This window comes from Streptomyces sp. NPDC002787, from assembly GCF_053592095.1.
This window is the reverse complement of record NZ_JBSFVC010000041.1, coordinates 1-57449: the sequence shown is the minus strand read 5'-3', so window position 1 is coordinate 57449 and position 57449 is coordinate 1. Positions and strand designations below refer to the sequence as shown.

Genomic DNA, 57449 nt, shown 5'->3' with positions numbered 1-57449 from the left:
ACTGATGATGATCACCAGATCCCCGGGATGGACGAGATGGGCCGCCGCACCGTTGATCCCGACGACCCCCGAGCCGCGCTCGCCCTCGATGACGTACGTCTCCAGACGGGCGCCGTTGGTGATGTCGACGATGTGCACCAGCTCGCCGGGCAGCAGGTCGGCGGCGTCGAGCAGATCGGCGTCGATGGTCACGGACCCGACGTAGTGCAGGTCGGCCTGGGTGACGGTGGCGCGGTGGATCTTGGACTTGAACAGAGTACGCAGCACTTTGGACTCCTAGAAGACAGCTCCCCGCCAGCTTCCTGCAGGTCAGGGGCGTCGTTCACTGTACATCGGCATGCCTTCGACCCGAAGACCTTTCACAACATCGTGCGCCGTGGCGAGCAGGCTTCTCACCTGCGCGATCTGCGCGAAACAAGCTGCTGCGAAGCCGTCGACCAAGAGCATCTACGGAAGGCTGTCCCGGTCCAATGCTGACCGGATGCTGACTTACCTGATGACTCATCAGGTAAGTCAGCATCCAGAGCAAGCTAATTGGGGTCAGCGGCGGTGAGGTGAATGACCAGGGCTGACCAACACACTGTTCTGAGCCCGCGCAGGTGCGGAACAGGGAGGAGTTGCCCCTCCTCGCCAACTCCTCCCGCAGTACCGAAACCGAGGTGACCATCACGGCCTCCGCCAGCCGAAAGGGTGTAGCCGGCCTCGTTGAAGCGCCGCCTCAGCACCATCGGACCGCAGAACCCTCCCTGCTGGACGGGTCCGGTGAGCAAAGAGGCCGAGCCCGGCAGCCAGAGGTCGACTCTGCTCGGTTTACCTCTGCGTCGGGTGCAGATGGTGGCTCAGATAGCGGGCGGTGACGCTGTACGGATCATGTGCAAGGTCTTCGGGTGTTCCCGTGGCGACGATAGTGCCGCCGGCAGTGCCGCCTCCGGGGCCCATGTCGATGACGTAGTCCGCGTTGGCGATCATGTCCAGGTCGTGTTCGATGACGATGACGGTGGCGCCGTTGTCGACCAGTCGCTGGAGGACGTCCAGGAGCGTGCGGATGTCGAGGGGATGGAGGCCGACGCTGGGTTCGTCCAGGACGAAGAGGGTGTCGGACTGGTTCCTGGTCAGCTCGGTGGCGAGCTTCAGCCGCTGCGCCTCGCCGCCGGAGAGGGCCGGGGTGTCCTCGCCGAGGGTGAGATATCCGAGTCCGAGATCGATGAGGGCCTGGAGCCGGGTTCTCACACGGCGGATGTCTCCGACCTGCTCGATCGCCTGCCTGACGGTGAGGGCAAGCAGTCCGGGCGAGGAGACTCCGTCGTCCGGGTTTCCGGGGGCCGGGCGGAGGATGTCGGCGGCTGCGGGGGCGTACCGGGTGCCGTCACATGCGGGGCAGGCGATGTCGACATCGGGCAGGAACTGGACGTCGAGGGAGACCTGGCCGGTACCTTCGCAACGAGGACAGCGCAGGGAGCCGGTGTTGTAGGAGAAGTCTGCGGCGGTGAGCCCGCGCTGCATGGCCGCGTCGGTGGCGGCGTAGGCGCGGCGCAGGTCGTCGAGGATACCGCTGTAGGTGGCGACGGTGGAGCGGACGTTGACGCCGATGGGGGTGGCGTCGACCGTGTTCACCCGGGTGACCGCCTGCGCGTCCACCGCGGCCACATGGTCAGGCAGCGGTGTGCCCGCGCCTTTCGCCTGGAGCGCGGGGACCAGGCTTTCGAGGATCAGCGTGGTCTTACCCGATCCGGACACACCGGTCACGGCGGTCACGCGGCCCCGGGGGATGTCGACGTCCAGAGCGTGCACGGTGTGCAGGGGCCGGGTGGAGAGGTGGATGCGGCCTTGTTCGAACATCGTGTCACGGTCGGCCCGTTGGCGTACGAGGACGGGTTCGCTGCCGGTGAGGAATCCACCGATCAGGGAGTTGGGGTCCTTGCCAAGCGTGGTGACGTCGCCGGTGGCCAGGACGGTCCCGCCCTCGGTGCCGGAGCCGGGGCCGATCTCGATGAGCCAGTCGGCTTCGCGCAGGACTTGGACGTCGTGGTCGACGAGGACAACGGAGTTGCCGTCGCGGAGCAGGTCGCGCATGACGCCGAGCAGGCCGTCCACGTTCGAAGGGTGCAGGCCGATGGAGGGTTCGTCGAGGACGTAGAGCACGCCGGTGGTCTGGTTGCGTACGGCGCGGGCCAGCTGGACGCGTTGCCGCTCGCCGGTCGACAGGGTGGAGCTCGCCCGGTCCAGGGCAAGGTAGCCGAGGCCGAGTTCGAGCAGGCGGCGGGCGGTCTCCAGCAGGGTGGCGACGATGTTCCGTGCCATCGGCCGCATCTCGGATGGCAGACTGTCTACGAGGGTGGGGGCCCACGCGGTGAGTTCGTGGAGTGTCTTCGCGGTGGCTTCGGCGAGGTTGATGTCGTCGACGAGGGTGGCGCGGGCCTGCTCGCTGAGCCGGGTGCCGTGGCAGGCCGGACACACCTGAGCGCTGATGAACCTGTTCACACGGTTCAGGCCACGTTCGGTGGTGGCCTTGTTCAGGGCCTCCTCGACGGCCCGGCGGGCGTTGCGGTAAGTGAAGTCCAACTCGAAGAACTTGCCGTTCTTGGACCGGACACTGATGTGCCGCTGCTCCGCGGGGCCGTGCATGACGATGTCTCGCTCGCGTGCGGTCAGTTCCGCGTAAGGCACGTCGGTGCGCACCCCGAACTCGGCGACGACCTGCGGCATCACCGTCAACCCGAACATCGACCACGGAGCCACCGCCCCCTCGGCGATGGTGCGTTGCGGCTCGGGGACGAGAGCCGCTTCGTCGACTTCCCGGACCGTGCCGGCACCGGTGCACTGCGGGCATGCGCCGTCCGAGTTGAAGGCCAGCGACTCCGCGCCCGGTGGGTAGAACGTCACCTGGCACACCGTGCAGGTCAGGTCCAGTCCCGCGGCCACGTCGATGGTCGGGTCCTGCCGGTGGCCGTTGGGGCACAGGTGTGACCCCAGCCGGGAGAACAGCAGACGCAGCACGTTGAGCAGCTCGGTCGACGTGCCGAACGTGCTGCGCACCCCAGGCACCCCGGGCCGCTGCCGCAAGGCGAGGGCCGCGGGCACGTGCTCGACGCTGTCCACCGACGCACGCGGTGCCTGCGCCATACGTCGGCGGGTGTACGTGGACAGCGCCTCGATGTAGCGCCGAGAGCCCTCCGCGTACAGCACCCCCATCGCCAACGACGACTTCCCGGAGCCGGACACCCCTGCCACCGCGACGAGTTGGCGCAGCGGCACCGTCACGTCGACGTTCTTCAGGTTGTGGACCTTCGCTCCGTGCACCTGGATGGCCAGCGGCGGATCCGCCGGGTGCGCACCTCGTGCGCCCGGGACCCCGGCCCATTGGTCCCCGCCCGTCACCTCGTCGTGCGCCATCGCTTCTTCCTCCTGAGCGTATCGTCCGACTGGATACCAGGCAGGCCGAGTCACAACTTGCCACGATTTAACATATTTCTGGGGTGCCCTCGTCCACCGGCTGATCACCAAGGCGGATGCGATGACGCGCGATCTGTTCGCTCTGATGCCGCGGTGATGCGTCAGCCCTCTATCCAGCCTCCGCCGCCGCCGGCTTCTTTGAAGCGCGCAGGCTGGTGACGGTGGTGACTGTCAGGACGAGCACGATGAAGCTCAGCGAGAAGGGGATGCTGATCTCGGGGACGTGGACGCCCGACTCGTGCAGGGCGTGCAGCACCAGCTTCACGCCGATGAAGCCGAGGATGATCGACAGTCCGTAGGAGAGGTGGACCAGCTTCTTCAGCAGGCCGCCGATGAGGAAGTACAGCTGGCGCAGGCCCATGAGGGCGAAGGCGTTCGCGGTGAACACGATGTACGGGTCCTGCGTCAGGCCGTAGATGGCGGGGATGGAGTCGAGGGCGAACAGCACGTCGGTGGAGCCGATGGCGAGCATCACGACCAGCATCGGCGTCATGATCCGCTTGCCGTTCTCGGTGATGAACAGCTTGGTGCCGTGGTAGCGGTCGGCCACCCCGAAGCGCTCCTCCGCCATCTTCAGCAGCTTGTTCTCCTGGTACTCCTCCTCGTGGTCCTGCTTGCGGGCGTCCTGGACCAGCTTCCAGGCGGTCCAGATCAGGAACGCGCCGAAGATGTAGAACACCCAGGAGAAGGCGGAGATGATCGCCGCCCCGGCCGCGATGAACACGGCCCGCAACACCAGAGCCATCAGCACGCCGATCATCAGCACCCGCTGCTGGTACTGCGAGGGCACCGCGAACTTGCCCATGATCAGGACGAAGACGAAGAGGTTGTCGACACTGAGCGACTTCTCGGTGATGTACCCGGCGAAGAACTCACCCGTGGGCCCGCTCCCGCCGAAGTACCAGAGCCCCGCGCCGAACAGGACGGCCAGGACGACCCACACCACCGTCCACGTCCCGGCTTCCTTGATGGACACGTCGTGCGGCTTGCGGCCGACGAAGAAGTCGACGGCCACCAGCACGCACAGGGCTACGACTGTCAGTAGCCAGACAGTAAGGGAGACGTTCACTGGCACTCCGGGTACAGGTGGGGAGGTGGGACATCGTTTTCCGTGTCGCTGCTATCTGCGCCGGCCCGGAGCCGGGGCGACGGCGGACATGGTCGAAAGCCGTGAAGGCGCCGGCGTCGATCAGCGCTCCGGCGAGAAGCAGCGGGGGCGCGACGGTCAGGGCGAACGCTTGGAGCACGCGGCGGCTTCGGCGGCCCGCGTCGGCACGGGCTGCCCGACGGTGCGAGAATCCGCGTAGATCGGCATCATGCCTCCATCCTCGTGACGCACGGAGAATGGTGGCGTGAGGCGGTCAGGCACCTCAACGTAACCAATGACCAGACGTGACGCACATCACAACAAGACATCGGTCCGCCTCTGCTGGAGAGCGCCGAGCCGCTGTTGGCGGCAGTATGCGCATGGTGCTTACTGAGCGGCCGGGGGGCTAGTGACGGTCAGTCCGTAGGTCCGCAGCGCGGTTCCGGCGAAGACCTCGCGGTGTTCGGCAGGATGGAGTGCTGACGTCAGCTCCTGTGCGCCGGCGACTTCGGCGTAGGTGGCGGCCAGCCGGCAGACGGGCAAGTCGGAGCCGAACATCAGCTGCCGTGGACCGAAGGCCCAGCCCTGTGTCCGCGTACGGCCTGAGGTCCTCGACACTCCACTGGTACCAGTCGGCTTCGGTCACCATGCCGGAGAGCTCGCAGACGGCGCGCCCTCGCGCCAGCCTCATCTCCCTCAGGAACCGATCCGGGGCCTCAACCACCCGCATCCCATCGTCCATCACGTCCAATACCGGACACCTCCGCGAGTCGACCGGGAACGATCCACCACAGAGCCACACCCTCTGAGAACCGCCGGGGCGGCCCGGGCGCCGAAGGAGTGGGCGGCCCACTTCGTCTTCTCTGTCAAGTTCAGCGAGTTGAACTGAATCGGCCCGTCGCGGTGTTCAGTCGCCTCCGCCTTTGGGCCTGTGCAAGGCCGGCCGCCAACGCGTCGGAGCGCTCCAGCGCGTGGCGGTTCACGCACTGCGGAATGCCTGGGCGGGCTGACGCTTCGGTGCTGGTCTACCGGCGTTCCGGGGAAGGTGTGCTGGGTGAGCTTTTCTGGGCGGTGGCGATGACTGCGGGGAGGAGAGCGAGTGCGAAGGCGGCGCCGGTGAGGGCGAGGAGGGGGTAGCTGGCTGCGGTGACGACGATCCCGGAGGTCATGCCGCCGGTGGCCCCGGCGATGGCGACGTCGACCGTGCCTTGGGTCTTGGCTCGCGTGGCCAGGGGGACGGCGTTGGTGATGATGGTGGTGCCGCTGACGAGGCCGAGGTTCCAGCCGATGCCGAGCAGGATGAGAGCGAGGGTGAGCAAATCGGATCCGGCCGGCCAAGGTCTGCGGGACGGCGACGACCACCCGCCGGGCGTGACGCTACCGCCCTCGTACTCGACCACCGTGCCGTTCTCGTCGTGGCGGATGGTCCGGACCACGGTGTTGAGACGAACTCTGTCGCCCAGCTCCGCGCCCATCCGCTCGGAGATCTGGTGGGTCCCGCCGACCACACGGGCCTCCTGGGCACCGCCGGCGATGGCTACGAGCGTCTTCAGGCGGGTGCCTGACTTGACGTAGAAGAGGAAGTGGAGCAGCGAGAGTTCGGGGGACTCCGCGGAGAACAATGCCGGTACCAAGTGTCGGAAGAACCGTCGCGCGATGCTGTCCTGGGTGTTCGCGACCAGCCAGCTGTCCAGCGTCTGCCGGTCCAGATCCTCGGCGCCCTCGGTCTCCCACGGTGCCTCCGTCGCCACCTTGGACGCCAGCGTCTCCATCTGCTCCCACAGCCGGACGACTTCCGCGGCCGATTCTGAGGGCAGGCCGAAGAAGCTCTCGTCTCCGTACCGGACGATGTCGCCGTCGATGACGGTCAGCGCCTCGCCCTCGTCGAAGGTGGGGAAGGTCTACAGGCCCAGTTCCTCGATCAGCTCAAGCAGCAGGTCCTGAGTCGGGGCGACCCACTGGCCGCCCATCTCCACGGGCTCACCCCGTTGCTGAGGAACCCACCGAGGTTGCGACCGGCAACCCGGTCGCGAGCCTCCAGTACCGTCACGGACTTGCCGGCGGCGACCAGCTTGCGCGCTGCACTCAGACCTGCCAGGCCGGCGCCCACTACGACAACGTCGACATCATGCATCTTGCATCCGTTCAAGAAAGCAGTCGTATGACTGGGGACAAGTCCGCAGCGGGCACGGTGGACGGAATACCCAGCGGACCAGTAAGGGTGGCTGCGCCTGTCAGCAGAAAGTGACCAGGCTTCCCGCACAGCGGATTGCCGGCTGCGGGAGCGAGCGGGCCCCGGCATCACGCCGGGACCCGCTACTCGTTCAAGACCATGTGCTGAGCACTGATGGCTGCTCCACTGCCCCCGAAGGCCCGGACTGCGGGAAGCATGCCGTGAGCGCCGTGGTGGTCTCTGCCATCCGGCTCAGGGGCGCCGGCCCCAGTCCAGACAGTCGGCCAGGTCGGCGGAGGAGAACGCGGCTGCCAGCTCCTTGCGGCCCTCCGTGAAGTGGGCCCAGCTGTCGTAGTGGACGGGCACCACACGGCGGGCGCCGAGGAGCTGGGCAGCTTCGGCCGCCATGGCACTGTCCAGGACGATCACCTTCCCGTCGAAAACCCCGGCAAAGCGCGGCGCACCGGCGAACAGGATGGCGGTGTCCACCTCGGCGAAGCGCTCAGCGATCTCCTTGACCGCGTCGAGAGAGGCGTTGTCGCCGCTGACGTAGACGGTGGGCAGACCTTCCCCGGTCAGGACGAAGCCGACGACCTCGCCGCAGATCGGCTCGACCTCCTCGCGCGGGCCGGGGCCGTGGATGGCGGGCACGCCGGTGACGGTGACCGTGCCGCCGTCGGGGCGGTCGAGCTCAATGGACTCCCAGTCCGCCAGGCCCGTGGCCTTCTCGCCGAGGCGGTGTCCGCCGCTGGGCGTGGTGAGGGTGAGGGGAACGTCGGCGAGCAGGGCCCGGCCGGAGGTGTCGAGGTTGTCGGCGTGCTCGTCGTGCGAGAGGAGAACCACGTCGATGGGGCCGAGGTCGGCGGGGTCACCGGCAGAAGGGGCCGTCTTGGTCAGGACCACGGCGGGCGCCTGAAAGTCACCGGGACCATCGAAGGTCGGGTCGGTCAGGAAACGCAGACCGCCGTACTCGAAGAGGGCGGTCGGGCCGCCGAAGACGCGGACCGCGAACTGGTCGGTCACTGCGGAGGGCGAAGACACGAAAAGAACACCTCACGGATAGTTATCGCTTGAACCGTGAGACGACCGTAGCGGTTTCTCACGGAAGCATGCAAGCCGTACCATGAGAGGCATGGAAGAGACCGTGATCGAAGAGTCCGCCCTGCCGCCCGCACAGGGGGAGGAAGAGCACCTGTCCCTCGCCCTCGTCAACAGCGCGATGGCAATGCCCGGCGGGCACACGGTCGACCGCTTGGGGACTCCTGCGCAGACCAACGCGTGGCTGACGGAGCGCGGTCTTGCGCCGGTCGACGCCGGCATGCTGGACATGTGTGCGTCACAGCTGCGCTCGCTGCGCGAACAGATCAGGTCGCTGTTCGCCGCCCGCACCGCAGGGCTCCCCGCCCTCCCTGCCGCCGTCACGGCCATCAATGACGCCATGACCCGCGTCCCTACAGCTCCGCTGCTGCAGTGGGACGACAAGAGCGGCCCCTACCGCACCACCCCCCACCCCACCACCCAGATCGTCGACCACGCCCTGGCCACCCTCGCCGCCGACGCCGCCGACCTCCTCACGTCCCCCGACGCCGAACGCCTCACCGCCTGCGGATCCCCACCCTGCAACCGCTACCTGCTCCGCCACGGACGCCGCCACTGGTGCTCCACCCGCTGCGGCGACCGCGCCCGCGCCGCCCGCGCCTACGCCCGCCGCACCCAGACCACCGCCGACTGAGTTCGGCCGCCCCGCCCCGCCGACGGTCCACGAGACCCGCGCCGGGGCGCGGCTTCGCGCACCCTCAGGTCCCCGGCACGGATGACCCACCACGCCTTCCATCAGGGCAGGCAGCACATCCGAGGGCTGCGGAAAACCCAGGTGCCAGCCGCACTGCCGCCTGCTGGATCCAGCCCCGGCTCCGCCGCGCAGCATCCCTCGCCGACTTCGCGGCTCTTGAGGACGCGTTCGAGGATCTCGAGGGGAAGCCATGCGACCTCGGTAACGAGACCGCGCCACCGGCACATTGGTGTACGGCACCCAGCCCGTACACGGACTGGGTGCCGTAGAAGAAGCAGCGCCCCACACGTGGGCCGAGAGCATGGAGCCTTGGGCGATCGAGGTCAGCGGACGCAGGCAGAACCGTTCCAGGTCGCACCAGAGGGGCAGGAAACCGAGGGGCGTACGTTGATCGCCTCGGCCTCCTGCGCCGGGAAGAACACGGCTCCGAAGACGCCGCACACGATGGCAGCGCACACGGCGACGCTGCGGGACTTGCCGAGGACAGCACTCACAAGAACTCCTTGACTAGCAATAGATGAGGCACAACTGACAACTGACGTTCTTAACGGGCATCAATAATCAACTCGCCGTCGCCACATACGCGTTGGCGTCGGACGCCGAACAGCCCCATGTACCGCCTGCCGTGCACTCGGCGCACTTGCCCGGGCTGACAGGCCGGGTGGCTCCAGGGTCGCCTTCGCGCGGCCGCGTGGACCAATGGGCCACGCCCGAGTCGCCCCGGAGGCCCTGCAGGGGCGCTGCCGAAGAAGGGGTGGGGGCCGGGCTGGCGCCAGACGACGTCCTCGGTGAAGATGCTGCCTACCCGGGCCCTTACACTCACCACCGGTAATAGTCGCCTCGACACAACCAATGAGGGCGTTCACATGCCGCAGTTCCCGGCCTTCGATGTCATGACGGCGACCTGCCCGTCCCGCACCTCGCTCGCCCGCATTGCCAACAAGTGGACGGCCATGGTGGTCATCGCGCTCAGCGCAGGCCCCATGCGCTTCCGCGACCTGCGGACCAGCGTCGACGGCATCAGCGCCAAGGTCCTCACCGAGACGCTCCGGGACCTGGAACGCGACGGGCTCGTCACCCGGCACGTGTACAGCGAGGTTCCGCCCCGGGTCGAGTACGAGTTGACCGCATTGGGGCGCACTCTGTACGCCCCGATTCAGGCACTCGCCCTCTGGGCCGAGGATCACTTCACCGAGGTACTCGCGGCACGCGAGAGCTACGACGCCCGCCAGTGACCGTGGCCTGTCACCAGAGATAGCGGGTTGGCGAAACGTCGCGGAGGTGGACCCGACGGTGCGGCGTCCTGAACTCGCTACCCCCCGTGGCGTCCGTCGTCGCCGGCTGCACGACGATCACCGTGGTACATGTTCGGGCGCAGCCTGCGCGGCATCATCCAGGGGGACGGCGTCCCCAGCGTGTTCGTCCCGCAGCTCGTCGAGCTGTTCAGACAGGGCGGATCCTGATCGTCGACAGCGGATTCATCGGCCCGTGGCGCATGCCGCTGCCCGCGCGGCCGGAGTCTGCCGGACGACTTTCGCCTGGGGAGGGTGCGGGCGGCCTACCGTCCCCAGAAGGCGTCCTCGGCGTCCTGGTCCCCGGAGAACAGCCACATCTCGACGATCTTGCCGTCCTTGAGGCGCAGGACATCCACGCCGTCCATGCTCATGGACACGTCCTCGCGCCGCCCGGCGAAGTGGATCGAGGCGGCCACCGTGTCGCCGTTGCTCATGAGAGCGTGGATCGCGTCGATGGCGAAGGAGCCCTGGCTGACCTCCATCATCCCGCCGAGCATCGCGAAGACGGCGTCGCGCCCCTTGCGCTCACCGGAAAACTTGTTGGCGCCCGGCTGATGCCAGACGATCTCCTCATCCAGAAGCTCGCCCACCTTGGCCAGGTCACCCTTCTGGACGGCCTGAAAGTACTCACGCGCGATGTCGACGTTCTTGCTGGTCATGACAACACTCCTCACGCCTCTGGGATGGAGGCAGTACGACTGACGTTACGGGTGGAATGCGAGGCGCGACGTGCGCGACTCGAGATGGATCAACGACGCGCGGCAGGTTTCGGCAGACCTGCTCCTCAGGCACTGCCCCAGAATTCGTCCTCGACCTGCCGGCCGGTCGAGGAGAGCCAGATGCCGCAATGCGCGCCCTCGATCGGCAGCAGGTCGACGCCGTTGAAGTAGACATGCGGCGCCCAGCGAGGCGTTCGCCGTGGGCTCCGTGATCGGCTTCAGCGCGAACGCCCCTTCGGTGACCGTCATCATGCTGCCGAACATCTCGCCGATCCTGAGCGCGGCCATGAGCCCACCCCATGGTCGGCCCCTCTCCTTCGGCGAGTTCTCCTGCTGCACCTCAATACTCACCATCGATATCCGGTCACCTCAACGTAACCAATGGGGTGACGTGAGGCACGTCACACGTCACACACCGTTCCGGTGCTGCCCGGTAGTTACGCGGCCAGTTCACGGCCCTGCTGCGAGCGGGATGTGTTCGGGCGGCGTTTTCTGGCCGCCGGGTGTCCGGTCGGCACCTCCACCGGAACGCCTCGTGAGAGCCGCTGCGGGCCGCCGTCGGCAGGTGACCGGGACCACGAAGAAAAGGATCCCCAGCGATGACTGAGAGTGTGTTGACCAGCGGCCTCGAAAGCATCGACGCCGACGGCCCGGAGTACTCGCCGCAGCGCCAGGGCGGGCCCGGGCACCGGCCGTAAGACGCTCAGGCCGTGACCACCTGCTTTCGCGAAGATGTGGACGGCAACAGGGCGCCGGGCGAAAGGCTTGCAGCAACCCCGACCGCGGCCCGCCGCGCCGCGAGTTCGTCGCCCAGGAGCAGGACCCGAACGTCTCGAGATGCGTTCACAGGGCCAAGCCCCTCCTATTCACCCGACCTATTGCTACTTTCGCACCCTGCGCCTCGGCGGCTTGGCACCGAGGATTGAGTACGTCACCACCTGTGAGCACGAAGTTCCTGTCGATCCCCTAGACAGACCCCGCACTGAAGCTCCTCAATAGATCCGATCTCACTCCGGCGAAACACACCCTGCGGGTGGTCTCTCCCCTGCTCGCCGTCCGAGGGCGCCCAGTCACTCCGTTCAGCCCTGTCGCCGAGCCGCAGCACGGCGTGTTGTCACGCGGAGAGTCAGGAGAACACGTTGTCAGAGCCGATCAGCCCTGGAAGAAGACTCGCCGGCATGGCGGCCCGCCGAGGGCGGGCTTCGCCCTCCGTCCGTGCCCTCGCCGTGCAGGAGCTCCCGATGCCCGGAGCGCCGTAATGCTCTTGCCGGGCGCCTTCCTGAGTGCGCTCCCATCCTCCATCACCGGATTGCGCGCCCAAGCCGCTCCGTCACGGTGACCAACACATCCCGACTTCACCGACACCGCCGACAGACGGCGGCCGCACCTGGCCATGCAGCCGGCCCACGCTCGAGCGGTACTACGTCCCCCGACGCGCCCTTCTTCCAGGCGAAGTCGGCGCGACCGGCCAGGCGCCCTGGGTAGCGGGCGACCTGACCACATTTACCGCACATTGCCATCCGTGCGTGCCCCGGCGCCCAGGCCGTCGACTGCCATCCGGGACGTCGTCACCGCAAGCCATGCCATCGATCCACAGGAGTGAGCCATGCCCTCATCAAGAATGTCTCGCCGTACGTTTCTCGGCGCGGCGGGTGCGGCGACCGCCGCGACCGCCCTGCCGGTCGTCCCCGGCTTCTCCGGCCTTCTGTCGCAGGCGGCCGCCGCTGACACGCAGACCAACCTGAGCAAGATGGTCGACATGCGGTTCGGCATGTTCAACCACTTCAGCCTGGGCACGTTCACGAACCAGGAGTGGGCCGAACCCAACCAGAGCCCCACCCTCTTCGCTCCGCCGAGCGTCAATTGCGCGCAGTGGGCCGATGCGGCGGTTGCCGCGAAGATGAGTTACGGCATCCTGACCACCAAGCACCATGACGGCTTCGCCCTGTGGCCGAGCGCCTACGGCACCCAGAACGTCGCGAACAGCTCCTACAAGCAGGACGTGGTGCGGGCGTACTGCGACGCGTTCCGGGCGAAGGGGCTGAAGGTCGGGTTCTACTACTCGATCTGGGACCGCACCTTCGGCGTCGAGGCATGGGAGAGCCGGCACAAGGTGACCGGGCTGGAAATCACCGATGCCATCCAGCCCGGCGACATGACCTTCATGCTCGGTCAGATTCGCGAGCTGCTCACCAACTACGGCACCATCGACATGTTCATGACCGATGGTTACGCCTGGCAGATGGGCCAGCAGGCCGTCTCCTACCAGAGGATCCGTTCACTGGTGAAGGAGTTGCAGCCGGACTGCGTCATGATCGACATCGGCGGGCTGGTGGAGCCCTTCCTCAGCGACGCGATCTTCTTCGAGGAGCCGCTGGGCATCACGGCGCCCGCGGGCAACACTTACGCCGGCATGCAGGGACAGACCATCAGCAACGGCTGGTTCTGGCACCCTTCCACCCCGACCGAGGGCCTCATGAGCAAGGCCGCGATCCTGTCGCACCTCGCCGGCCTGGAACCGAAGTACACCTCCTTCATCCTCAACTGCCCGCCCAACCGCAACGGCCTGCTCGACACCAACGTCGTCAACCGGCTCGCCGAAGTGGGTGCCGCCTGGAGCCCGAACGCCTCCCGGCCACCGCTGCCCACCCAGCCACTGCGCGCCGAGCACCCCGTCACACCGGTCAACGCGTACGCCACCGCCTTCCGCACCGGCGAGGGACCGCTCCACGCCATCGACGGACTCAGCGACGTCCGCTACGAAACCTGCTGGTCGACCTGGGGCCTGTCCCCGGCCCTGCCTCACTCGATCACGATCGACCTGGGCGGGGTGTGGAGCAACGTCTCCACCCTGGAGTGCCTGCCCAAGCAGTGGAACCGCACCAACTCCACCGACGGCGACATCACCTCGTACACCATCCTGACCAGCACCGACGGGGTCACCTTCACCCAGGTCGCCACCGGTACCTGGGCCGGCAACGGCAAGTACAAGCTGGTGGAGTGGCCCAACCGGAACGTGGGCTTCGTACGGATCCAGGTCAACGCGGCCACCGGCGGCTACGCCAACATCAGCGGCCTCAGGATCGGCGGCCGGTCGGTCAAGCCGGCACTGGTGTCCACCACGCTGCCCGGCGACGGCACCGTCTACCGACTGGTCGCCCGGCACAGCGGCAAGGTCGCCGACGTGGAGGGTGCGCGCACCGCCAACGGCTCCAACGTCAATCAGTGGCCATGGCTCAACCAGGCGAACCAGAAGTGGACCTTCACCAAGACCGGCGACGGCTACTACAAGATCAAGGGTGTGGGCAGCGGCAAACTCCTGGAGGTCGCGGGCCTCTCCCGGGAGGACGGCGGCAACGTCGGCATCTGGGCAGACGCCAACGCCCCCCAGCAGCACTGGGCCGTCACACCCACCGGTGACGGAAACTACTTCCTCATCAACCGCTACAGCGGGCTTGCTCTCGGCGTCGACGAGGGCAGCACCGCCGACGGAGCCAACGTCGAACAGCAGCCCTACGCATCACAGACGCAACAGCAATGGCAGACCATCCCCTCCTGACTCTCCTGCGCCCTTCTCCTCCTTTTCAGCCTGTTGTGAGAAGGAGGAGAGGGGAAGGTCCTCCGCGGGCGCGACGCGCTTGGGAAAACCCCGCGCCCGCCTGATTCCGTGACTCCGAGCCCGGTGGCCGCACCCAGGCACGTTCTTCGGTGCCATCGACTGGTGGGGCATGGGCACACGACGCATCGCGCGGAATCGAGGAGAACACCGGCGCCACCCAGCTGCCGTTGTCCGCCGACGAACTGGCGGACCTCAACGAACTCGCCGGCCGGATCGGAGTTCAGGAAGACCGCTACAACGAGCACCACATGTAGCTGGTCGACCAATAGCAGACGACGGCGGCGATCCGCAGACGAGTCCACACATCAAGGACGACAAAGCTCTCTGGCGACCGTGCACAGAAGCCCCGACAGGCTTCGCTGCGGCCTCAGGCAGTGTCCCACAGGCCGGTGTCCAGGTCCCGGCATGAGGTGCCGGTAGGTGCGATACGTCTCCTCGATCGACTTGTGGCCCATCCATTCCGCCACGTCGGTGATCGGTATCCCGTTCCCGAGGGCGTTCGAGGCGAAGTAGTGCCGGAAGCCGTACATGCCGACACCGTCCTCCGCAGGCAGGTCCTTGAAGAGCTTCTGCACACGGCGGCGTTCCATCGGCTCCGTGTAGTAGCCGCTCGGACCGCGCAGCAGATAGCCCTCCTTCGTGGTGCCGTGTTTCTTCTCGTACCGCTCCATCGCTCCCCGCACCGAGCGCGGCAGGGGTACCTCCCGGAATTCCCCGCCCTGCGATGTTCAGCTTCGCCGGCCTGTGCGTGTTGGAGTGGACCTGCTCGTGCACCCGGTAGACGTCGTCGGCCACGACATTGTTGATGTTCACTGCCCGGGCTTCCCCGTTCCGCAAGCCGCAGCCCACCATCATGACGATCTCAAGCGCGAGATGTTCGTCAGCGGCTGTCAGGGCCTTCTTCACGTAGGTGAGGGATGGGATGACCACCTTTTCGCGGACGTATTCCGGTTCCTGGACGCCCTTCACAGGGTCGTCCGCCATAGCGCCCTTGCCATATGCGTCCCGGAGGATCGCTTTGAGGACGCGGAAGATGTTCACCTGGTTTCCGCGACCCACCCCGTCCGTCTCCAATTCGTCCAGGAAGCGCTCGACCACGATGGGCGTAACCGAGTTCAGTTTCCGCGACCCGAGACGAGGGATGATGTGCACGTTGATGGAGCTGTCCACGTGCCATCCCGGCGAGTACTCCGTCATCTTGCGCTGACGAGGCCGCCACTGCTTCGCGTATTCCACGATCGTCTGCTGACCGAGTTCGCGGCGAACCTCGGCGACAGATGGCGCCGTTGTCTTCTTCTCCGTGTAGATCTGCGTGAGACGCTCGATCGCGTCGTCCTGCGTGTCGTAGCCGGCCTCTTCACGCTGCTTGCCGAGAGCGTCCCGGAACCGAATCGTGTACGGATGCGGGCAACGGGTCGGCCTGGAACAACCGCACTACTTGAAGAAGGACCCCATCCCACGGGCGAGCTGTCGAGCCACGTAGCCTCCGCGTTCGGTGACTGCAGCGCGGTGAGCCCCACGAGCGGGAGGCCGGCCGCCTGCTGCCAGCTCAGCGACGCGGGCCTGCGCGCGAGCGGTGGGCGGGCTCCCGCGTAAGCACCAGCGAGGACCAGGAGCCCTCATCACCCTCCTCATAGCCCCCCATCCGAAGCACAGGTCCGCACGGCACCAGTGATCCGACTGCAGCAGCAAGCCACCGGGACCGGCGAGCGCACCACCGTCCTCGCCCGCCCTGGCCCGCGAGTTCGGGCTGAGCAACACCACCTTCCGCTGGGGCTCGCCGGGCTGCCGCCACTTCCCCGACATCGCTCGGCTTCAGCACGTCCGCCACCGGGAAGATTGAGCTGCAGACGCAGGCAGGGAGCCGTGTGCCGTCAGAATGCGGATCAGGCCACGGAGCAGTTGTAGGGCGTGAGCCACCCCGCGGCGTGGCGGTCGCCGCGGGTGAAGACGGCGCTTCCTCGTCGGCCTGTCGAAGGGTCGTCGGGATCGCCGGGCGGGTAGTCGAGCGTGGCGGGGGTGCCGTCGGAGACGTACCGGATCGTCGTCGCGCCGTCCCAGAGGCAGATCACCGCGCCGTGCGGGGCCTCCACGCGCAGTGAGCCGGAGTGCGGGGTGAGGGCGGCTCCGGTGGCCCGCTGCTCGAGGAGGGCCTGGTACCGCGCCGGTGTGATCGCGCTGTCGCGCGGCGGGGCGGTGCCCGTCCAGTCGGGGGCACCGATACCGCGATCGCGCGCCGCGCGCCACATACGGGGTACGAGACGCGGTGCCAGCTGCGGTGTGGCCATCCGGCCGCACATCCACAGCAACCGGCCGGCGCCCCGGCCGGGGCCGAGGGCGCGCCAGCGGACGCGTTCGGCGAGGTCGGCGGCCACGACGGCCGCCCAGGGGTGGACGGTGCCCAGTTCTCCCTGGGCACCCAGCCAGGCCAGATAGCGCTGGGCCTCGTCGAGGATGGCCGTCAGGCTCTCGGCCGGGATGCCGAGCACGTACCCGGCGCGCGCGGTGAACGCCTGGGGGCTGGTGGCGACCAGCAGCAGCACCGCGTGGGCCAGGTCTCCCGGCAGCAGTCCCTCGTCCTTGTCCGGTGGTTCCTGATCGGCCTCCAGTTGCTCCGTCCGGCCCCTGTGACGCAGCACCCGGCGCAGGGTGGCACGGGCGCGGTCGCTGAACGCGGCCTCCGCCAGGTCCGGCAGCCGGGTGGCCAGCAGCCTCGTCAGCGCCTCTTCGGCGGGGTCGGGGTCCTCCGGTACGGGCAGGACGCGTACCGCTTCGGACAGTTCGTGCGCCAGGACGGCGTCCACCATGAAGCGGCTGGTCAGCGTGCCCAGTCGGGTCGGTTCCAGGAACGTGTCGCCCCCGGGTCCGGCGTGCCGGCGCAAGAAGCCGGCTTCCTCCAGATAGTCCGCGGCGTCATGGAGCGGCTCGACGCTGTCGTGCCCCTGGTGGAAGGCGAAAGTGTCGGTCCACCAGTCCTCGGCCTCCTCCAGCGAGGTCACGCGTCCCTGCACCAGTTCGGCCAGCAGGTGGTCGGGCAGCCGGTCGCCGATACGTGAACGCACGGTGTAGCCGGCGGTCAGCCGGGCCTGCCACACGGGTCGCTCGGTTTCGTCCGCCAGCAGATAGGCCCAGCCCTCCCGCTCCCCCGCGCCGACCCGTCCGGCGCGGCCGAACATCTGCTGCACCATGGACACCTCGATCCGGTTCTGGCCGAGGCGGGTGTCGCGCACGACGACGGCACGGGCGGGGAGGTTCACCCCCGCGGCCACGGTGGAGGTGGCGACCAGGACGTCGGTCTCGCGGGCCCGGAACGCCTTCTCGGCCTCGCGCTTGTACGGCCAGTCGCGGTAGTGGAGTCCGACGCCGGCGCTGCCGCACAGCCGCTCGACGAGTTCTGTGTCGTCCGCGTCGACGCCGCGTGTCGGGACACCGCGGTCCGCGGCGATGGCGAGTGCCGTCGCGCGTACTCCGCGCTTGCTGCTGCAGAAGACGAGCACGCTGCCACCCTCGTCGGTCACGGTCCGGGCCAGCCGCACGGCGGCGGAGGTCCGGGCGGCGGTGGACCGCATGGAGCGTTCGCCGTCGCGTGCGGCGGGCAGCAGGGGGATCTGTTAGGTCAGCCGGGTCGGCCGCCATGACGTACGGATCAGCCGGGCGCCCATCCAGTCGGCGACCTCGTCGGCGTTGGCCACGGTCGCCGACAGTCCGACGATGCGGGTCCGGGCGCTGTCCTCGCGTACCCGTGTGAGCACCGCTTCGAGCATGGCGCCGCGCGCCGGATCACCGAGCAGGTGGATCTCGTCGACGACGAGACAGCCGACCTCGGCGAGGACGCCGCTCAGGGAGCCGTTTCGGCAGATCGCCTCGAACTTCTCGGTGGTGGCGACCCAGATGTCGGCCTCGCGGACGAGGTCGGTGTCGGTGGCGTACTCGCCCGTGAGCCGGACGACCTCGATGCCGTGCCGCCGCCAGTTCTCGAGTTCGCGGTCGAGTTCGTCGGTGAGCGACCGCTGGGGGACGAGCCAGGCCGCCTTGCGGCCCTGCGCGTGGGCCCGCAGCGCCGCCACCATGCCGATGGGTGTCTTGCCCGCGCCGGTCGGGGCGACGACCATCACGTGCCCGTCGCCCTCAAGGAGGGCGGGGACGGCGTCGGCCTGGGCCGGGTTGAAGGTGGGGTGCGGCAGCAGTCGGGCCCAGTCCTCGGGGACCAGATCGGTCACCGGTACGTACGGGGCCTCGTCGGCGTCCGGTAGGTCCGCCAGGGCGTCCCACTGGGCCTCGAACGCGTCCCGGGCGGCGTGCGCCCCGGGTCCCGCGACGGGGGTGGGCGGCACGGGGCTACTCAGGCCGCCCGTGAACGCGTGGGCGGGGTGGGCCACCAGATCCGTGGGACTGCCGAACTCGCCCACCGTGCCGACCTGTTCGTCCTCCGCCCAGTGCCGGACGCCACGGAACGGAATGCCCCGCTCGGCCAGGTGGGCGCGCAGGTCGTCGAAGGCGGGGCCCTCGGGCAGGATGACCCGGATGTCGTCGGCCGCCGTCACCGCCCCCTCGGGCGGCCGCCAGGCAGGGTCGGTGACCTTGCGCCAGAACAGGTGGCGCTTCTCCGGCTCGGCCGGCATCGGGAGATCCGCCGGCCAGGCGGGGGCGGGAGAGGCCTCGACGACGGTGATGGTGACGCCCGGCTCGGTGGGGCAGGGCCCGAGGAACCGTTCGAGTCCCCGTGCCCCGCCGGGCGTCCAGGTCGGGTTCGTCCGTGCCGTCACTCCCACACGCGCCCCCGCCACTCCCGCACGCGTCCCCGTCGGCCCCGCCGCGCCGGCCGACTTGGCGGCACCGGGCCGCGCGCGCAGCTTGTCGTAGGTCTTCACGCCCAGGTCGGCGAGGGTGTAAGCCGCCGGGCAGACCGGGCAGACGACGGCCACGTAGCGGTAGACCTTCCCCGCCGACTCGTACGGCTTGCGCAGCGAGTGCAACCGGCCGTCGCACTCGGGGCAGGGGCGTGGCACCTCCTCCTCGTAGGTCCAACCGGGTTCGGTGAAGCGGGCGATGAGACCGTCGGCGGGCAGGACGACGCCCCAGCGCTCCCGCACGACCTCCACGACCGTCGGACCGAGTTCGGCCATGTCCCCCACGCGTCTCCCCCTCGTCGCCCCGGACGTCGGTGCTTTCAGTCGACGATGATGCCGGGACAGCAATGATCGTGGTTCCAGTCGGGCTGAATGGCCTAGCCGCAGTGGCAGAGTTCCGGCCGGGCGGGCGCTGTCGGCCTGCCGGAGCAGGAGGCGCAGCACGTGCCGCTGTAGCGGGGGTCCATGTCGTCGAGACGATGGTGGCGGTCCTGGTGGTCCTGCCAGACCTCGTCCTGGCGCGCCCGTGTTCCCTCTCCCGCGCCGCCGCGCGGTGCCGGGCGGCATGCCGCTCGGTGGGCCTACGCGCTGATGCCTACGGGCAGCTCCGCCCAGCGAGTTGTCCGCGCCGAGGCGAGGTGTGCGCCGTGCCGGAACGACAGGGCGGCGACCATGGGGAGTCCGCGGCCGCTCTCGTCGAGGTCCGGGCCGTCAGGGGTTGTGGACGGCCGAGGGGCCGGCCCGCCGTCGCTGACCTCGATGCGGAGAACCCGACGACCGTCGGCCCACGCCAGGGACAGGCGCAGTTCGGCCGGTGGCAGGGCGTGCTCGATGGCGTTGGTGGCCAGTTCGGAGATGACGAGGACGGCCTCGTCGACCACGTCCGGGGACAGGCCCCAGCAGGTGAGCAGCGCGCGTGCACGATGACGCAGGGTGCGGACGGCCTCGGGGATGTGGGAGATCGGAGAGACGTTCACCGCGCCGGGTGGGACCGGGGCGGAAGCGGGTCTTCGCGGCTCCGAGGTGGTCACGGTGGCTTCCTGTCCTGACAACATCGCGGGCCTCCTGGGGGCGGCGTGGGCGAAAGACCTTGGCGACGGCATTGCGGCGGCATGGCGACGGCGATGCGACGGCCGACCTGAACCGCCGACCGGCGGGTAGCAGTTCGTGCCGAGATATCGCACACCGTGCCGCATCGCGGCACGATTAATGGTTGGCCGCCCTTCTCGCGAAAGTCAATAGGCAGGCACCGGCCGGACTCGCCTCATCGCGAGACGCCACAGCCGACCCACCCGCACCCCTTGACCCCTCACGAAGGAACCAGGCATCCTCGTTCCACATCTCGGCATATCGTTCCACATTGTGGCACATCCTCGGAATGGAAAGACCCATGTCGCTCCTGAAGACCATCGACACCGATCCCTCCTTCGCGCCACGCGAGTCCGGCGCACTCCCCGATCGCCTGATATCCGGCAATCCGGCCTTCAAGACCTGGGCCCAGGACGTAGCCCGGGGAGAGATGATCCATACCGGCGTCTGGGAGGCGACGCCCGGCGAGACGCGCTCGATCAAGGGTGAGACCTTCGAGTTCTGCCACATCCTCTCCGGCATCGTCGAACTCACCCCGGAAGGCGGCGAGCCGGTGGTCTACGAGGCGGGCGACAGCTTCGTCATGAAGCCGGGTTTCGTCGGCGTCTGGAAGACCATCGAAACCGTGCGCAAGGTGTACGTGATCGTGAGGTGAGGTCCATCGGCCGGAGCCGCACTATCGTGGAGGGATGGGCGATCTCGCCGGACCGGACGACGACGGGCTCCCTCCCGATCGGACTCAGGCCATCCTCGAAGCGGCCAAGGAGGTCGCTTCGCTGCTCAAGGCCGACGGGCACTCCTTCGCGCTGGCGGGCGGCGTCGCCGTGTACGCGCACGGTGGCCCCGGGACGCTCCAGCACGACGTCGACTTCTGTGTGCTGCCGGAGGACATCGAGGCCGTCACCGCCACGCTGGAGGCCGCGGGACTGCACGTGGTGGCGCCGCCCGAGGACTGGCTGCTGAAGACCCGGAGCCAGGGCCAGGAGGTCGACCTGATCTTCCGGCCGTCCCAGTCCCCGGTCACCCGTGAAATGCTGGACCGGGCGGAGGTGCTGTCGGTCCAGTCCGTGTGGATGCCCGTGCTGGCGGCCACGGATCTGCTCGTCGGACGTCTCCGGGCGTTCTCCGAGCACTACTGCGACTTCGGTGCCGTGCTGCCCATCGCCCGTACCCTGCGCGAGAAGATCGACTGGAGCCGGGTACGGCGCGAGTGCGGTGCCGAACCGATGCCGGCCGCCTTCCTGTATCTGCTGGAGCGCCTCAACGTGATCGAGCCGGAGGAGACCGGCGATGGCGACAGAGCATGAGAACGGACCCGCCGGTGGGCCCGCCCCCGAACCGGGTGCCGGACCGCACACCGGTCCGGCGTTCCGCGCCGGCCACCCGGCGGCCCACACCGAGTACCGCATAGCCCACCTCGAGGAACGGCTCGCCCGGAGCGATCTGGCCGAGCTCGGGATGCGGATCGAGGCACGCGGCGACGCCGTGCACATCACCGGTACGGCGTCCACGGCGGCCGATCGCGAGACGATCCTGCGCATCGCGGCGCAGGAGCTGCCGGGCGTACCCCTACGGGCGGACATCGCGCTGGCCGACGTCACCGCTCCCGGCCGTTCCGAGGAGCTGTCGTGATCCGGGTCGCGGCCGTCGGGGACATCCATCTGGGGCCGGACAGCCGAGGTCTGCTCCGTCCGGCGTTCGAGACGCTGCCCGACCACGCCGATCTGCTGCTGCTCGCCGGCGACCTCACCCGCCACGGAACACCGGAGGAGGCCCGGGTCGTCGCCGGCGAGGTGGCGGGACTGCCGGTGCCGGTCGTCGCCGTGCTCGGGAACCACGACCACCACGCCGAGCGGCCCGAGGACGTGACGGCCGTGCTGCGGGACGCCGGCGTGACCGTGCTGGAGGGCGAGGGGACCGTCCTCGACGTCGACGGGAAACGGGTGGGGGTCGCCGGGACGAAGGGGTTCGGCGGCGGCTTCGCCGGGCGCAGCGGCAGCGAGTTCGGCGAGCCCGAGATGAAGGCCTTCGTCCGCCACACCCGGGGCCTCGCGGACGGACTGCGCCAGGCCCTCGACGCGCTGGCGGAGGACGGCTGCGCGGTCCGTATCGCGCTCACGCACTTCTCCCCCGTGCCGGACACGCTCGTCGGGGAGCCGCTGGAGATCTACCCCTTCCTCGGCAGCTATCTGCTCGCCGAGGCGATGGACGAGTCCGGCGCCGACCTCGCCGTCCACGGCCACGCCCACCTGGGCACCGAGCACGGCATCACCAGCGGTGGGGTACGCGTGCGCAATGTCGCCCAGCCGGTCATCCGGCGCGCCTTCGCGGTGTACCGGCTGCCGGTGGACGGGGCCCGCGCCTCGTGACGCCCACGTCGCCTCGTGACGCCCACGTCGCCTCGTAACGTCGTACGGGGGACGGGGGGTCCGGGCCCGTCGCGCGGTTCCCGGGCCGGGCCGGGAGGCCGGGTTACCGTCCGTCGACACAACCGTCGGCAGCCGAACGGGAGGCCCTGGGATGCTCTGGCGATGGCGGTGGGGAGCGGCGGCGGGAGTCGTTCTGTCGCTGACGGCCGGCTGCGGGGCCGTCGAGGAGCGGCGTACGGCGGCCCTGGGCGCGGCCCTCGACTTCGAACGGGCGCTGGGCGCCAAGGACGGGGTCGCGGTGTGCGCGGTGCTGGCGCCGGGTGTCCGGGACGAGGTCGAGCAGTCCACCCGGACGCCGTGCGAGGAGGGTGTCCTGGAGGAGGAGGTCCCGGCCGTCGCGGCCGCGGAGGACGAGGTGGAGGGCGTCGACGTCGGCGGGCGCCAGGCCCGTGTCGTGTTCGCCGGGGACACCCTGTTCCTGTCGCGGTTCTCCGGGGGCTGGAAGGTCGTCGCCGCCGGGTGCACGCCGCGTCCTGAGCGGCCCTACCAGTGTGTTCTGAAGGGTGGGTGAGCACGTCGTGCGCTTCATGTTCGCCCTGTGCCTGCTGGTGATCACCGGTGGTCTGGCCTACTGCATCACGCTGGGGGTGTTGCACCGATGAGCCGGTCCGTGCGCGGCTTCCTGCGGGACAACGGCCTGGGACTCGCCTTCCTCGCGCTGTTCGTCCTCGCCCTGATCGGCCAGGCCTTCGCCGGTCACGCCGACTTCAACAACCAGCTCGCGGCGGAGGACCTCCAGCAGCTCACCCTCGGCCAGTACATGACCTCCTCGGACTTCGCCGTCGACGTCATGGAGAACTGGCAGTCCGAGTACCTGCAGTTCTTCCTGTACATCTTCCTCACCGTCTGGCTGGTGCAGCGCGGTTCACCGGAGTCCAAGCACCCGGACAGCATCGGTGTCGAATCGGACGAGAACCAGCGGGTGGGACCGCACGCGCGCCCCGACTCCCCCCGCTGGGCGGCGGCGGGCGGTCTCCGCCTCAAGCTGTACGCCAGTTCTCTGGGGTACATCATAGGGGCCGTCTTCGCGCTGTCATGGCTCGCCCAGTCGATCACGGGTGTGGCGGCGTACAACGAGCAACAACTGCGGCAGCTTCAGGCGCCGGACAGCTGGCCCGAGTACATCGTCTCGGCCGACTTCTGGAACCGTACGCTGCAGAACTGGCAGTCGGAGTTCCTCGCCATCGCCTCCATGGCGATCCTCTCCATCTATCTGCGGCAGCGCGGTTCCCCGGAGTCCAAGCCGGTCGGAGCCGCCCACTCGTCGACCGGCGTCGAGGGCTGAACCCCGGGGGCGGCGCCGCTCCTACGCCGCCGCGACCGGCGCCTCCACCGCGACCGGCTCCTTCACCTCGGACTCGTCGGCCCGCGCCCCCTCCTCGGACTTGGCCGACCGTGCCGGCTCGTCCTCCACCTTCTCGAACTGCGTCCGGTACAACTGGGCGTACCGTCCGTCCGCCGCCAGCAGTTCCTCGTGCCTGCCGCGTTCCACGATCCGGCCCGCCTCGACGACGAGGATCTGGTCGGCGGCCCGTACGGTCGACAGGCGGTGGGCGATGACCACGGCGGTCCTGCCTTCCAGGGCCTCGGCGAGGGCCTCCTGGACAGCGGCCTCCGAGGTGTTGTCGAGGTGGGCGGTGGCCTCGTCGAGGATGACGACGCGCTGGCGGGCCAGGAGCAGCCGGGCGATGGTCATGCGCTGGCGTTCGCCGCCGGAGAGCCGGTAGCCGCGCTCGCCGACGACGGTGTCGAGGGCGTCGGGCAGGGACCGCACGAGGTCGTCGAGGCGGGCCCGGCGCAGGACGTCCCACAGGTCGTCGTCCGTGGCGTCGGGGCGGGCGAGGAGCAGGTTGGCGCGGACGGTGTCGTGGAAGAGATGGCCGTCCTGGGTGACCATGCCGAGGGTGCCGCGCAGTGACGCCGCGCTCAGGTCGCGTACGTCGACGCCGCCGACGCGGACGGCGCCCGCGTCCGTGTCGTAGAGCCGGGGCAGCAGTTGGGCGACGGTCGACTTGCCGGCGCCGGAGGAGCCGACGAGGGCGACGGTCTGGCCGGGTTCGGCGCGGAAGGAGACACCGTGCAGAACCTCGGTGCCGCCTCGGGTGTCGAGGGAGGCCACCTCCTCCAGGGAGGCGAGGGAGACCTTGTCGGCGGACGGGTAGCCGAAGCGGACGTCGTCGAACTCGACGGCCACCGGCCCTTCGGGCACCTCGCGGGCGTCCGGTTTCTCCTCGATGAGCGGCTTCAGGTCCAGCACCTCGAAGACCCGCTCGAAGCTGACCAGGGCGCTCATGATCTCCACGCGGGCCCCGGCGAGCGCGGTCAGCGGCGCGTACAGCCGGGTCAGCAGCAGTGCCAGGGACACGATCGCGCCCGCCTCCAGGGTGCCGCGCAGCGCGAACCAGCCGCCGAGGCCGTACACCAGGGCGAGCGCGAGGGCCGAGACGAGGGTGAGGGCGGTGATGAACGCCGACTGCGCCATCGCCGTACGGACGCCGATGTCCCGCACCCGGCGGGCGCGCTCGGCGAACTCGGCGGACTCGTCGTCCGGCCGTCCGAAGAGCTTGACCAGGGTGGCACCGGGCGCGGAGAAGCGCTCGGTCATCCGGGTACCCATGGCCGCGTTGAGGTCGGCCGCCTCCCGCTGGAGCCGGGCCATCCGGCGGCCCATGCGCCGGGCGGGGATCACGAAGACCGGCAGCAGGACGAGCGAGAGGAGGGTGATCTGCCAGGAGAGGGTGAGCATCACGGCGAGGGTGAGCACCAGGGTGACCAGATTGCTCACCACTCCGGACAGGGTGTTGCTGAACGCCCGTTGGGCGCCGATGACGTCGTTGTTGAGTCGACTGACGAGCGCTCCCGTACGAGTACGTGTGAAGAACGCGACCGGCATGCGCTGCACATGATCGAAGACTGCGGTCCGCAGATCGAGGATGAGTCCCTCGCCGAGCGTCGCCGACAGGCGGCGGCCCAGCAGCCCGAGCGCCGCTTCGGCGACCGCGATGAGCGCGATGAGCACGGCAAGGCGGACGACGAGTGTCTCGTCCCCGCCCGACACGATCACGTCGACGACGCGCCCCGCGAGCACCGGCGTCGCCACGGCGAGCAGCGCGGTCACGACACTGAGGGCGACGAACCACGCGATACGGCGACGATGTGGACGGGCGAAGGCGCCGATGCGCCGTAGCGTCGTCCGGGCGAAGGGGCGGCTGTGCTGCTGGGCGGTCATCATGCCCTGCAGCTGGGTCCAGGCTGTGGTCTCCATACTCATACGAAGAACGCTAGAACCTCGACCAAGCTTGCGGTCAACATCTTCCGTGCGGTACGCCGGGACGCGGTGAAGTCCATTGCCGGTCGACCGCCGTCCCCGCGCCCGCAACCCGCTGTTGGCCGAGCGCGGAGAACCTCTCCCGGTGTGACAGCGACACCACTCCCCCAACGACTCACCCGGCGTGTTCCGGTGCGGCGGATCCTCTGCCTGCTGCCCCTGGTCCTGGTTCTGGTGGTCGCCGTGCGCCACCATGCTGTCCTGGTCGAGGGCTTCGCCCATCTCGCGACCGCGCGGTGGCCCTGGCTGGTGGCGGCGATCGGCGTGACGTGTCTGACCTGGGTGGCGGCGGCCGTGACCCGGCAGGGGGCGCTCGTCGAGCGGTTGCCGGCCGGACGGCTGCTGGCCACCCAGTTCGCGGCGGGCGCGGCGAACCATCTGCTGCCGACGGGTCTGGGCGCGAGCGCGGTGAACCTGAGGTTCATGACGGTGTGCGGGGTGTCGCTGTCCCGTTCGTCGGCGGCGCTCGCGTTGTATCTGCTCGCGGAGTCCATCGCCCGGGTCGGCCTGCTGCTGGCCCTGTTGGTCGCGTTCCCCCGTGCGCTGCGGATCGGCCCTCTCCTCCCTGACGGCACGTCCACTCCCCTGCTGGTCACGGCCGTCATCGCCGCCTGCGTCGCCGTGGCCGTGGTTCTCCTCGTACGACGTCTGCGTACGGCCGTGTTCGGCTTCGTGCGCACCGCGCTCGGTGAGGCCCGCTCGATACACACGCGGCCGACGCGTGTGCTGGCCCTGTGGGGCGGTTCGCTGGCGTTCCCGGCGCTCCAAGCGACCGTACTGGTCACCGTGGGGCTGGCGTTGGACCTCGACATTCCCGTGACGCACATGGCTCTCGCCTATCTCGCTGCCACGGTCGCGGTCGCCCTCGTCCCGACTCCGGGCGGGATCGGCTCCGTGGAGGCCGCGCTCGTGATCGCCCTGGTGGCGGCCGGCGGCCCGGTGGCCGTGGTGACCGCGGTGGTGCTGGCGTTCCGGGTCATCACGGTCTGGCTGCCGTTGCTGCCGGGCGCGTTGACGCTGGGCGCGCTGGTCCGGCTGAAGGTGATCTGACCACGAGTGAGGTACTGACCGGGGCGGGAAGGAGGAAGCGTCCGTACCGGCGGTCCACATCCGGACATTCCCGGGGAACCGGTGGCTTGCCGTCGGCCGATCCGCGCAGGTCCGGTGCCGATCAGCCGCGCTGATACGGCAGGATGAGCCGTCGCACCCGACGTCGTACACACGTCCGGGCAAGCGTGAACGTGCATTCCGGATTCGAGCAGGTGGCAAGTGACGACACATCACATACGGCCCGTGGGACCCGACATACGGCCCCTCAGCCGCTCCCCGCGTCCCTCGGGAGGTGACCGATGACCCGGGCCCTCACCCTCGACGACTACCTCGTGGCCGGAATCACTCTGGCCGCGGGCCTGTTGGCCGCGTTCCTGCTGCGGCTGCTGCTCCGCTGGCTCGGCGGCCACGCGACGAAGACACGCTGGGGCGGTGACGACGTCATCGTCGACACGCTGCGCTCCCTGGTGCCCTGGAGCGCGTTCGTCGGCGGCGCGGCGGCCGCGGCGGCGGTGCTGCCGCTGACGAAGACCGTGCAGCACAACGTGAACCAGTCCCTGACGGTGCTGTTCATCCTCGTCGCCACGATCACGTCGGCCAGGGTGATCGCCGGTCTGGTGCGTTCGCTCGCCCAGTCCCGGGCCGGGGTCGCGGGCTCGGTCACGATCTTCGTGAACATCACCCGGGTCACGGTCCTCGCGATCGGCTGCCTGGTGATCCTGCAGACCCTGGGCATCCCGATCGCCCCGCTGGTCACCGCCCTCGGCGTCGGCGGTCTCGCGGTGGCCCTGGCCCTCCAGGACACCCTCGCCAACCTCTTCGCGGGCATCCACATCCTCGCGTCCAAGACGGTCCAGCCGGGCGACTACATCAAGCTGAGCAGCGGCGAGGAGGGCTATGTCGTCGACATCAACTGGCGGCAGACGACGATCAAGTCGCTCTCCAACAACCTGGTGATCATCCCCAACGGTCAGCTCGCCGGCACGAACATGACCAACTTCAACCAGCCCGAGCAGGACATGACCCTGCTGGTGCAGGTGGGCGTCGGCTACGACAGCGACCTGGAGCACGTGGAGCGGGTCACCAACGAGGTGATCGCCGAGACCATGAAGGAGGTCGAGGGCGCGGTCCCCGACCACGAGCCCGCCGTGCGGTTCCACACCTTCGGCGACTCGCGCATCGGGATGACCGTGATCCTCGGGGTCGGGGAGTTCAGCGACCAGTACCGGATCAAGCACGAGTTCATCAAGCGCCTGCACAAGCGGTACCGGGCGGAGGGGATCAGCGTGCCGGTGCCCCGGCGGGCGATCACGCTGCAGACGGGGGGCGGCAGCGTGGAGATTCCGCATCAGCGGGAGTCGTCGGTCGAGGTCGCGCCCTAGGGGTTTCGCCCCCGCCGCCCCTACCCGTCCCATCCTCAAGGGCCTGCGCCCCTTTGACCCCCCGGCGCGGGCCCGGTGGGGCTTCTCGCGCAGTTCCCCGCGCCCCTTGAGGGCCTGCGGCCCTTCCGGGGCGAAAAGCACGGGGCGCAGCCCCTGCTTTTTCAGGGGCGCGGCGAACTGCGTGACCAGCCCCCACGCACCCGCACCCGACAACGCGCCCCTCTCCCCGCCCCCTGTCGAGTACCGCCCGCGCACGAGATATCTTGATGTCGAGCAATGTTGCAGACGTGGAGCGGAGCACCCGGTGACTGACTCGACCATCATCTACACGCACACTGACGAGGCGCCCGCCCTGGCGACCCACTCGTTCCTGCCCGTGATCAAGGCGTACGCCTCGCAGGCCGGTGTCTCCGTCGAGACCCGTGACATCTCGCTGGCCGGCCGCATCATCGCCGTCTTCCCGGAGTACCTGGAGGAGGGCCAGCGCATCCCCGACGCCCTCTCCGAGCTGGGCGAGCTGGCCAAGACGCCCGCGGCGAACATCATCAAGCTGCCGAACATCTCGGCGTCGATCCCGCAGCTGAAGGCCGCCGTCGCCGAGCTGCAGGGCCAGGGTTACGCGCTGCCGGACTACCCGGACGACCCGAAGACCGACGAGGAGCGCGAGATCCGCGCCCGCTACGACAAGATCAAGGGTTCCGCCGTGAACCCGGTCCTGCGTGAGGGCAACTCCGACCGCCGCGCCCCCGCCTCGGTCAAGAACTACGCCAAGACCCACCCGCACCGCATGGGCGCCTGGTCCGCCGACTCCAAGACGAACGTCGCGACCATGGGCGAGAACGACTTCCGCTCCACGGAGAAGTCCGCGGTGATCTCCGAGGCCGGTGCCCTGAAGATCGAGCTGGTCGGCGACGACGGCTCCACCACCGTGCTGCGCGAGTCCGTACCCGTCCTCGCGGGCGAGGTCGTCGACGCCTCCGTGATGCGTGTCGCCGCGCTGCGTGAGTTCCTGACCGCGCAGGTCGCCAGGGCCAAGGCCGAAAGCGTGCTGTTCTCCGTGCACCTCAAGGCCACGATGATGAAGGTCTCCGACCCGATCGTCTTCGGTCACGTCGTGCGCGCCTTCTTCCCGAAGACGTTCGCGAAGTACGGCGAGACGCTGGCCGCGGCCGGCCTCTCTCCGAACGACGGCCTGGGCGGCATCTTCAAGGGCCTGGAGGCCCTGCCGGAGGGCGCCGAGATCAAGGCCTCCTTCGACGCCGAGCTCGCCGAGGGCCCGGAGCTGGCGATGGTCGACTCCGACAAGGGCATCACCAACCTGCACGTGCCGTCCGACGTGATCGTGGACGCCTCGATGCCGGCCATGATCCGCACCTCCGGCCACATGTGGGGCCCGGACGGCCAGGAGGCCGACACCCTCGCGGTGCTCCCGGACTCCTCGTACTCCGGTGTCTACCAGGTCGTCGTCGACGACTGCCGCGCCAACGGCGCCTACGACCCGTCGACGATGGGCTCGGTCCCGAACGTCGGCCTCATGGCGCAGAAGGCCGAGGAGTACGGCTCCCACGACAAGACCTTCGAGATCCCGACCACCGGCACGGTCCGCCTCGTCGACCAGGCCGGCAACGTGGTGATCGAGCAGACGGTCTCCGCCGGCGACATCTTCCGCGCCTGCCAGACCAAGGACGACCCGATCCGCGACTGGGTGAAGCTGGCCGTCACCCGTGCCCGCGCCACCGGCGACCCGGCGGTGTTCTGGCTGGACGAGACCCGCGCCCACGACGCCAACCTGATCGCCAAGGTCAACGCGTACCTGCCGGAGCACGACACCGAGGGCCTGGACATCCGCATCCTCGCCCCGGTCGAGGCCACCAAGCTGTCGGTGGAGCGCATCCGCCGCGGCGAGAACACGATCTCGGTGACCGGCAACGTGCTGCGTGACTACCTCACCGACCTGTTCCCGATTCTGGAGCTGGGCACCAGCGCCAAGATGCTGTCGGTCGTCCCGCTGATGGCGGGCGGCGGCCTCTTCGAGACGGGCGCCGGCGGCTCCGCCCCGAAGCACGTCCAGCAGCTGGTCAAGGAGAACTACCTGCGCTGGGACTCCCTGGGTGAGTTCTTCGCCCTGGTTCCGTCTCTCGAGCAGTACGCCACGGCCACCGGCAACACCCGTGCCAAGGTCCTCGCCGACACCCTCGACCGCGCCACGGCGACCTTCCTCAACGAGGACAGGTCCCCCTCGCGTCGCGTCGGCGGCATCGACAACCGCGGCAGCCACTTCTACCTGTCCCTGTACTGGGCCCAGGAGCTGGCCGCCCAGACCGACGACGCCGACCTGGCCAAGGCCTTCGCCCCGCTCGCCGAGACCCTCACGGCGAACGAGCAGAAGATCGTCGACGAGCTGATCGCCGTCCAGGGCAAGCCCGCCGACATCGGCGGCTACTACCAGCCCGACCCGGCCAAGGCCGCCGCGGTCATGCGCCCCTCGGCCACGTGGAACGAGGCGCTGGCGAACTTCGCCTGACACACCGCCACGCACGACGCCGACCCCGGCCGGGATCACTCCCGGCCGGGGTCGGCCGTTTTCCACCGGGCCCCGCCGTCAGTCGGTGCCCAGCGCCGTGCGCAGGGTGGCGACCGCCTGCCCGATGGCGGCCTCGGCGGCGTGGGTCCCGCGCAGGGCGTTCAGCATGACGAAGTCGTGGATGATGCCCTGGTAGCGCACGGCGGTGACGGGTACGCCGGCCTCGCGGAGCTTGTTGGCGTACCCCTCGCCCTCGTCGCGCAGGACGTCGGCCTCGGCGGTGATGACGAGGGCCGGGGGCAGGTTCTTGAGCTGCTCGGGGGTGGCGCGCAGCGGGGAGGCGGTGATCTCGGCGCGCTCCTTCTCGCTGGTCGTGTACTGGTCCCAGAACCACCGCATGGCATCACGGCGCAGGAAGTAGCCCTCGCCGAACTGGTGGTAGGAGCCGGTGTCGAACGCGGCGTCCGTGACCGGGTAGAACAGCACCTGCTGCACCAGGGGGACGTCGCCCCGCTCCTTGGCCATCAGGGTCAGCGCGGCCGTCATGTTGCCGCCGACGGAGTCACCGGCCACGGCGATACGGGTGGCGTCCAGGTAGTGAGCGGCGCCGTCGGCGACGATCCAGCGGGCGACGGCGTAGTTCTGCTCGATGGCGACGGGGTAGCGCGCCTCGGGCGAGAGGTCGTACTCGGGGAAGACCACGGCGGCGTTCGCGCCGACGGCCAGCTCGCGGACCAGCCGGTCGTGGGTATGGGCATTACCGAAGACCCAGCCGGCGCCATGGATGTAGAGGATCACCGGAAGCACGCCCTTGGCTCCCGCCGGCCGGACGATGCGGATCTTGACCTCGCCGGTGGGCCCGCCCGGCACGGTCACCCACTCCTCGTCCACGGCCGGCTTGGTGACGTCGCCCGACTGCACCTCGTCGACGACCTTGCGCCCCTCGACGGGACCGAGGTCGAAGAGGTATGGCGGGTTGGCGGTCGCCTCCGCGAAGGCCGCGGCGGCGGGCTCCAGTACGGGACGGGGGCCGGTGGTGCCGATGGTCTCGGACATGGCGATCTCCTCGGATCCAGGGTGCCGCGGGCAGGCTCGGCCGACGTGGTTCGCCGGGGTCGGCGGCACGAGCACAACAGTAGCGCCCTATTGAGTCGTGCACAACTAATTAGTTCGCAACTACCTACTGCACGATTATTTAGTGCTGGATACAATCGAGGAGACTCGAAGGTAGGGTGGGAGATCGTCATGCAGACACGGGACCGAGGAGCGACACCGTGAGCACAGCCGGCGACATCGCGAGCGCGACCGGGGCGGCACCGACGGCCCCCGCACCGGGGCACAGCCTGCTCCTGGACGACCAGCTCTGCTTCGCTCTGTACGCCGCCTCGCGCGCGGTCACGGCCCGCTACCGGCCGCTGCTGGACGAACTGGGGCTGACCTATCCGCAGTATCTGGTCATGCTCGCCCTCTGGGAGCAGGACTCGATCTCCGTACGCGATCTGGGCTCCGCGCTCCAGCTCGAGTCGAGCACCCTTTCCCCGCTACTGAAGCGCCTGGAGGCCGGCGGTCTGCTCCGTCGTGAACGCCGTACGGACGACGAGCGCTCCGTCGCCATCCGCCTCACGGAGGCCGGGGCGCAGCTCAAGGACCGGGCCCTGACCGTGCCCGTGGACATCGGCGAGGCCATGGGACTGACCGGTGAACAGCACACCCTGACCAAGCAGTTGCTGCGGCTCCTCACGGCGAACGTCAGCCGGGCGTGACCAGGCGCCCTCCTTCACCACCAAGTCCCGCGTCAGCAAGGGAACACGCACAACCGCTGATTGCACTGGTCCCCGAAAACAATCAAGGGTCGGCCTGTTCACCGTGGTGCTGCCGCCTCTCGGCGTCGCCATGCTCCGTGGCTGGACACCCAGGTGGGTCCGTACGCTCTGGTCCAGCCTGGGACTGCGGGGCGGCGCGGCCCTGACCGACTGGTTCGGACGGCGGCTCCAGCCCCGGACGGGCCCGCCCGGGGCGCAGCCGCGGCCATTCGGCCACCCGCATCAGGAAGGCGAGGCCCCGTGGTCGGGGCCGTCGGTGGCCGAGGAGCCGATCAGCAGGTGGCCGCCGGGGGTGAGCACCCGACGGAACTCGGCCAGGGTGACGGGGAGTTCCCGGGGCGGGGTGTGGATGACGGACCATCGCGCGGGACGCCGTCCAGCGCGCCGTCGGGGATGTCCGACGCGGCCATCGAGCCCACGTCGAACCGCAGCCCCGGATGGGCCTGCCGAGCCAGCTCGATCATGGCGGGAGAGGCGTCGTCGATCCCGAACGTCTCCAGCGCCAACTCCCGCAGATGAGCGGTGACATGGCCGGACCCGCACCCGAGGTCCGCGACCTGGCCGCCCGGACCACCTCGGCGAAAGCGCTCAACATCGCGCGGTCCGGGGGACGTTCACGCAGCAAGTCGTGGAAGAGCTGGGCGTAGGCGGTGGCAGCGGCGTCGTAGGCCTCGCGGGTGGCACGGAGAGCATCGTGTTCGACCATGCGCGTGACAGTAGCCCGTGGGGCCGACAGGAACTGAGCGCTCCGATCCGCTCCAGCGAACGTCCATCCGCCGGGGCCCTCTCCCCCGCTCCGACCCATTGCCTGGCAGTGACCGGGGGATGGCCCGCGCCCGCCTACGGTGACCGCACATCTCACCGAAACGGAGTGGTTTTGCCATGGCAGAGACCAACGACGCGCTCACCGCGGCCGTTCTGGAACACGCCGCCACCTATGTACGCACCTTCAACTCGGGCGACGCCGCAGCCGTCGACCGGCTCTACACGGACGACGCGATCAGCGTGTGGGAGAAGGGACACGCCGTCAGCGGCGAGGAACGGCGCAAGGGGCTGGCCGAGTTCCTCGCGGCCGGCCCCGTGCTGACGAACAAGGTGCTCGAGTCGTACGTGACGTCGGACACCGCCCTGCTGGTCACGGAATGGGCCATCGACGTCCCCGCGACGGCGGCCGGCGCGGCGGAGAGCCACTCCGGCATCGGCCTCGACGTGCTGCGTCTGGGTGCCGACGGTCAGTGGCGCTTCGCGATCGACAACCCGTACGGCAAGGAACTCTGAGCGCACCCCACCCGAAAGGACCCCCTCCTCATGACCGAGACCCTCGACCTGACCCTGACCGACGACCCGGACCAGCAGAACGACGTGTTCGTGGCCGCGTTCAACAGCGGACAGGGCGCGATCTTCGACCAGTTGTACCGCGCGGACGCGATCTCCAACCTCACCGGGACGCCGCGCACCGGGGCGGACCGCACGCAGAGCATCACCGAGTTCCTGGCCACCGGGCCGAAGCTGAACTCCAAGGTGCTCCGCACGTTCCGTACCGGTGACACCTCCCTGCTGATCGTCGAGTTCCATCTGGAGGTCACCGGCGAGGACGGCGAGCCCCAGAAGATCGACGGCACCTGCACCGATGTCCTCGTCCGTGGCGAGGACGGCAAGTGGATCATGGCCGTCGACCGTCCCGTGGCCGACGTGCCCAGCGTCTGACCATCCCCTTCGCCACGCGACCGGGCCCCGCTCCGTACCCCCCGTGGCTCGGTGCGGGGCCTGTCACTTCACGAGACTGGAGCATGATGGATTCCCTGACCGAGGCTGTGCTCGCGGGGGCACGCGCGGAAGTGCTGGAACGGGAGCCGGTACCGGAGCAGTACACGGCGGCTCACCTGCGGGCCGAGGACGTCGGCATGTTCGACGGAAACGACGACAAGGACGTGCGCCGGTCCATCCACGTCGGCAGCGTGCCGATGCCGGAACTGGCCCCGGACGAGGTGCTGGTCGCGGTGATGGCCAGCGCGATCAACTACAACACCGTCTGGTCCGCGACCTTCGAGCCGGTGCCCACCTTCGGCTTCCTGAAGCGCTTCGGGCGCCAGGACGGCCTCGCTGCCCGTCACGACCTGCCGCACCACGTCATCGGCTCCGACGGGGCCGGCGTGGTGGTGCGTGTGGGCAGCGCCGTACGGAACTGGCGCACCGGCCATCACGTCGTCGTCAGCTGCGTCCAGGTCGACGACCAGGAACCGGCCACGCACGCGGACGCCATGCTCGGCGCGGGCCAGCGCATCTGGGGCTATGAGACCAACTTTGGCGGGCTGGCGCACTACACCGTGGTCAAGGCCAGCCAGCTCCTGCCCAAGCCGGCGCATCTGACCTGGGAGGAGGCCGCGAGCGTGCTGCTCACGGCGGCCACCTCCTACCGCATGCTGATCAGCGACAAGGGCGCGCGGATCAAGCTCGGGGACGTCGTTCTCATCTGGGGCGCGACCGGCGGCCTGGGGGCGTTCGCCGTGCAGCTGGTCAAGGCGGCGGGAGGTATCCCGATCGGTGTCGTCAGCTCGGAGAGCAAGGCCAAGGTGCTCCGGGCACTCGGCTGCGACGTGATCATCAACCGCGCCGAGACCGGCCTCGGCCGTGCCGACACGCCCGAGGCAACCATCGAGCAGGGCAAGCGTCTGGGTCGGATCATCCGCCAGGAGGTCGGCGAGGACCCGCACGTGGCCTTCGACTACATCGGCCGCGCCACCTTCGGGGTCTCCACGTTCGTCGTCCGGCGCGGCGGCACGGTGGTGACCTGCGGCTCCAGCACCGGCTACCAGCACACGTACGACAACCGCTACCTGTGGATGAACTCCAAGCGCGTCATCGGCAGCCACGCCGCCAACCTCCAGGAGCAGGCCGAGCTGAACCGGCTGGTGAGCCAGGGCAGGATCTCCCCCGTGCTGTCCACCGTGTACTCCCTCGACGAGGTCGGGGAGGCCGCCCGGCTGGTACAGAACAACGAGCACATCGGCAAGGTCGGCGTGCTCTGTCTCGCTCCGCGGGAGGGGCTCGGGGTCACCGACCCGGCGCTGCGCGAACGGATCGGCGCGGCCGCGCTGAATCCGGTGCGGAGCGTCTGACGCCATGACCGAACGACCCATCGGCATTCTGAGCACGGGTTCCTACGTCCCCAAGGAGGAGGTCACCAACGCCGAGATCGCCGCCCGTGTCGGTGTCCCGGTCGAGTGGATCGAGGAACGGACCCACATTCGCGAGCGCCGTTACGCCGCTCCCGACGAGGCCACCTCGGATCTCGGCATCCACGCGGCGGCACGCGCCCTGGAGGCTGCCGGACTGGAGGCGGGCCAGGTCGACTACCTCATCGTCTCCACCTCGACCCCCGACTCCCCCCAACCGCCCACCGCCTTCCACGTGCAGCGCGGGCTCGGCGCGCACGCGGCGGTCTGCTTCGACGTCAACGTCGTCTGCAGCGGATTCGTCTACGCGCTCGCGATCGCCCGCAGCCTGATCCGGGAACGCCCCGGCAGCCGGGCCCTCGTCGTGGGCGCCGACATCTATTCACGGATCCTGGACTTCACCGACCGCCGCACGGCTGTCCTGATGGCCGACGGCGCCGGCGCGGCCGTCGTCGGTGAGGTCGACGGGCCGTACGGGATCACCGGCTTCGAACTGGCGTCGCGCGGCGACGCGCACCAGCTCATCCGTGTCGAGGCCGGGGGCAGCAGACTGCCCGCGTCCGAGCGGACCGTCCAGGACGGCGGCCACTACTTCCGTATGGAGGGGCGCGCGGTCCGGGACTTCGTCCTGGACCACTTCCCTCCTCTGCTCGACGCGCTGTGCGCCCGCACGGGCACCTCCCGCGAGGACATCGCCCACTTCGTTCCGCACCAGCCCAACGGGGTCATGCTGGCGCAGCTCGTCGAGCGTGCGGGCCTCACCTCGGCGCACACCCACCGCACACTCGAGCGCTACGGGAACGCGGGCAACGCCGCCGTCGCGATCACCCTCGACGAGGCCCACCGTCAGGGCCACCTCCACCCCGGTGACCTCGTGCTGCTCGGCGGCTTCGGCGGCGGCATGTCCATGGGCGCCGGTCTCATCCGCTGGGGAGTGACAGCATGAACACGACATTACCGAGCACACCGTCCATCAACCGGGTGGGCATCGTCGGCTGCGGCCTGATGGGTTCGGGTATCGCCGAGGTGTGCGCCCGGGCCGGCCTGGACGTGACGGTCGCCGTCTCCAGGCCGGAGTCCGTGGAGCCGGGCCTGAACCGCATCCGGAACTCTCTCGGCAACGCGGTGGCCAGGGGCAGGCTGACCGAGGCGGAGCACGACGCGGCTCTCGGCCGGATCGAGCTGGTGCCGGACCTCAAGGCGATGGCCGACCGGCAGTTCGTCGTCGAATCCATCCGGGAGGACGAGACGGCCAAGGTGGAGCTGTTCGCCGCCCTGGACGCCATCGTGGAGGACCCGGACGCCATTCTGGCGACCAACACCTCCTCGCTGCCCGTGATGCGCCTGGCCCGTTCCACGGGACGGCCCGGCCGGGTGGTCGGCGTCCACTTCTTCAGCCCGGTGCCCATGCTTCCGCTGGTCGAACTCACCAGCTCCCTGCTCACCGAGGAGCCGGTGGCGGACCGGGCCGAGCGGTTCGTCTCCGAGGTGCTCGGCAAGGAGGTGATCCGCACCGCCGACCGGGCCGGATTCGTCGTCAACTCGCTCCTGTTCCCCTATCTGGTCTCGGCGATCCGCATGGCGGAGTCGGGCTTCGCCACCGCCGAGGTCATCGACCGCGGCATGCGGCTGGGCTGCTCGCACCCCCTGGGGCCGCTGCAACTGTGCGACCTCATCGGCCTCGACGTCGTCGCGTCCATCGCCGGGTCACTGTACGAGGAGTACAAGGAGCCGCTGTACGCCCCGCCGTCCCTGCTGATCCGCATGGTCGAGGGCGGCCTGCTCGGCCGGAAGACGGGACGCGGCTTCTACACGTACGACCGCTGAGGCACGCGCGGCAACGGTGCGCGGCGGACCACCGCGCACTCCCCCCGGGCGCCCGGCCCGGTTCCTCCGCCGTTACCGGAGGATGGATTGTCCGAATTCCCTCTGGACTAGCCTCGGTTCAGGGGATCAGGCGGTGCACACCGGTGGACCGCCAGCGTCGGCCACCGTGACTCGCGAAGCCACGAGGGTGCGCCGATTCCCAAGGGGGGAGCAAGGACGACGGAGTTGACGGACAGCGACCCTGTCCCGCGCACCGCACGCGCGCTCTGCCGTCCGGACATTCCGGGCCGGGGTTCTCGGGACCACTTCCGGAACGCGGCTGCTGCCTGATCCCGCGGCGTCTCACGGGGGACGTGCGCGTACCACCGCCGTCGCTCGTGTCGGCCCAACCGGCCCGCACGAGCGGTCGGTTCAGGACAGTCACTTCGAGGAAGACTATGACCATCGAGAACACTTCGTCCCAGTCCCGGCCCGCCGAGGACCCGCCCGCCGGCCACTCGCGCCGGCTCTCGCGCCGGTTCCTGCTGAAGGCGGCGGGTACGACCGCGCTGACCGCCTCGGTCGCTGGGGCCACGTCGGGCACGGCGCGGGCCGCGGCCCGCGCCGACTACGACGCCATCGTCATAGGCGCCGGCTTCGCGGGGGCCAGCGCCGCCCGCAGCCTCACGGCCAAGGGCCTGAGCGTCCTGGTGCTGGAGGCCCGCAACCGCATCGGCGGCCGGGTGTGGACGTCCACCTTCGCCGGTGAGCAGGTCGAGATGGGCGGTACCTGGGTCGACGAGAAGCAACCGCTCGTGTGGCAGGAGGTCCAGAAGCACAAGCTGGCGCTGACCGCCGACGCCCCGCCCGCCCGCAGCTACTTCCCGACCACCACGACCGGTGGCTGGCAGGCCTACGACCCCTTCGACCTGTTCGCCCGTCAGTCGCAGGTGGTCACACCCCTGTTCGAGGGGTCGAGGGAGTGGTTCCCCAACCCCTACAAGCCGTTCCAGCGTGAGGACCTGCTGCGCGACCTGGACAAGCTCTCCATGCGCGACCGGCTCAACCAGATGCGCTACAGCCCCGCGGAAGAGCTGCTGGCCAACCCGGCCACCTCCTACCTGACCGGCTCCGCCTCGACCATGGGGCTGACGGAGCTGGCCCACTGGTGGGCGCTGACCGGCCACAGCTACGAGGGCTACGGGAGCATCAACACCTACCGTCCCACGGTGGGTTCGACCGCCCTCGTGCAATCCGTCCTCAACGAGTCCAAGGCGACGGTGAAGCTCAGCTCGCCGGTGACCAACGTGTCGGTCACCGGCAAGCAGGTCACGGTGACGGCGAAGGGAACGAACTACACCGCCGGTGGCGTGGTGGTCGCGGTTCCGGTGAACGTGTGGAACAGCATCAAGTTCACGCCCGGCCTGCCCGCCGAGTACACCGGCCTGTCCACCCGGGGCCTCGGCGTGCGCACGGCCCAGAAGTTCATGATGCACGTCAGGGGCTCCGGTCTGGTCCGGTTCTCGGCGGAGTCGCCGGCCGCCTCCTCTTCGAAGATCACCGCGGTGTTCCCGTTCAAGGAGCGCTCCGACGGCAACATCGTGATCGGCTTCAGCAACGCCGGGTCGTTCAACGCCGGCGACCGGGCGACCGTGCAGACCGAGCTGCGGAAGATCATCCCGGGTATCGAGGTGGTCGCGGTCTCGACCCAGCACTGGGGCCAGGACCCGTACTCCCAGGGCGGCTGGGCGGTGCGCGGCCCCGGCGTCCTGATGGGCCCCCTCCGGACGGTCCAGCAGCCGGTGGGCCCGCTCGCGTTCGCCACCAGCGACATCGCCAGCGGCTGGAACGGCTACATGGACGGCGCCATCGAGAGCGGCAACACCGCCGCGGGCCAGATCGCCGGCATCCTCGGCGCCTGACGCCGGTCCCCGGACCGCGGCTCCCGCGTCCCCCCGGCGGGCGCGGGTGCCGCGCCCGCCGTCGAAGCTTATGATCGCGTCCCCCGCGCCAATAACCCACCCGCCCCCGCGTAAAGGAAGAGACCCATAGTTTGTCATTTTCTCGGGGACTAATTCTTTCTCCTGCGGACTCAGGTGCAGCGCCACCGTACGCACTTGATTTCCGCTGGCGCACCGGTAACACTCATCCCCGGCACCCGATTGATTTCAAGTGAGAGGGAACACGAAATGGCGGGCAATACCGCAGTTACTGTCATCGGTCTGGGAGAGATGGGGGCGGCGCTCGCCGGCGCGTTTCTGAAGGCCGGTCACTCGACGACCGTCTGGAACCGTACGGCCGCCAAGGCCGACGCCCTGGTGGAGCAGGGGGCCGAGCGCGCCGCCACGGCCGCCGAGGCCGCGCAGGCGAGCCCCGTGGTCATCGTCTGTCTCCTCGACTACGCCTCCGTCCGCGAGGTCCTGGACCCGATGGGTGACGCCCTGAAGGGCCGCACGGTCTACAACCTCACCAACGGCACCCCCGAGCAGGCCCGGGAGACCGCGAAGTGGGCGGCCGACCTCGGTTACGACTACATCGACGGCGGCATCATGGCCGTTCCGCAGATCATCGGCACCGACCACGCCTACGTGCTCTACAGCGGCACCGGCACCGAATCCTTCGAGCGCGACAAGCCGGTCCTCAGCGCCATGGGCGACGCCCGTTTCGCGGGTACCGACGCGGGCCTGGCGTCCCTGCTCGACCTGTCCCTGCTGGCCGGCATGTACGGCATGCTCGGCGGCGCGGTGCAGGCCATCGCCATGGTGCGCTCGGAGGGCGTCAACGCCCAGCAGTTCTCCACCGAGCTGCTGATCCCGTACGTGACTTCGATCGCCGGTATCGTCGCGAACCTGGCGCGGCAGATCGACAACGACGAGTACGGCATCGGCATCTCGGCGGCGCTCAGCATGCAGCAGGTGGGCTTCCGCAACATCGTCGAGGCCAGCCGGAGCCAGGGCGTCAGCTCGGAGCTGCTGGACCCGATCCAGTCGCTGATGGACCGCCGGGTCGCCGACGGCTTCGGGGGCGACGACTTCTCCGGCGTGATCGAGCTGCTCAAGCAGAACAAGAAGTGACGATGCGGGGTCATTGACCCCGCCGCCCGCCGGGTGAACATTTTCGGCCTCCAGGACCTGTTCCTGGAGGCCGAAAACATTTCCCGGGCCCACCCACTCCACGGTAATCGAGAGAAAGCAAGGACTCTCTTCCTGTCTATTTCATGACCGCTGACATGCGTTTTTGAGCGCGCTTTGAGCGCGTTTTGACCGAGGGCTCTTGTGAGGACTCACAGAAGCACAGATGCTGCCTGACATGACAATTGAATCGGACATCCGGAAACTGCCGGTCACCGTGCTGGGACTGGGTCCCATGGGTCGTGCCCTGGCCGGCGCCTTCTCACGGGCGGGCCATCCCACCACCGTCTGGAACCGTTCCCGGGGCAAGGCGGACGACCTGGTGGCCGCGGGCGCCCGGGGGGCCGACACCGCGGCCGAGGCGGTGCGCGCGGGCGACCTGGTGGTCGTCAGCGTCGCCGACTACGAGGCCGCGCAGTCGGTGCTCGACACGGTCGACCCCGCCGACTTCGAGGGCCGGGTACTGCTCAACGTCTCCACCAGTACGGCGGAGCGGTCCCGTACCGCGGCCGCGTGGGCGGCGAAGCAGGGGATCCACTACCTCGACGGTGCCATCATGATCGGCCCGAACCTCATCGCCGGCCCGGATTCGCTGGTCTTCCTCAGCGGGTCCAGGGACGCGTACGACCGGCACCGCGTGACCTTCGAGGCCCTGGGCGGCCGTGTGGTCCACGTCGGCGAGGACCCCGGTTTCGCCGCCCTGTACGACATGTCCCTGCTCGACTTCTTCTGGACGAGCATGTCGGGGATGCTGCACAGCTTCGCCCTTGCCGAAGCGGACGGTGTGAAGGCGCGGGACCTCGCCCCCTATCTGCAGGTGATGCTCGACACGGTCGCGCTGCTCGCACCCGACACGGCCCGCGAGATCGACGAGGGGGCCTACCCGGGAGGGGGCGAACTGCTCACGATGCGGTGCTCCACGGTCGACGACATCATCGAGGCGGCACGCCTGCGGGGACTCGACACGAGCGTGCTGCGCGCCGTGTCGTCCGTCGAGCACCGCGCACGCGCCCTGGGGCATGCCGACGCCAGCTACACCGCGACGGTGGAGGGCGTCCGCCATCGCGCGTCCACCGGCCCGTCACCGACCGCTCAGCGACGCCGCGTCAGCGGCAACCCGGCGCAGAGACCCGTCGTCGTCCTCGGTGGTCCCGGCAAGGTCGGGAGCCGGCTGGGACCGGCCCTGCGAGACGGCGGCCACCCGGTGCGGATGGCGTCCCGCTCCTCCGAGCAGCACTTCGACTGGCTCGACACCGCCACCTGGGCCCCCGCGCTGGACGGCGCCCGCGCCGTGTACGTCGTCTACCTGCAGAACCTGTTCAGCCCGAAGGCCGCGGAACGGCTGCGCTCGCTGGGCGAGTTGGCGCGTTCCCTCGGCGTGGAGCGGATGGTCCTCCAGTCGGCACGGGGCTGGCCGGAGGCCTACCCGGCCGAGGTGGCGGTGCGCTCCTGCGGTGTGCCGTGGACGATCCTGCGTCCGGCGTGGTTCCACCAGAACTTCAGTGAGGCGCTGCTGGTGCACCCGTTGGTGGCCGGCGAGGTCCGCCTGCCCACCGGGGACGGCCGGGAGGCCTTCGTCGACGCGCGGGACGTGGCCGAGGCGGCCGCGCGGGTGCTCACCGAGGACGGCCACACCGGCCGCCTCTACGAGCTGACCGGGCCCCGGCTGCTGACCTTCGGCGACGCCGTGGCCGAGATCGCCGCCGGGACCGGGCACGACTTCCGCTTCACCGCGCAGTCGGCGGAGGAGTTCGCCGCCGAGATGCGGGCCGCGGGTGTGCCGGAACCGTACCGGTACATGGACACCGAGGAGTTCGCCCGTATGGAGTCGAGTCTCTTCGCGCAGGTGCACAGCGGTGCCAACGGCTACCTCACCGACGCCGTGGAGCGCATCCTGGGCCGGGCGCCGCGCGATTTCGCCGACTACGTGCGCGAGACGGCGGCCACGGGCGTGTGGGACAAGCAGCCGTCGTAACGGCTCCCGGAACGGCGAGCGCCCCGCCCCGTACGCACTCGACGTGCCGTACGGGGCGGGGCGCTCGGGCGTGGGGCCCCGGACTCCGCCCGAGTGGGCGGGTGGATCAGAGGTAGTCGTTGTCGGGTTCCAGACCGAGCAGCAGGCGCCCCTGGACCTCCAGGGAGGCGAGGGGGGCGAACAGGCCGTGCACCGACAGGGCCAGGATGTCCCGCTGGATGCGCTGGAGGTCTCCGCTGCGCACGATGACGGAGGCGGGGCTCAGGGTGTAGAGGATGTCGACGGCCTCCCTCGCCGTCTGCACGATGAAGGCGATCCGCCCGCGGATCGTGGCCTTCTCCTCCACCGTCAGCTGACGGCCCCGGTCGGCACGTTCCTGCACCAGCTCGACCAGGGAGCGTTGCAGTCCCTCCGCCGCCGCGATCTTGTTGGCGGCCACGGCCACCTGGTGGTGGATGTGCGGATGCTTGATCTGCTCCGCCCAGTTCGAGTACGCGATGCCCTTGCCCGGAAGCTTCTCCACGAAGACGTCGAGGGCGGCCCGGGCCAGGCCGGTGTAGACGGCGGTGCACTGGGTCAGGACGTAGCTGAGCAGGTGGTAGTTGCGGGCGTCGAGATCCGCGTTCCAGCGGTTGCCGGTGGCCGCCTCGTACGCCTCGGCTCCCACCACGCGGTGCGCGGGGACGAAGACACCGTCGGCGGTCGAGGTGACACTGCCGGTGCCGGCCGCGCCGAAGACGTCCCAGTCGTCGCCGATGACCAGGTCCGAGGTCGGGACCAGGGGGTACAGGTCCTCGACCCGGCCGTCCCCGTGCTCGACGAGCGCCGAGCAGACGTTCCAGTCGGCGGCGCGGACACCACTGTTGAACCGCCACTCGCCGGTGAGGAGATAGCCGCCCTCGGTCGGCACCAGCGTCCCGGAGGGCGTGAAGCCTCCGGAGACCCGCACCTGGCCGCCCGCGAAGATCTCCTCCTGGGCCTGGTCGGGGTAGAGGGTCGCCATCCACGCCGTGGTCACCCAGACCGCGGTGACCCAGCCGGTGGAGCCGCAGGCCCTGGCCACTTCCTCCAGGACCGTCAGCTGCTCGGCGGCCGGCAGGTCCGTACCGCCGAACCTCTCGGGCACGGCGATGCCGAAGACCCCGGCCTTCTCGAGGAGTTCGACGCTCTCGTCCGGTATCCAGCCCGCCTTCTCGGCGGCCGGGGCGTTCTCCTTCAGTCTCGGGGCGATGCTCCGCACCGCTTCGAGCACCGCCGTCCGGTGCGTGTCGGCAGCAGTCATCCCACTCAACCTCCCTTGTCGGCTTCTGTTCCCGTGTCTTTGCGAACCGCTCACGCGGAGGCCTGTCCGAGGAGTTCGACGATGCTCGTGGCGCTGTCTTCGGCCCGGCCCGCCGCGAAGCCCCGCCGGAGGAGTTCCCGCACCGCGGTGGGCAGCGAGGAGTCGACACCGCTGTCGAGTGCGGTCTCCACGACGTGCTCGATGCTCGCCAGCCCCATGGAGAGCCGCTCCACGTCGCCCGCGAAGTTCCCCTCGTCCAGCCGGGGCGTGTAGAAGCCCAGGAAGTCCGGCATCGAGGCGAGGGTGCCGGAGGCATAGGGCAGGAGGTCGGAGGCCGAGATGCCGTTGGCCTTGGCGACCGCGACGGCGTGCAGCCAGGAGAACAGGGACGTCCAGAAGATGTCGAGCTGGAGCTGGTAGTAGAGAGCGGCCAGTCCCTGGTCCTCACCCCGGTGGTCGGCGGCGGAGATCACCTCGAGCGTGGCGCGGTGCTCCTCGAAGACGTCACGGGGTCCGCTGTAGAAGGTGAGGGCACCCGGGCCGGCGATGCGGTGGGGCGGCACCGTCACCCCGCCCGTCAGGTAGGCCGCACCGTGCCCGTTCACCCACTCGGCCGCCTCGCGGGACCTGGCCGGGGTGTCCGAACTGAGGTTGACGACGGTCCTGCCCGCGAGTGCCTCGGTGGCCTGGCCGAGGATGGCGTACATCGCCTGATGGTCCGTCAGGCTGAGCAGGACGAGTTCGTCGGCGGCCAGGGCGTCGGCGACCGTGGGCGCGAGGACGGCTCCCTTGGCCACGAGGGGTTCGGCCTTGCTCGCCGTCCTGTTCCACACGGTCACCTCGTAGCCCTTGGCGAGGTACGCGTCGGCCATCGCACTGCCCATCGGGCCGAGTCCGACAAGGGTGAGCGACTGCTTCGACATGGGTGTCCTGCCCTCTCGTGGTCGGGGGGTGGGGCCCGACGCCACAACTGGCGCCACCGCTGCGGTGATTCGGTCCGGCTGGGCGAAGGAGCCGGCCGAACAGGGCGCCCGCACACGCATCTGTGTGGCTTGCGAATCTATCCGGGGGGCGTGAGGCGGCAGTAACGGCGGAGTAATCGCACCTCCGCCGTACCGGCTCTCACTGGTTGACGAAGCCGCCGTCCACCGGCAGGACCGTGCCGGTCAGAAAGGGACAACGGTCGCTGAGCAGCCAGGCCGCGGCCGCGGCGATCTCCTCCGGCTCCGCCGTACGGCCCTGGGGGGTCATGGAGTTGACCATGTCCTCCAGGCCGGGGTTGCGTGCGAACCAGTCCGTGGTGATCTCGCTGCGGGTGGTGCCGGGGGCCACGGCGTTGACCCTGATGCCCCGCTGTGCGTACTCGTCGGCGGCTGCCCGGGTGAGCCCCACGACGGCGTGCTTGGAGGCGACGTACGTCGCGGCGGCGGGAATGGCGACGAGCCCGCCGACGCTGCTGTTGTTGACGATCGCGCCGCCGTGCTCCAGCATCGCGGCGATCTCCGCGCGCAGGCAGTTGAAGACACCGCGCACATTGGTGTCCATGATGGCGTCGTAGGTCTCGTCGTCCATCTGGTGCAGGGGGGTGCGGTCACCGCCGACCCCGGCGTTGTTGAACGCGCCGTCGAGCCGTCCGAACGTACCGACGGCCGACTTCACCGCGAGGGCGGCTTCCTCGGGCGAGGTGACGTCGGCGACCGTGTACGCCGCCTGGGCCCCTGCGGCACGCAGCTCGTCGACCAGGGCGGCCAGCCGCTCCTGTCTACGGGCGACCAATAAGACCGCCGCGCCCTCCTGTGCGAACACTCTGGCCGCCGCCGCTCCGATGCCGCTGCTCGCACCGGTGACGAGGACGACTTTTCCGGTAAGAAGATTTTTGTCCATAAGGAGATCCTGTCAGGACTTGATGTGCCTGCTGTGAACTTCTGTTGAAATACGTGATCGTGACACGTCTCGGCGGGTCCGGGCCGGTCCGGGTGCGCGGCGGACCGAGGTGCCCAGGTTCCTGATGAGATCGGCGGCCCGGGAGCCCGGTCGCGGCGTCCCGTCGCCGAGCAGTACGAGCGCGGCGCACTCCATGAGCAACGTCCCCGACTCCGCCGCGAGTTCGGGTTCCAGCGCCCGTTCCTGGGGACACGCGTCGCCGTCCCGCGTCCGGCATTCCCGGCCGGCCGCCTCCGCGAGTGTGTGGGCCCCGTGGCGCAGCAACGCCCGCCGCAGCCCGACGTCTTCTCGTTCGGCGCGGCTGAGCACGGTGTCGAGTGCCTCCGTGTACGCGGCCATCACCTTGGCGGCGAAGGGATCGCCGAAGGCGTGCCGGTCGGTGAAGGAGATGCCCTGCGGATCGGGGAGCCCCTGGGCGGCTTCGGGGCCGTCGAGGGTGTCGTACGGGTCCGGGACTCCCTGCCGACGGGCGGGCGCGGGCCTGGTGAGTCGCGGCACCGACCGGGCGAGGCCCTCGTTCAGCGCCTCGATGAACCAGGGGCCGACCATGGGGTCCACGGGCCAGGTCGGCTGCTGTGTGCTCGTTCCTGCGGACATGGTCACCCCTGTCACTCGGGGGCGGCTCCGAGCTGCCGGAAACCGCCGTTGAAGAAGAGCAGACCGGACGTGTCCGGCGCCGTGACGGCGTGGACCACGTCACCGATGAAGATCGAGTGGTCGCCCGCGTCGTAGGCCTCGGACAGTTCGCACTCCAGCCAGCCGACCGCGCCGTGCAGCAGCGGTGCCCCGGTGCGGGGCCCGGGCTCGTGGTCGATCCCGCGGAACTGCGCGGGGCCCAGCGGCCTGGCCTTGTCGGCGAAGTGGCGGGCGACGGACTCCTGTTCCGCGCCGAGGATCGAGATGCCGAACCCGTGTGCCGAGGTGATCGCCTGGTGCATGACGGCGCTGTGGGCGACGCAGCACAGGATCTTCGGTGGATCCAGGGAGACGGAACTGAACGCGTTGGCGGTCATTCCGTGCATGTTCTCGCCTCCGACACTCAACACGATGACGCCGGTCGCGAAGCGCGCCATTGCCGACCGCATCGACTCCGGTTCCACCGGAATTCGGTGAAGGACCTCGTTGACTGACACAGGACTCATTCCGAAACCCTCCGAAGAATCATGGGAAAAGCGTAGGCGGCCGTCTTCCGCTGTCTCCCACCACGGAGTAACCGTCACGGCGGGGCGGCTCGTTGCCTGGCGATGACCGGCAGATGGCAGGCTCACGACGGGAGCGCGGGGCCCCCTCAAGGCCCTTTCGCGCGTATTTCCGACCGGCCCGGACAACCGAGGAGCGATCTCGTCATGACGGCTCTCGACAAAGACCTGAACCAACAGGTCCTGGCACGGGCGGAACTCGCCGTCCGGGCCTTCAACAGTGGTGATGTCGCCACTCTCGACCGGCTTTTCGCCGCCGACGCCATATCCGTCCAGGAGGACGGCAGTGTCCTTTCCGGACCGGAAAGGACGAAGGGGCGCGCGGAGGTGCTGGCGCTGGGTCCCGTCATGACGGCGCGGGTGCTGGAGTCCTACGTGACCTCCGACACCGCGCTGCTCGTCGTGGACTGGTCGATCGAGGTGGACACGGCCGAGGGCGGTCCCGAGCGTCACTCGGGCATCGCGCTCGACGTGCTGCGCCGGCGGGGCGACGACTGGCTGTACGTCATCGACAACCCGTACGGCACTGAGATCTGAGGTGGACGGCTGAGGCCGCGGCCGGGACGCGATCGGCGTCCCGGCCGCGGCGGTGTGCTCACCGGGCGGCGCCCGCTCCGGCTCCGCTCTCCCGCGGGGTGGGGAAGTAGCCCGCGTCCGCGAAGAACTCGACGTACTTCCGGAACAGTTCACCGGTGACCGGCGGACACTCGATGCCGGTCCCGTCGAGCGCGGCGACGGTCTCGGGAGTGGCGATGGCCGGGTAGAAGGACTCACTGTCCGCGACGAGCAGTTCCACCGCGTCGAGCAGCGGTGCGGCGGAGTTCTCCGGGTCGGCCTGCACCAGCTCGAACCATGTCTTCCGGTCGAGCTCGTCCAGCGGGTAGCCGTACGCGCGCAGCTGGGCCACCACGTCGGCGAACGTCACATGGCTGTCGTTGCACAGGTGGTAGGTGCCGCCCGCGGCGGACCGGCGCAGGGAGACGGCCACCAGGGCGGCGCTCGCGTAGTCGACCGGCATCAGCCGGAAGACACCGGGCAGTTCGGCCGGCGCCGCGCCGGCCTGGAGCATCCCCTTGATGGTCAGCCACACGAAGTCACGAGTCTGGCAGGCCCCGTTGACCTGATCGCCGGCGATCTGGTCGACCCGGTAGACATTCACCGGCAGGCCGCGTTCGCGGGCGATGCCGATGATCTGCTCCGTGACCCACTTGCTCTGGGTGTAGCCGTTGGGCAGCACCTCGCCCGGCCCCGCCGGATCGGTGACCCGCAGTGGCACGCCCCGGGTCACCGGGCCGGCGAAGACACCCGTGGTCGACACGTAGTGCAGCGGGACGGTCCGGTGCCGGGCGGCGAGCCGCAGCAGTTCCTCGGTGCCGAGGACGTTGGCGGCCCGCACCGTGGTGTACGGGTGGATCCAGTTGACCGAGGCGCCGGGGTGGTAGACCACGTCGACGGTACGGGCCAGCGCGTCGAACTCCTCCTCGGTCAGACCGAGCCGGGGTGCGGCGAGGTCACCGACGACGACCCGCAGGCGGCCGGGGTCGATGTCGTCCCGGATGCGGTACCACTCCAGGTTGGCCCAGACCCGCTCCAGTGCCTCGGCCTGGTCGGCCGCGCGCACCAGGACGTGCACCCGGGCCCGTGTCGTACGCATCAGCTCGCGCAGCACGAACGCGCCGAGGAAGCCCGTGACGCCGGTGAGCAGCGCGTCCCCGGGGTCCTCCGCCACCAGGTGGACCTCGTCGGCCGGGCGGATGTCGTCGGCGAGCCGGATCTCGGCGGCGAAGTCCACTCCCGGCTCGGCCCGGCCCCGCTCTCCGCCGACGATCGCGGCGTGCAGGTACGCCGCGAGCGCGGCGGGCGACGGGTGGTCGAAGACGAGGCCGGCCGGGAGCCTGGTGCCGGCCGCCGCGCCGAGCCGGTTGCGCAGTTCGACGGAGGTCAGGGAGTCGAAGCCGAGCTCGGGGAAGGCCTGGTCGGGCCGGATGCCGGAGGGGTCGAAGTGGCCGAGGACGGCCGCCACCTCGGCCCGGACCACGTCGAGGACGATGCGGAACTGTTCCGCCTCCTCCTTGCCCTCGAGCAGAGCGCCCAGGCTCTCGGTGCCCAGCGCCGACTCGCTGACCGTGCGGCGCGCGGGTGTGCGTGCCAGGGACTCGAAGACCAGCGGCGCCGAGGTCCGCTGCTCGCGCAGGGCCTCCACGTCGACGGGCACGCCGACCAGGGCGGGCGTGCCCAGGGCCATGGCGGTGTCGAGGATGCCCGGTCCCGCGTCGGACGTGACGAGCCGGAAGCCGGCCCGCACGATGCGGTCGATGTCGGCGGCGTCGAGATCGGCGGCCATCGCTCCGAGTTGCTCCCACAGGCCCCACGCGACGGACGTCGCGGGCAGGCCGTGGGCGCCGCGGTGCTGGGCCAGGGCGTCCAGGAAGGAGTTGGCGGCGGCGTAGGTGGACTGGCCGGCGCCGCCGATCACGCCGGCGAGCGACGAGAAGAGGACGAACGCGGACAGGTCCATGTCGCGGGTGAGTTCGTGCAGATGCCAGGCGGCGTCGGCCTTGGGCCGCAGGACCGCGTCGAGCCGCTGCGGTGTCTGTGCGGTGACGAGACCGTCGTCGAGCACACCGGCGGCGTGTACCACACCGGTCAGCGGCCGGTCGGCGGGCAGACCGGTCAGCAGTTCCTCCAGTGCGGCGCGGTCGGCGGTGTCGCAGGCGGCGACGGTCACCTCGGCGCCGAGTGCCGTGAGGGACTCCCGTAGCTCGTCGGCGCCGGGCGCGGCGGAGCCGCTGCGGCTGACGAGCAGCAGGTGGCGCACCCCGTGCACGGCCGCCAGGTGGTGGGCGAAGAGGGCGCCGAGGGTGCCGGTGCCGCCGGTGACGAGGACGGTGCCGTCGGGATTCCAGGTGCCGCCGGGCGTGGTGCCCGGTGCCGGGGCGTCCACCCGCGTGACGCGAGGGACGAAGGCCCGGCCCTTCCGGAGCGCGGCCTGGGCCTGGCCGGAGCGCACCAGGGCGGGCAGGGCGGCGAGGGAGGCCGGGTCGTCGTCGAGGTCGACGAGCACGAACCGGCCCGGCGACTCCGACTGGGCGGTCCGCAGCAGTCCCCAGACCGCGGCCGCGCCGAGGTCGGTGACGTCCTCGGTGCCGACCGCCACGGCGCCGCGCGTGACCCAGACGAGCGGGACGTCCTCCACGCGGTCGTCGGCCAGCCACTCCTGGACGGTACCGAGGGCGTGGTGGGTGGCCGCGTACACGGAGGCGATGTCCTGCCCCTCGCGGGCCGAAGTGTGCCAGGTGAGGACGGCGTCGAAGACGGCGCCCGAGTCCACGGCCTTGGCCGCCGCGGCCACGTCGGCGAGCTGGACGGCGTCGAAGAGGTCGGTGCCCAGCTGTGCCAGGGCGGCGGGCCGGTCGGGCGGCGTGGTGAGGCCGAGGGGCCGCCAGTCCACGCGGAGCAGGGAGTCGTGACTGCGGGCGCCGACGGCCCCGAGGGCTGTCGCGCCGACGGGGCACGTGGTCAGCGAGGCGATCGTGGCGATCGGCCGTCCCGTCCGGTCGGCGATGTCGACGCGGACGGCGTCGCCGACCGGGGTGAACCGGACGCGCAGGGAGGTCGCCCCGCCGGCGTAGAGCTGGTAGCCGCTCCAGTGTGTGGCGAGGCCGGCCCCGCTGCCTTCCGGAGTGCCGAGGGCGAGCGGCAGCGTGTGCAGGGCCGCCTCCAGCAGGGCCGGGTGCAGCGCGAACTCGGCTGCCTGTGCGCGGAGTTGGTCGGGGATACGGACCTCGGCGAGGAGTGTGTCGCCGTCCCGCCACAGGCCGGTCAGGCCGTGGAAGGCGGGGCCGGGGACGAGGCCGTCCGCCGCGAGCCGGTCCCGGACCTCGGCCGGGTCGAGGGCTGTGGCGCCGGCGGGCGGCCACTGGGAGAGGTCGGCGGTGTCCCCCGGGGCGCGCAGGCTGAGGCGGCCGGTGGCGACGTGGGTCCAGGGCACGTCTCCGCTGTCCGGCCGGGCGTGCACGGCGAACGGACGTGCGGCCGTGGTGTCGTCGGGGTCGGCGGCGTCCACGACGATCTGGATCTGGGTGCCGTCGCCGGTGGCGAGGACCAGGGGCTCGTGCAGGGTCAGTTCGTCGACTGCGGGCAGGCCGACCTCGTCGCCGGCGCGCACGGCCAGTTCGGCGAGGGCCGACGGCGGCAGCACGGCGGCACCGTGGACGGTGCTGTCGGCGAGCCAGGAGTGGGTGTGGGCGGAGACGCGGCTGGTGAACAGGGTCTGACCGGCTCCGGCCACGGTGACGGCCGCGCCGAGCAGCGGGTGCTGCGCGGGGGCGAGGCCGAGCCTGGTGACGTCGACGCCGGTCGCGGCGTACCAGTGGCGCTCGCGCTGGAAGGCGTATGTGGGCAGCCGGACCGCGCGGACCCGGTGGCCGGTGAAGACCGTCCGCCAGTCGACGTGGCCGCCGCGGGTGTGGAGCGCCCCGAGTGAGGTCAGGAACCGGTCCAGGCCGCCGTCGTCGCGGCGGAGCGTGCCGACGACCACGGCGCGCTCGTGGCTCTCCTCCAGGACCGGGCCGAGCACCGGGTGCGGGCCGACCTCGACGAAGGAGTGGTGGCCGCTGTCGACGAGGGCGCGGGCGGTGGCCTCGAACTCCACCGGGCGGCGCAGGTTCTGGTACCAGTACTCGGCGTCCAGGGTGGCGGTGTCGAGCGGGCCGGCGGTCACCGTCGAGTAGAACTGCGCGGTGCCCCTGCGGGGGCGGATGGGTGTCAGGGCCTCGATGAGGCGGTCGCGGATCTCCTCCACCTGGGCCGAGTGGGAGGCGAAGGCGGCGGAGAAGCTCTTGGCCCGGATGCCGTCCTCCTTGCACCGGGCGACGAACTCCGCGAGGGCCTCGCCGTCCCCGGACACCACGGTCGAGCGGGGCCCGTTGACGACGGCTATGGACAGCCGCTCGCCCCAGCCCTCCGCTTCGAGGCGGGCGGCGAGCCGTTCCCGGGAGAGGGCCACGGAGGCGATGCTGCCGCGGCCGTGCAGCACGCGTGCCACCTGGCTGCGCAGGGCGGCCACGCGGGCCGCGTCGTCCAGGGTGAGCGCTCCGGCGACGTAGGCGGCGGCGACCTCGCCCTGCGAGGAGCCCACGACGGTGTCCGGCTCCACACCGTAGGAGCGCCACAGCGCGGCCAGGGAGACGGCCACGGCGAAGGAGGCGGGCTGCAGGACGTCGACGCGGTCGAGGGACGGCGCGCCGTCGGTATGACGCAGGACGTCTTCCAGGGACCAGTCGACGTACGGGGCGAGGGCCTGCTCGCAGGCGCGGATCGTCGCGGCGAACACCTCGGAGGTGTCGAGGAGTTCGACGGCCATGCGATCCCACTGGCCGCCCTGCCCGGGGAAGACGAAGACCGTCCTGCCGCCGTCGACGGCGTTGCCCTGCACGACGTGCGGCGACGTCTCGCCGTCGCGCAGCGCGCGCAGGCCCTCGCGCAGTTCGCCGAGGTCCGCCCCGATGACGCCGGCCCGGTGGGGGAACGTCGAACGGGTGGTGGCCAGGGAGTACGCGATGTCCAGCGGGTCGGTCGCGGGATGCCGTTCCGTGTGCGCGAGGAGCCGTCCGGCCTGGTCGCGCAGCGCCTCGGGAGTCTTCGCCGACAGGACCCACGGGACGGCAGGGGTGGGGGTGACGTCGGCGGCGGGCGTGCCGTCGGTGTCCTTCTCGGCCGGCTCGGCGGGCTCGGGGGGCGGCGCCTGCTCCAGGATGACGTGGGCGTTGGTGCCGCTCGCGCCGAAGGCGGAGACACCGGCGCGGCGCGGGCGTCCGGTCTCGGGCCAGGGCCGTGCCTCGGTGAGCAGGCGTACGGCGCCGGCCGACCAGTCGACGACCGGTGTGGGGTTCTCGGAGTGGAGCGACCTCGGCAGGATGCCGTGGCGCAGGGCCTGGACGGTCTTGATGACGCCGCCGACGCCGGCGGCGGCCTGGGCGTGCCCGATGTTGGACTTCAACGAGCCCAGCCACAGGGGTCGTTCGTCGGTGTGCTCCTGCCCGTAGGTGGTGAGCAGCGCCTGGGCCTCGATCGGGTCGCCGAGCGTGGTGCCGGTGCCGTGCGCCTCGACGGCGTCGACCTCGGTGGCGTTCAGCCGGGCGTTTCGCAGGGCCTGGCGGATGACCCGCTCCTGCGACGGCCCGTTGGGCGCGGTGAGCCCGTTGCTCGCGCCGTCCTGGTTGACGGCGATGCCCCGCACCACCGCGAGGACGTCGTGGCCGTTGCGCCGTGCGTCGGACAGTCGCTCGATGACGAGCAGGCCGACCCCCTCGGACCAGCCGATGCCGTCCGCGGACGCGGCGAACGGCTTGCACCGGCCGTCCTGGGCCAGGCCGCGCTGCTGGGAGAAGTCGATGTGCCCGCCGGGCGTCGCGGCGACGTACGAGGCTCCCGCGAGGGCCAGCGTGGACTCCCCCGAGCGCAGCGACTGGACGGCGAGGTGCAGGGCGACGAGCGAGGAGGAGCAGGCGGTGTCGATTGAGACCGCGGGCCCTTCGAGACCGAGGGTGTACGCGATGCGGCCCGACCCCATGCTGCTGAGCTTGCTGGTCATCAGGTAGCCGTCGAACTCGCCGGGGGTGTCGAGGCCGAGGTAGCTCTGTTCGACGAGGCCGGTGAAGACCCCTGTCCGGGAACCCTTCAGTGTGGCCGGGTCGATGCCCGCGTCCTCCAGTGCCTCCCACGCGGTCTCCAGCAGGAGCCGCTGCTGCGGGTCCATGGCCAGGGCCTCGCGGGGGGAGATACCGAAGAACGAGGCGTCGAAACGGGTGGCGTCGTCGACGAAGCCCGCCTGCCTGACGTAGGTCCGGCCGGGCTTGGTGGGGTCGGGGTCGTAGAGGTTGTCGAGGTCCCAGCCCCGGTCGGCGGGGAAGTCGGTGATGGTGTCCCGCTCGTCCATGACGAGCTGCCACAGCTCGTCCGGGGAGGAGACGCCCGGGTAGCGGCAGGCCATGCCGACGATCGCGATGGGCTCGTCCCTGCCGGACTCGAGCTCGGTCACGCGCCGACGCGCCTTCTGGAGGTCGCCGGTCACCTTCTTGAGGTAGGCGAGCAGCTTCTCTTCGTTGGACATGTCGTTGGACATGCGAACCTCGGATCTCCTTGGATCGTCCGGCGGATGGGGGAAGCGCGCTGCGGTTCGGGGCAGGCCCGGGCGGTTCGGGGCAGGCCCGGGCGGTTCGTGTCCGCCCGGGCCCGCCCGGACTCAGTGGGTGGGGTCGCCGATGCCGTCGAGCTCGGTGTCGATCATGGCGAAGATCTCCTCGGCGGAGGCCGCCTCGATCCGGCTCGTCATGTCCTCCGCCGGGTCCACGCCGACGGTCAGGCGGGACACGAGCGTCTGGAGGCGTACGAGAAGTTCCTCACGGCCCGGGTCGTCCGCCGGGCCGTCGACGAGCGCGGCCTCGAGGGAGTCCAGCGCGGTGAGGACCGGGGGCCGGCCGTCCGCGCTCTCGGGGGTGAGGAGTTCCAGGAGGTGCTCGGTGAGCGCGGCGGGCGAGGGGTGGTCGAAGGCCAGCGTGGCCGGCAGCCGTACGCCCGCCCGCTCGCCGAGCCGGTTCCGCAGCTCGACGGCGGTCATGGAGTCGAAGCCCATCTCCTGGAAGGCTCGGTCGGCCTCGACCGCGCCGGGATCGGCGTGCCCGAGGACGGCGGCCACCTCGGCCCGCACGAGAGCGAGGACGGCCTCCCGGCGTTCCTCGGCGCCGAGGCCGGCGAGCCGGGCGGCCGGCCCTCCGCCCGCGGTGCCGGCTGCGGTGGCACCGCGCCGGTTGCCCACTCCGGCGAGGGTGGTCAGGACGGCGGGCACCGGGCCGCCCGCTCGCAGGACCGCGGGCTCCACGAGCAGGGCCAGGGGTGCGGGGGCGTCCAGGCGCAGAGCGGCGTCCAGGAGCCCCATACCTTCGTCCGGTGTCACCTGACGGAAGCCCTCGCGCAGGAACCGGTCGCGGTCCCTGTCGTCGAGGCCCGCGTTGATGCCGCCGTTGATGTCCCACAGCCCCCATGCCACGGAGGTGGCGGGCAGTTGGTGGGCCGCCCGATGGTGTGCGAGACCGTCGAGGAAGGCGCCGACCGCCGCGTAGTTGGCCTGGCCGGGTCCGCCGATGACACCGGTGTGGGACGAGAAGAGCACGAACGCGGTCAGGTCCCGGTCGCGGGTCAGTTCGTGCAGGTGCCAGGCGGCGGCCGCGCCGTCCCGCAGCACGGTCGTCAGCTCGTCCGGTGTCAGCGTGGGCAGCAGGGCGTTGCGCACGGTCCCGGCGAGGTGCACGACCGCCGTCGGCGGGTGCTCCTCGGGGACGCCGGCCAGGACGGCCGCGAGGGCCTCCCGGTCAGCCACGTCGCACCGGGCCACGGTGACGTCCGCGCCCGACTCCCGCAGAACGTCGGGGAGTCGGGGGTCGTCCCAGGACTCCTCGTCGCGCCGGTCGAGCAGGAGCAGCCGCGTCACCCCGTGCCCGGTCACCAGATGCCGGGTGACGTGTGCGGCCAGGGCGCCACCCGCGCCCGTGACGAGGACGGTGCCCTGCCCGCCGAAGGCGGGGGTGTCACCGGTGGTGGCGGTGTCCGCCGGGGCGTGCCCCGCGGTCGCTACCTCCGGGTGCTGGGGCGTGGCGCGGTGCAGCCGGGGCAGCAGGACCGTGTCGTCGCGCAGTGCCGCCTGCGGCTCGCCGGAGGCGAGTACCGCGTTCAGCGAAGCGTCGGACGGTGCGTCGTCCACGGCGGCGTCGACGAGGACGATCCGCTCGGGCGTCTCCGCCTGGGCGGAACGCACCAGGCCCCAGACCGCGGCGGCGGCGGGATCGGCGGGTTCCCCGGGGACGGCGGCGACCCCGCCTCGGGTGAGCACCACCAGCCGGGTGTCCGCGAGGCGTTCGTCCGCGAGCCACCTCTGAACCAGGTCGAGCGTCTCCAGCACGCCGCGGTGCGTCGATGCGACGACGTCCCCGGCGTCCGCGGTCCGGTCCGCGAACGGTTCGGCGAGTACGGCGTCGACCGCCGCGCCCGCCGCGACGGCGTCGCCGAGGTCGGCGAGGGTCGCGTACCGCTCGGCGTCCAGGTCGGTCCGCGTCGCGCCGACCACGGCCCAGCGCACCGGTGCGCCAGGGGCGGCGGCGGTGAGCGGGGGCCACCGGAGATACAGGAGCGGCTGGTGCGCGCCGTCGGCCGGCGCGAACCGGTCCTCCGGCACGTCCTCGAAGACCAGCCGATCGACGGTGAGGACCGGCTGCCCGTCCGCGTCCGTCAACTGCACGGAGACGGCGTCACCGTAGGCCGGCGCGACCCGGACGCGCACCACCGAGGCACCCGTCGCGTGCAGCCGGACGCCCTGCCAGGCGGCCGGGACCCGGACACCGCCGACGGGGGGTTCGCCCGCGAGGCCGCGCACGGCACGCTCCAGCAGGGCGGGGTGCAGACCGTGGGCCGCGGCGTCCGGCAGGAGGCCCTCGTCCAGGTGTGCTTCGCCGGCGTCCGACAGGCCGTCGGGCACGGTCGCGGGCTCCGGGTCTGTGGCGGTGCCGAGTACACCCTCGGCGTGCGCGGCCCGGTCGGTCTCCGTTCCGTCGGCCACGACGTGGACGGTGAAGGGGCGCCGACCGGTCTCGTCGGGCGCGCCGACGACGGTCTGAAGCCGGGCGGTGCCGTGGTCGGGCAGGACCAGCGGCCGGTGCACGGTGAGGCTCTCCAGGTGGCCCGCGCCGACCTCGTCGGCCGCTCTGATCGCGGCCTCGACGAGGGCGGAGGCGGGCAGCACCGGGGTGCCGAGGACCGTGTGGTCGTCGATCCATCCATGGGTGAGCCGGGAGAGGCGGCTGGTGAACACCGTCTGACCGGTGCCCGCGACCGGTACGGCGGTACCGAGCAGCGGGTGCCCGGTGGCGTCCGGGCCGGCTTCCCCGTCCTCCGGTGCGGTGGGCTGCAGCCAGTACCGCTCGTGCTGGAAGGCGTAGGTCGGCAGGGGGACACGCCGGGCGCCGGTGCCCTCGAAGAACGCCTCCCAGTCGACGCGGACACCGCGGCTGTGCAGGGCGCCGAGTGCCTTGACGAGGGTGTCGGCCTCGGCGCGGTCGCGTCGCAGGAGGGTGAGGGCCTGGGCGTCGTCGCGGCCCTCGGCTTCGAGGGTCTCCTGCGCCATCGCGGCCAGGACCCCGTCGGGGCCCAGCTCCAGGAACGTCGTCACGCCCAACTGTTCGAGGTGGCGCACCCCGTCATGGAAGCGGACGGCCTGACGGATGTGCCGGGCCCAGTACTCCGGCGAGGTCAGCTCCTCCTCCGTCGCCA

General features: G+C 70.3%; 45 protein-coding genes and 4 pseudogenes (1 of these 49 running past the window's edge). 23 read left to right on the top strand and 26 right to left on the bottom strand.

Annotated elements, in window-relative coordinates; genetic code table 11:
* The 9 genes and pseudogenes from panD to ACWD26_RS38625 all read right to left on the bottom strand — a co-directional run.
* On the bottom strand, nucleotides 1-267 hold the 5' portion of the coding sequence (panD, locus tag ACWD26_RS38665) for an aspartate 1-decarboxylase (protein WP_451277494.1). Its footprint begins 153 nt before the window's first position; 267 of the gene's 420 nt are visible here — the first part of the coding sequence; it begins with the start codon at nucleotides 265-267; the stop codon falls past the left edge of the window.
* 42 nt (nucleotides 268-309) lie between these two features.
* A complete protein-coding gene (locus tag ACWD26_RS38660; RefSeq protein WP_451277492.1) occupies nucleotides 310-447 on the bottom strand; it encodes a hypothetical protein in 138 nt (45 codons plus the stop codon).
* A 363-nt stretch (nucleotides 448-810) separates the two neighbouring features.
* Nucleotides 811-3393 carry an excinuclease ABC subunit UvrA gene (locus ACWD26_RS38655; protein ID WP_451277490.1) on the bottom strand — a complete coding sequence of 861 codons (2583 nt, stop codon included), beginning with the start codon at nucleotides 3391-3393 and terminating at the stop codon, nucleotides 811-813.
* A 169-nt stretch (nucleotides 3394-3562) separates the two neighbouring features.
* The gene (locus ACWD26_RS38650; RefSeq protein ID WP_451277488.1) at nucleotides 3563-4522 is read right to left on the bottom strand and encodes a TerC family protein; all 960 of its coding nucleotides are present in this window, start codon (nucleotides 4520-4522) and stop codon (nucleotides 3563-3565) included.
* A 405-nt stretch (nucleotides 4523-4927) separates the two neighbouring features.
* Nucleotides 4928-5207 (bottom strand): annotated as a pseudogene (locus ACWD26_RS38645) (amidohydrolase family protein); the annotation flags it as partial.
* A 358-nt stretch (nucleotides 5208-5565) separates the two neighbouring features.
* A pseudogene (locus tag ACWD26_RS38640) lies at nucleotides 5566-5859 on the bottom strand (hypothetical protein); the annotation flags it as partial.
* Nucleotides 5860-5922: 63 nt separating this feature from the next.
* Nucleotides 5923-6324 (bottom strand): annotated as a pseudogene (locus tag ACWD26_RS38635) (FAD-dependent oxidoreductase); the annotation flags it as partial.
* A gap of 137 nt (nucleotides 6325-6461) precedes the next feature.
* Nucleotides 6462-6674: an FAD-dependent oxidoreductase gene (locus ACWD26_RS38630; RefSeq protein ID WP_451277486.1), complete on the bottom strand. Its 213-nt coding sequence runs from the start codon at nucleotides 6672-6674 to the stop codon at nucleotides 6462-6464.
* 291 nt (nucleotides 6675-6965) lie between these two features.
* Nucleotides 6966-7754, bottom strand: coding sequence for an MBL fold metallo-hydrolase (locus ACWD26_RS38625; RefSeq protein ID WP_451277485.1), 789 nt, complete (start codon nucleotides 7752-7754; stop codon nucleotides 6966-6968).
* Between the two features lie 91 nt (nucleotides 7755-7845).
* Here ACWD26_RS38625 and ACWD26_RS38620 point away from each other — a divergent pair, with 91 nt between their 5' ends.
* The gene (locus ACWD26_RS38620; protein ID WP_451277483.1) at nucleotides 7846-8445 is read left to right on the top strand and encodes a CGNR zinc finger domain-containing protein; all 600 of its coding nucleotides are present in this window, start codon (nucleotides 7846-7848) and stop codon (nucleotides 8443-8445) included.
* A gap of 383 nt (nucleotides 8446-8828) precedes the next feature.
* On the opposite strand, the gene ACWD26_RS38615 is transcribed toward ACWD26_RS38620, so the two are convergent.
* Nucleotides 8829-8999, bottom strand: coding sequence for a hypothetical protein (locus ACWD26_RS38615; protein ID WP_451277481.1), 171 nt, complete (start codon nucleotides 8997-8999; stop codon nucleotides 8829-8831).
* A gap of 372 nt (nucleotides 9000-9371) precedes the next feature.
* On the opposite strand from ACWD26_RS38615, the gene ACWD26_RS38610 reads away from it, so the two are divergent.
* Nucleotides 9372-9740, top strand: coding sequence for a winged helix-turn-helix transcriptional regulator (locus ACWD26_RS38610; protein WP_451277479.1), 369 nt, complete (start codon nucleotides 9372-9374; stop codon nucleotides 9738-9740).
* A 323-nt stretch (nucleotides 9741-10063) separates the two neighbouring features.
* Here the strand turns inward: ACWD26_RS38610 and ACWD26_RS38605 are convergent, their stop codons facing one another.
* Together ACWD26_RS38605 and ACWD26_RS38600 are read right to left on the bottom strand one after the other, a co-directional pair.
* Entirely contained in the window at nucleotides 10064-10459 is a 396-nt protein-coding gene (locus tag ACWD26_RS38605; RefSeq protein WP_451277478.1) for a nuclear transport factor 2 family protein, read from the bottom strand.
* Nucleotides 10460-10504: 45 nt separating this feature from the next.
* Entirely contained in the window at nucleotides 10505-10807 is a 303-nt protein-coding gene (locus tag ACWD26_RS38600; protein WP_451277476.1) for a hypothetical protein, read from the bottom strand.
* A 1318-nt stretch (nucleotides 10808-12125) separates the two neighbouring features.
* Between ACWD26_RS38600 and ACWD26_RS38595 the strand changes: the two genes are divergently transcribed.
* Both ACWD26_RS38595 and ACWD26_RS38590 read left to right on the top strand, forming a co-directional pair.
* Nucleotides 12126-14078: an RICIN domain-containing protein gene (locus ACWD26_RS38595; protein ID WP_451277474.1), complete on the top strand. Its 1953-nt coding sequence runs from the start codon at nucleotides 12126-12128 to the stop codon at nucleotides 14076-14078.
* A gap of 149 nt (nucleotides 14079-14227) precedes the next feature.
* Nucleotides 14228-14392: a hypothetical protein gene (locus tag ACWD26_RS38590; protein WP_451277472.1), complete on the top strand. Its 165-nt coding sequence runs from the start codon at nucleotides 14228-14230 to the stop codon at nucleotides 14390-14392.
* A gap of 51 nt (nucleotides 14393-14443) precedes the next feature.
* Here ACWD26_RS38590 and ACWD26_RS38585 read toward each other — a convergent pair whose 3' ends face one another.
* The 4 genes from ACWD26_RS38585 to ACWD26_RS38570 form a co-directional block, all read right to left on the bottom strand.
* On the bottom strand, nucleotides 14444-14809 hold the full coding sequence (locus ACWD26_RS38585) for a tyrosine-type recombinase/integrase (protein ID WP_451277470.1): 366 nt from the start codon (nucleotides 14807-14809) through the stop codon (nucleotides 14444-14446).
* 1215 nt (nucleotides 14810-16024) lie between these two features.
* Nucleotides 16025-17707, bottom strand: a complete 1683-nt coding sequence (locus ACWD26_RS38580; RefSeq protein ID WP_451277468.1) for a helicase-related protein — start codon at nucleotides 17705-17707, stop codon at nucleotides 16025-16027.
* A 42-nt stretch (nucleotides 17708-17749) separates the two neighbouring features.
* Nucleotides 17750-19264, bottom strand: coding sequence for a DEAD/DEAH box helicase (locus ACWD26_RS38575; RefSeq protein WP_451277522.1), 1515 nt, complete (start codon nucleotides 19262-19264; stop codon nucleotides 17750-17752).
* A gap of 305 nt (nucleotides 19265-19569) precedes the next feature.
* Nucleotides 19570-20019, bottom strand: coding sequence for an ATP-binding protein (locus ACWD26_RS38570; RefSeq protein WP_451277466.1), 450 nt, complete (start codon nucleotides 20017-20019; stop codon nucleotides 19570-19572).
* A gap of 359 nt (nucleotides 20020-20378) precedes the next feature.
* Here ACWD26_RS38570 and ACWD26_RS38565 point away from each other — a divergent pair, with 359 nt between their 5' ends.
* The 6 genes from ACWD26_RS38565 to ACWD26_RS38540 all read left to right on the top strand — a co-directional run bounded on the left by ACWD26_RS38565 (nucleotide 20379) and on the right by ACWD26_RS38540 (nucleotide 23791).
* A complete protein-coding gene (locus ACWD26_RS38565) occupies nucleotides 20379-20732 on the top strand; it encodes a cupin domain-containing protein (protein ID WP_451277464.1) in 354 nt (117 codons plus the stop codon).
* Nucleotides 20733-20766: 34 nt separating this feature from the next.
* Nucleotides 20767-21384 carry a nucleotidyltransferase family protein gene (locus ACWD26_RS38560; protein ID WP_451277462.1) on the top strand — a complete coding sequence of 206 codons (618 nt, stop codon included), beginning with the start codon at nucleotides 20767-20769 and terminating at the stop codon, nucleotides 21382-21384.
* The gene (locus tag ACWD26_RS38555) at nucleotides 21368-21709 is read left to right on the top strand and encodes a BON domain-containing protein (protein WP_451277460.1); all 342 of its coding nucleotides are present in this window, start codon (nucleotides 21368-21370) and stop codon (nucleotides 21707-21709) included. Before ACWD26_RS38560 ends, ACWD26_RS38555 begins: the two co-directional genes overlap by 17 nt.
* On the top strand, nucleotides 21706-22446 hold the full coding sequence (locus tag ACWD26_RS38550) for a metallophosphoesterase family protein (protein WP_451277458.1): 741 nt from the start codon (nucleotides 21706-21708) through the stop codon (nucleotides 22444-22446). The genes ACWD26_RS38555 and ACWD26_RS38550 overlap by 4 nt, the downstream gene beginning before the upstream one ends.
* Nucleotides 22447-22597: 151 nt before the next feature.
* The gene (locus ACWD26_RS38545) at nucleotides 22598-23017 is read left to right on the top strand and encodes a hypothetical protein (protein WP_451277456.1); all 420 of its coding nucleotides are present in this window, start codon (nucleotides 22598-22600) and stop codon (nucleotides 23015-23017) included.
* Between the two features lie 87 nt (nucleotides 23018-23104).
* A complete protein-coding gene (locus ACWD26_RS38540; protein ID WP_451277454.1) occupies nucleotides 23105-23791 on the top strand; it encodes a DUF6766 family protein in 687 nt (228 codons plus the stop codon).
* A 21-nt stretch (nucleotides 23792-23812) separates the two neighbouring features.
* Here the strand turns inward: ACWD26_RS38540 and ACWD26_RS38535 are convergent, their stop codons facing one another.
* Nucleotides 23813-25771, bottom strand: coding sequence for an ABC transporter ATP-binding protein (locus ACWD26_RS38535; RefSeq protein ID WP_451277520.1), 1959 nt, complete (start codon nucleotides 25769-25771; stop codon nucleotides 23813-23815).
* 150 nt (nucleotides 25772-25921) lie between these two features.
* Between ACWD26_RS38535 and ACWD26_RS38530 the strand changes: the two genes are divergently transcribed.
* From ACWD26_RS38530 to ACWD26_RS38520, 3 genes are all read left to right on the top strand, one after another.
* A complete protein-coding gene (locus ACWD26_RS38530) occupies nucleotides 25922-26884 on the top strand; it encodes a lysylphosphatidylglycerol synthase transmembrane domain-containing protein (RefSeq protein WP_451277452.1) in 963 nt (320 codons plus the stop codon).
* Nucleotides 26885-27183: 299 nt separating this feature from the next.
* Nucleotides 27184-28266 (top strand): mechanosensitive ion channel family protein, encoded by a 1083-nt coding sequence (locus ACWD26_RS38525; RefSeq protein WP_451277450.1) that lies wholly within the window; start codon nucleotides 27184-27186, stop codon nucleotides 28264-28266.
* A gap of 304 nt (nucleotides 28267-28570) precedes the next feature.
* Nucleotides 28571-30790 (top strand): NADP-dependent isocitrate dehydrogenase, encoded by a 2220-nt coding sequence (locus tag ACWD26_RS38520; RefSeq protein ID WP_451277449.1) that lies wholly within the window; start codon nucleotides 28571-28573, stop codon nucleotides 30788-30790.
* Between the two features lie 78 nt (nucleotides 30791-30868).
* On the opposite strand, the gene ACWD26_RS38515 is transcribed toward ACWD26_RS38520, so the two are convergent.
* Nucleotides 30869-31846 (bottom strand): alpha/beta hydrolase, encoded by a 978-nt coding sequence (locus ACWD26_RS38515; RefSeq protein WP_451277447.1) that lies wholly within the window; start codon nucleotides 31844-31846, stop codon nucleotides 30869-30871.
* A 287-nt stretch (nucleotides 31847-32133) separates the two neighbouring features.
* On the opposite strand from ACWD26_RS38515, the gene ACWD26_RS38510 reads away from it, so the two are divergent.
* Complete coding sequence (locus tag ACWD26_RS38510) at nucleotides 32134-32553, top strand: MarR family winged helix-turn-helix transcriptional regulator (RefSeq protein WP_451277518.1); 420 nt, start codon at nucleotides 32134-32136, stop codon at nucleotides 32551-32553.
* Between the two features lie 300 nt (nucleotides 32554-32853).
* Here ACWD26_RS38510 and ACWD26_RS38505 read toward each other — a convergent pair.
* A pseudogene (locus tag ACWD26_RS38505) lies at nucleotides 32854-33319 on the bottom strand (class I SAM-dependent methyltransferase); the annotation flags it as partial.
* A gap of 176 nt (nucleotides 33320-33495) precedes the next feature.
* On the opposite strand from ACWD26_RS38505, the gene ACWD26_RS38500 reads away from it, so the two are divergent.
* The 8 genes from ACWD26_RS38500 (at nucleotide 33496) to ACWD26_RS38465 (ending at nucleotide 42701) form a co-directional block, all read left to right on the top strand.
* Entirely contained in the window at nucleotides 33496-33891 is a 396-nt protein-coding gene (locus ACWD26_RS38500; protein WP_451277445.1) for a YybH family protein, read from the top strand.
* Nucleotides 33892-33921: 30 nt separating this feature from the next.
* Complete coding sequence (locus tag ACWD26_RS38495; RefSeq protein WP_451277443.1) at nucleotides 33922-34320, top strand: YybH family protein; 399 nt, start codon at nucleotides 33922-33924, stop codon at nucleotides 34318-34320.
* 86 nt (nucleotides 34321-34406) lie between these two features.
* Nucleotides 34407-35732, top strand: a complete 1326-nt coding sequence (gene ccrA, locus ACWD26_RS38490) for a crotonyl-CoA carboxylase/reductase (RefSeq protein WP_451277516.1) — start codon at nucleotides 34407-34409, stop codon at nucleotides 35730-35732.
* A gap of 4 nt (nucleotides 35733-35736) precedes the next feature.
* The gene (locus ACWD26_RS38485) at nucleotides 35737-36735 is read left to right on the top strand and encodes a 3-oxoacyl-ACP synthase III family protein (RefSeq protein ID WP_451277442.1); all 999 of its coding nucleotides are present in this window, start codon (nucleotides 35737-35739) and stop codon (nucleotides 36733-36735) included.
* A complete protein-coding gene (locus ACWD26_RS38480) occupies nucleotides 36732-37616 on the top strand; it encodes a 3-hydroxybutyryl-CoA dehydrogenase (protein ID WP_451277441.1) in 885 nt (294 codons plus the stop codon). The genes ACWD26_RS38485 and ACWD26_RS38480 overlap by 4 nt, the downstream gene beginning before the upstream one ends.
* A 437-nt stretch (nucleotides 37617-38053) precedes the next feature.
* Nucleotides 38054-39517: a flavin monoamine oxidase family protein gene (locus ACWD26_RS38475; protein WP_451277439.1), complete on the top strand. Its 1464-nt coding sequence runs from the start codon at nucleotides 38054-38056 to the stop codon at nucleotides 39515-39517.
* Between the two features lie 267 nt (nucleotides 39518-39784).
* Nucleotides 39785-40669 carry an NAD(P)-dependent oxidoreductase gene (locus ACWD26_RS38470; protein ID WP_451277437.1) on the top strand — a complete coding sequence of 295 codons (885 nt, stop codon included), beginning with the start codon at nucleotides 39785-39787 and terminating at the stop codon, nucleotides 40667-40669.
* Between the two features lie 235 nt (nucleotides 40670-40904).
* Entirely contained in the window at nucleotides 40905-42701 is a 1797-nt protein-coding gene (locus ACWD26_RS38465; protein WP_451277435.1) for an NAD(P)-dependent oxidoreductase, read from the top strand.
* A 106-nt stretch (nucleotides 42702-42807) separates the two neighbouring features.
* On the opposite strand, the gene ACWD26_RS38460 is transcribed toward ACWD26_RS38465, so the two are convergent.
* From ACWD26_RS38460 to ACWD26_RS38440, 5 genes are all read right to left on the bottom strand, one after another.
* Nucleotides 42808-43983, bottom strand: a complete 1176-nt coding sequence (locus ACWD26_RS38460) for an acyl-CoA dehydrogenase family protein (protein WP_451277433.1) — start codon at nucleotides 43981-43983, stop codon at nucleotides 42808-42810.
* A gap of 50 nt (nucleotides 43984-44033) precedes the next feature.
* Complete coding sequence (locus ACWD26_RS38455; protein WP_451277431.1) at nucleotides 44034-44906, bottom strand: NAD(P)-dependent oxidoreductase; 873 nt, start codon at nucleotides 44904-44906, stop codon at nucleotides 44034-44036.
* Between the two features lie 199 nt (nucleotides 44907-45105).
* Nucleotides 45106-45867: an SDR family NAD(P)-dependent oxidoreductase gene (locus ACWD26_RS38450; protein ID WP_451277429.1), complete on the bottom strand. Its 762-nt coding sequence runs from the start codon at nucleotides 45865-45867 to the stop codon at nucleotides 45106-45108.
* 12 nt (nucleotides 45868-45879) lie between these two features.
* Entirely contained in the window at nucleotides 45880-46524 is a 645-nt protein-coding gene (locus tag ACWD26_RS38445; RefSeq protein ID WP_451277427.1) for a hypothetical protein, read from the bottom strand.
* An 11-nt stretch (nucleotides 46525-46535) separates the two neighbouring features.
* The gene (locus ACWD26_RS38440) at nucleotides 46536-47000 is read right to left on the bottom strand and encodes a flavin reductase family protein (RefSeq protein WP_451277514.1); all 465 of its coding nucleotides are present in this window, start codon (nucleotides 46998-47000) and stop codon (nucleotides 46536-46538) included.
* Nucleotides 47001-47273: 273 nt separating this feature from the next.
* On the opposite strand from ACWD26_RS38440, the gene ACWD26_RS38435 reads away from it, so the two are divergent.
* Nucleotides 47274-47663: a YybH family protein gene (locus tag ACWD26_RS38435; RefSeq protein ID WP_451277425.1), complete on the top strand. Its 390-nt coding sequence runs from the start codon at nucleotides 47274-47276 to the stop codon at nucleotides 47661-47663.
* Between the two features lie 58 nt (nucleotides 47664-47721).
* Here the strand turns inward: ACWD26_RS38435 and ACWD26_RS38430 are convergent, their stop codons facing one another.
* Nucleotides 47722-54240 (bottom strand): thioester reductase domain-containing protein, encoded by a 6519-nt coding sequence (locus ACWD26_RS38430; protein ID WP_451277512.1) that lies wholly within the window; start codon nucleotides 54238-54240, stop codon nucleotides 47722-47724.
* Between the two features lie 132 nt (nucleotides 54241-54372).
* Nucleotides 54373-57449: KR domain-containing protein (locus ACWD26_RS38425; protein WP_451277423.1), on the bottom strand; the 3077-nt coding region annotated here is incomplete at its 5' end.

What these genes read in the sequence shown, in the direction of transcription:
- ACWD26_RS38585 (WP_451277470.1), bottom strand. Translation starts at nt 14,809, where the DNA reads ATGGAGCGGTACGAGAAGAAACACGGCACCACGAAGGAGGGCTATCTG.
- ACWD26_RS38560 (WP_451277462.1), top strand. Translation starts at nt 20,767, where the DNA reads ATGGGCGATCTCGCCGGACCGGACGACGACGGGCTCCCTCCCGATCGG.
- ACWD26_RS38600 (WP_451277476.1), bottom strand. Translation starts at nt 10,807, where the DNA reads ATGGCCGCGCTCAGGATCGGCGAGATGTTCGGCAGCATGATGACGGTC.
- ACWD26_RS38460 (WP_451277433.1), bottom strand. Translation starts at nt 43,983, where the DNA reads ATGACTGCTGCCGACACGCACCGGACGGCGGTGCTCGAAGCGGTGCGG.
- ACWD26_RS38525 (WP_451277450.1), top strand. Translation starts at nt 27,184, where the DNA reads ATGACCCGGGCCCTCACCCTCGACGACTACCTCGTGGCCGGAATCACT.
- ACWD26_RS38630 (WP_451277486.1), bottom strand. Translation starts at nt 6,674, where the DNA reads ATGCATGATGTCGACGTTGTCGTAGTGGGCGCCGGCCTGGCAGGTCTG.
- ACWD26_RS38465 (WP_451277435.1), top strand. Translation starts at nt 40,905, where the DNA reads ATGACAATTGAATCGGACATCCGGAAACTGCCGGTCACCGTGCTGGGA.
- ACWD26_RS38595 (WP_451277474.1), top strand. Translation starts at nt 12,126, where the DNA reads ATGCCCTCATCAAGAATGTCTCGCCGTACGTTTCTCGGCGCGGCGGGT.
- ACWD26_RS38540 (WP_451277454.1), top strand. Translation starts at nt 23,105, where the DNA reads ATGAGCCGGTCCGTGCGCGGCTTCCTGCGGGACAACGGCCTGGGACTC.
- ACWD26_RS38555 (WP_451277460.1), top strand. Translation starts at nt 21,368, where the DNA reads ATGGCGACAGAGCATGAGAACGGACCCGCCGGTGGGCCCGCCCCCGAA.
- ACWD26_RS38580 (WP_451277468.1), bottom strand. Translation starts at nt 17,707, where the DNA reads ATGCGGTCCACCGCCGCCCGGACCTCCGCCGCCGTGCGGCTGGCCCGG.
- ACWD26_RS38455 (WP_451277431.1), bottom strand. Translation starts at nt 44,906, where the DNA reads ATGTCGAAGCAGTCGCTCACCCTTGTCGGACTCGGCCCGATGGGCAGT.
- ACWD26_RS38610 (WP_451277479.1), top strand. Translation starts at nt 9,372, where the DNA reads ATGCCGCAGTTCCCGGCCTTCGATGTCATGACGGCGACCTGCCCGTCC.
- ccrA (WP_451277516.1), top strand. Translation starts at nt 34,407, where the DNA reads ATGGATTCCCTGACCGAGGCTGTGCTCGCGGGGGCACGCGCGGAAGTG.
- ACWD26_RS38500 (WP_451277445.1), top strand. Translation starts at nt 33,496, where the DNA reads ATGGCAGAGACCAACGACGCGCTCACCGCGGCCGTTCTGGAACACGCC.
- ACWD26_RS38655 (WP_451277490.1), bottom strand. Translation starts at nt 3,393, where the DNA reads ATGGCGCACGACGAGGTGACGGGCGGGGACCAATGGGCCGGGGTCCCG.
- ACWD26_RS38440 (WP_451277514.1), bottom strand. Translation starts at nt 47,000, where the DNA reads ATGGCGCGCTTCGCGACCGGCGTCATCGTGTTGAGTGTCGGAGGCGAG.
- ACWD26_RS38430 (WP_451277512.1), bottom strand. Translation starts at nt 54,240, where the DNA reads ATGTCCAACGAAGAGAAGCTGCTCGCCTACCTCAAGAAGGTGACCGGC.
- ACWD26_RS38450 (WP_451277429.1), bottom strand. Translation starts at nt 45,867, where the DNA reads ATGGACAAAAATCTTCTTACCGGAAAAGTCGTCCTCGTCACCGGTGCG.
- ACWD26_RS38470 (WP_451277437.1), top strand. Translation starts at nt 39,785, where the DNA reads ATGGCGGGCAATACCGCAGTTACTGTCATCGGTCTGGGAGAGATGGGG.
- ACWD26_RS38480 (WP_451277441.1), top strand. Translation starts at nt 36,732, where the DNA reads ATGAACACGACATTACCGAGCACACCGTCCATCAACCGGGTGGGCATC.
- ACWD26_RS38575 (WP_451277522.1), bottom strand. Translation starts at nt 19,264, where the DNA reads ATGGCCGAACTCGGTCCGACGGTCGTGGAGGTCGTGCGGGAGCGCTGG.
- ACWD26_RS38445 (WP_451277427.1), bottom strand. Translation starts at nt 46,524, where the DNA reads ATGTCCGCAGGAACGAGCACACAGCAGCCGACCTGGCCCGTGGACCCC.
- ACWD26_RS38485 (WP_451277442.1), top strand. Translation starts at nt 35,737, where the DNA reads ATGACCGAACGACCCATCGGCATTCTGAGCACGGGTTCCTACGTCCCC.
- ACWD26_RS38515 (WP_451277447.1), bottom strand. Translation starts at nt 31,846, where the DNA reads ATGTCCGAGACCATCGGCACCACCGGCCCCCGTCCCGTACTGGAGCCC.
- ACWD26_RS38620 (WP_451277483.1), top strand. Translation starts at nt 7,846, where the DNA reads ATGGAAGAGACCGTGATCGAAGAGTCCGCCCTGCCGCCCGCACAGGGG.
- ACWD26_RS38475 (WP_451277439.1), top strand. Translation starts at nt 38,054, where the DNA reads ATGACCATCGAGAACACTTCGTCCCAGTCCCGGCCCGCCGAGGACCCG.
- ACWD26_RS38660 (WP_451277492.1), bottom strand. Translation starts at nt 447, where the DNA reads ATGCTCTTGGTCGACGGCTTCGCAGCAGCTTGTTTCGCGCAGATCGCG.
- ACWD26_RS38565 (WP_451277464.1), top strand. Translation starts at nt 20,379, where the DNA reads ATGTCGCTCCTGAAGACCATCGACACCGATCCCTCCTTCGCGCCACGC.
- ACWD26_RS38545 (WP_451277456.1), top strand. Translation starts at nt 22,598, where the DNA reads ATGCTCTGGCGATGGCGGTGGGGAGCGGCGGCGGGAGTCGTTCTGTCG.
- ACWD26_RS38435 (WP_451277425.1), top strand. Translation starts at nt 47,274, where the DNA reads ATGACGGCTCTCGACAAAGACCTGAACCAACAGGTCCTGGCACGGGCG.
- ACWD26_RS38605 (WP_451277478.1), bottom strand. Translation starts at nt 10,459, where the DNA reads ATGACCAGCAAGAACGTCGACATCGCGCGTGAGTACTTTCAGGCCGTC.
- ACWD26_RS38535 (WP_451277520.1), bottom strand. Translation starts at nt 25,771, where the DNA reads ATGGAGACCACAGCCTGGACCCAGCTGCAGGGCATGATGACCGCCCAG.
- ACWD26_RS38495 (WP_451277443.1), top strand. Translation starts at nt 33,922, where the DNA reads ATGACCGAGACCCTCGACCTGACCCTGACCGACGACCCGGACCAGCAG.